Here is a 57,030-nt window from a genome sequence, read left to right as displayed (position 1 = left end):
AGCATTTTCGACCCGGTCAACCGGGTGCTGCTGCCGCGGGCCGACATAGCCACCGAGACGCTGGCCGAGGGTCTGCGCGAACGTGGTTGGGAGATCGAGGATGTGACCGCCTACCGGACGGTGCGGGCGGCTCCGCCGCCGGCGGAAACGCGGGAAATGATCAAGACCGGCGGCTTCGACGCGGTGTGCTTCACGTCCAGCTCCACGGTGCGGAACCTGGTCGGCATCGCCGGTAAGCCGCACGCGCGGACGATCATCGCCTGCATCGGTCCGAAGACCGCCGAGACCGCGGCGGAATTCGGCCTGCGGGTGGACGTGCAGCCCGAGACCGCCGCTGTCGGTCCGCTGGTCGACGCTCTGGCCGAACACGCCGCGCGGTTGCGCGCCGAGGGTGCGCTGCCACCGCCGCGCAAAAAGAGCCGCAGGCGCTAGTGGCCTACCCGCGGCACCGTCCGCGCCGGCTTCGCACCACCCCGGCCCTGCGCCGGTTGGTGGCGCAAACATCCTTGGAGCCAAGGCATTTGGTGCTGCCGATGTTCGTCGCCGACGGTATCGACGAACCGCGGCCGATCACTTCCATGCCGCGCGTGGTGCAGCACACCCGCGATTCGTTGCGCAGCGCGGCCGCCGGTGCCGTCGCCGCGGGGGTGGGCGGGCTGATGCTGTTCGGCGTGCCCCGCGACGAGGACAAGGACTCGGTGGGGTCGGCCGGGACCGACCCCGACGGGATCCTCAATGTCGCCCTGCGGGACCTGGCCAAGGACCTCGGTGAGGCCACCGTGTTAATGGCCGACACCTGCCTGGACGAATTCACCGACCACGGACACTGCGGCGTCCTCGACGACCGGGGCCGGGTCGACAACGATGCCACCGTCGCCCGCTATGTGGAACTCGCTGTGGCACAAGCTGAATCGGGCGCTCATGTGGTGGGCCCGAGCGGCATGATGGATGGTCAGGTGGGGGCGATTCGCGACGGATTGGACGCCGCGGGCTTCACCGACGTGGCCGTTCTGGCCTACGCCGCCAAGTTCGCCTCGGTGTTCTACGGTCCGTTCCGCGAAGCGGTCAGTTCCAGCCTGTCCGGGGACCGCCGCACCTATCAGCAGGAGGCGGGCAACGCCCGGGAGGCGCTGCGCGAGATCGAGCTCGATCTCGACGAGGGTGCCGACATCGTGATGATCAAGCCGGCGATGAGTTATCTCGACGTGGTCGCGGCCGCGGCGGACGTCTCGCCCGTTCCCGTCGCCGCGTATCAGGTATCGGGGGAGTACGCGATGATTTGTGCTGCAGCCGCGAACAATTGGATCGACGAGCGCGCCGCGGCGCTGGAGTCGCTGACCAGCATCCGGCGCGCCGGAGCCGATATCGTTCTCACCTATTGGGCCGCCGATGCGGCAGGGTGGCTCTCGTGAGATGGGGCTTGCGATGACGACCGACAGCGATACCGCACAAAAGCCGTTGTTTTACGAACCCGGCGCCAGCTGGTGGTGGCTGGCGGCCGGCCCGGCCGCGGCGGTGGCCATGGTCCTGATCGAAATCTGGAGCGGTGCCCCGGTGTCGTTCGTGGTCCCCGCGATCTTCCTGGTGCTGGTATCGGCGTTCTTGGCGATACAGGTGAAGGCCGCGCGGATCCACGTCTCGGTCGAGCTCACCGAGGACGCCCTGCGCGAGGGCACCGAAACGATCCTGGTCCGCGAGATTGTCAAGGTGTATCCCGAGCCCGAGAATCACGAAGCCTCCGGGAAGGACCTGGCGCGCTGGCAGGCGTCCCGGGCGCTGGGCGAACTGGTCGGGGTGCCGCGCGGGCGCGTCGGCATCGGCCTCAAGCTCACCGGCGGGCGCACCGTCCAGGCGTGGGCGCGCCGTCATCGTCAGCTGCGGGCCGCGTTGACCCCCCTGGTTCAGGAGCGGGTAGAGCCCGCCTCATCCGACGTCATCGACGGTGATTGGGACGACGACACCGGGACGGCGCTATGAACGCCCGGGCGCTGCTCGAGCTCGGCCTCGCCTGCGCCGCGCTGGTGTGCTCCGGACTGACCTGGCTGCACTCGCATCACACGGTGACCGTAGCGCCGATCGCGGACGGGCAGCCCTCCACCACATCGTTGGTGTATGACCCGCAGCTGCTACTGCTGACGCTGGTGCTGCTGACGAGCGCCGGAGTGCTGGCGGTCAACGGCACTGCCAGGCTGCGGCGGGCTCGCTCGGGCGCTAGGGCGTCTTCCTGACCAGCGGCAATGCCATCCGGCGGCGCAGCACGATGGCCTCGGCCCGATCCTGCAGCGCCTCGTGAACCGAGCGCATGATCGGGAAGCTGTCGTCATGACCGGTGTCATCCAACACCCGGATCACCGCTGAACTGGCGACCAGGGTCCAATCCACCCCGGCGGCACGACAATCGGCATCGAACGCATACAGCAGCGAGATACCCGTCTCAGCAAATTCGTCGACGTCGGCCACGTCGAGCACCACAGGGTTTTCTCCGAGCGTGAAACGCGCGATGTGGTCGCTGATGCGGTCCACATTGTCGGCATCGATTTCGCCGCGGATGTGCACCACCGTCGCCAGGTGGCGGTAGTGCGCCCGGACCTGAGCCCCGTCGCAGTCGAACACGCAGTTGTCGTGGCCGGTCGGCCTGCCTGCGATCGTCATGAGGACCCCTCACTCTCCGTGGCGCTCGCGCTACCTTCGGGGGCGCCCCGAGACGTTCTCCGAAGGGTGTCTGAAACGTTAGGCCGCAAGCCTAAGGAGACCGGAAGCCGCGTCTAACGCTTTGCTAAGAAGCGACTGTAAGGCCGCCGCGATGCCGGGCCTGAGCAAACGCCCAGCGGGCCATCGAGCCCAAGGATTACCCCGGAAAGCCGTATGCCACACCACAACCGTCCACGCATGCGGGCGATCGCGCTGCTAGGCTGCCAAGGCTGCCGGTTGCTGGTCGAGGGGCTTGTGAAAAGGCGAGATTTCCCGCTCAGCCGGAGTAGCAGGCGAACGAAACGGCAGGATTCGGACGGGAAGAGCAGCGTGCGGGGCGGAGAGATCAGGGGCGAGATCACGGCCCTGACGGGGCTCCGTATCGTGGCGGCGCTCTGGGTGGTGCTGTTTCACTTCCGGCCGATGCTCGGCGATGTGTCGCCCGATTTTCGCGACGCCCTCGCGCCGGTGCTCAATTGCGGCGCCCAAGGCGTCGACCTCTTCTTCATTCTCAGCGGGTTCGTGCTGACGTACAACTATCTGGACCGCATGGGCCGGTCCTGGTCGACCCGGGCGACCCTGCATTTCCTGTGGCTGCGCCTGGCCCGGGTGTGGCCGGTGTACCTGGTCACCCTGCACCTCGCCGCCCTGTGGGTGATCTTCACCCTGCACGTCGGCCATGTGCCGTCGCCGGACGCCGCTTCGCTCACCGCGATCAGCTATGTGCGCCAAATCCTGTTGGTGCAGCTGTGGTTCGTGCCGTTCTTCGATGACTCGAGCTGGGACGGGCCGGCCTGGTCGATCAGCGCGGAATGGCTGGCCTATGTGCTGTTCGCCGTCCTGGTGCTGGTCCTGTTGCGGATGAAACAGGCGACCAGGGCGCGCAGCCTGATGGTGCTGGCGTTCGCGGCATCGCTGCCGCCGGTGGTGATGTTGCTCGCCAGCGGACACTTCTACACACCGTGGAGCTGGCTGCCGCGAATCGTCACGCAGTTCACGGCCGGCGCACTGGCCTGCGCCGCGGTGCGCAGGCTGCGGCTGAGCGATCGTGGCCGCCGCGTCGCCGGATACGTCTCCCTGCTTTTGCTGGCCGCCATGGTGGGTGTGCTGTATTGGTTTGGCGCGCACCCGATATCGGGGGTGGTGGAGAACGACAGCGGCGGTGTCGTCGACGTGTTGTTCGTTCCGCTGGTGATATCGCTGGCCATCGGGCTGGGAAGCCTGCCGAGGGTGTTGTCGACGCGGGTGCTGGTGTACGGCGGCAAGATCTCGTTCTGCTTGTACATGGTGCACGAGCTGGTGCACACCGCCTGGGGATGGGCCGTGGAGCAATTCGAGCTCCCCACCCTGGACAACCCGTGGAAATGGAACGTCATCGCCCTGCTCGCGATCGCCCTGGGCGCCTCGGCGCTGCTGTATCACGGCGTCGAAGAGCCCGCCCGCCGTTGGATGCGCAAGATGGTCGATGTCAGAGCCGTCAGTGCCAGAAGCGATCCCGGCGAGTCGACCAGTAAGCTGCATCCGATCGACCGTCCGCTGGAAGCGGTTTCGGCCCGCGCGGTGTGATGGCCGCCTCAGCGGCCGGCCGCGAATCCCGGGGAATACTTGATGGGGGCGCGGCGGCACCCAACGATGCCGTTGACAGTGGAGGTGAGAGTGAGTCGTCTGGCCACCTTTCTCATTGGGGTGAGTTTTCTGGCGGGCGTAGGCATCGCATACCCGGCGCAGGTGCGCACCTACGAGACACTGACGCTCGACTTCCGGCTGAATCATGTTGCAGTGGTAGGAGATTCGTACACCACCGGAACCAATGAGGGCGGTCTGGGATCCAGGTCGTGGACGTCGCGCGCTTGGCAGGTGCTCGGTTCGCGGGGTTCGCGGATCTCGGGCAGCGTGGCGGCGGAAGGCAGAGCGGGTTATGCCGCGCTCGGCGACCACGGCAGTATCTTCGAGGATCTGACCGCCCGGGCGGTCCAGCCCGACGATGCGCTGGTGGTCTTCTTCGGCTCTCGCAATGACCAGGGTATCGATCCCGCGACGCTAACCGTAAAAACCCATGCCGCTTTGGATCTGGCGCGCCAACTTGCGCCGGCGGCGCGCTTGCTGGTGATCGGACCGCCGTGGCCGACCGCCGACGTTCCGCCGTCGATGTTTCTGATCCGCGACATCCTCGGCGGGGCGGCCGGGGCTGCCGGGGCAACGTTCATCGATCCGATCGCCGAGCACTGGTTCGTCGGCCGGCCCGACCTGATCGGTGCCGACGGGGTGCATCCGAATGACGCGGGGCACCAGTACATGGCGGACAAGATCGCGCCGCTCATCCGTACGCAGCTGTCGACCTGAGTCAGGTGTGACGCGCGGCTTCCCGGGCGAGCTGAACCCGTGACGACACAGCGAGTTTGGCGTAGACGTGCGTCAGATGGGTCTGCACGGTACGCGGAGAGACGAACAGCCGCGCCGCAATGTCTTTATTGGGCAACCCCGCGCTGACGAGCCGAACGACGTCCAGCTGGTCGACAAGGCCCAGGGTGCGTGCCAGGACGACGGGCACGACGACGGGATTGGTGACCGGCGCCAGGTCGACAAACCAGACCCCGCCACCGAACTCCCGTGCCGCTTCGGCGGCGACCTGGATCGCCAACCGGGTCTTGCCGACCCCGCCGGCCCCGGTCTAGGGTCACGAACCTGTTCTCTTTCACAGCTGCGTGATGTCGCCGATCTGCGGGCCGCGGCCCACAAGCTGGTCAACTGGACCGGAAGATGCGCTCCGACAACATCATTCGTGGTGCGCAGCGGCGGGAAGTCGGTGCGCAGCTCGGGATGGTTGAGTTGCACGACCCGCTCCGGGCGTGGCAGGTCACGCAGCGGGTGGACGCCCAGGTCCGTCAACCAGGCATCGGCCGGCAACCGGTCGACCACCAGCGGCTCGGTGGCACCGGACAGTACGGTCTGCCCGCCGTGCGCGAGGTCGCGCAGCCGCGCGGTTCGGTTGATGGTGGGCCCGGCGTAGTTGCCGGCGTCGCGCAACTGGACCTCCCCGGTGTGCACGCCGGTGCGTAGCCGGATCGGCGCCAGCGCGGCCATCTGCAACTCGAGCGCACAAACCCATGACCTCGGGCTGCGTTTCCCACAACCGCGTCGAGCCTTCGACGTCGGCAAGCAGCAGCGTCACGCACCAGCGGCGTATCGGGCGCTCATGTTAGCCAGCATGTGTGCATGGGCGCGGCGAAAACATCGGCACAATCGCGCAGAACCCGGCCGCGGCTACGCGGATTTACGAAAGCGGGACCTTTGCCAAGCGCGGGTCAGTCGTCCGCGTGCCGCTCGTAGTCCCAGCGCTCCAAGCGGTCCTGGACGTGGAGGAAGCCGATTCCGGCGAAGGGCGCGGCTAGTGCGATGCAGACCAGCAGCAGCGGGGACATCATCGGCAAAACCTCCAAAAACCCTTCACTGATCTGACGTTGGTCAGCCACGAGAAGTTCATTGCCACTCACCCGTTCACCAGGGCGCGGTCGGCCAGCGCACCCAGCAGCGGCGCCACCAACTGCGCGTACTCGGTCGTCACATGGTTGTCGTCGCGGAACACCAGGGTGTTGCCGACGATGACGGGGCAGCGGTCGGCGGTGCAGAACATGTCGGTCAGGTCGGCATAGTGGCCGCCGCTGCCGGTCGTCGCCGCCCGCTCGGCAGCGATGCCGTCGCCGTTGAGCCCCTCGGATCTCGTTGGCGTACAGGCGCTCACGTCGTCGAGGTGCGCGGAGAGGCACGTTGGCGCGGACGAATGCGGGTCGGGGGCGGGTCCGAGCACGAGGACGGTCGCGCCGGTGCCGCGCAACTGCGCCACCGTGCGCCCCAAAGTGTCGATCCACGCCGGGTCGTAGGAGGCGAAGCCGAAATCCCCGCCGTAGCGCCGGCTCATGTCCAGGACGATCAGTCGCGGGTGTTCGGCGGCCATCCGGCCCATGATCTGGGCGCGCCACTGTTCGCATTCGGTGTACTCGCGGCCCAGATACGGGCTCACGATGTGCAGGTCCTGCAGCGGACACGTCACCTTGGCCAGCGTCTCCAGCCGCCAGTGCCGCTGCTCGGCGAGCTGCTCGAAGGCGGGGTTCCACATGGCGGCGTGCGAGTCGCCGATCAGGGCCACCGTCGTCGGCGAGGCGGTGTCGCCGGTCGCGCACTCGCTTTGTCCGACGTCGCGCCAGGACCGGACGCAGCCGTTGACGAACACGGCGGCCTTGTCGGCGGGCGCCTTCGCCAGCGGCGGGTCCAGGTTCGACGGCACGGCTCGCAGGCCGGCGGCCCCTGCGAGCGCCACCCGCGCCTGCTCGAAGCCCTGACGAACGGCCGCCTCCTGGGGACTGACGGCGGGGGCGTTGGTCGGGGGCGTCGCAATGATGTTGGCCCGCGGGGCGGCCACCCCGTGGCCCACCGGTGCCGGGATCACGTTGAGCAGCAGCAGGCACGCGCACGCGGTGGCGGCACTGGCGCCGCCCGCCACGACCAGGCTGACCTTCGCCGACCGGCGCAGCGCCGCGGCGAAGCGGCCGGGATTCTCCACCAGGTGCAGGGTGATGACGGCCAGCCCGGCCGAGACGGCCGTGGCGCTCAGCCTGGCCGGCAGCCCCGCCGGCTCGCCGAGCAGCGCCGGCATCAGCAGCAGCACCGGCCAGTGCCACAGGTACCACGAGTAGGAGATCCGGCCGATCGCGCGCATCGACGGGCGGCACAGCAAGCGACCGGGCCCGAGCCCGCCGGTGACGGCGCCCCCACCGATGATCAGCGCGGTGCCCAGCACCGGCAGCAGCGCCTCGGTACCGGGATACGGGGTATGGGCGTTGAGCTGGGTGCAGGTCAGCAGGATCAACGCCAGGCCGCCCCAGCCGGCGATGGCCGCGGTCCGCAGCGACAGCCGGCGCCACTGCTGAATCGACAGGGCCACCAGCCCACCGGCGGCCAGTTCCCAGGCGCGGGTGGGCAGCGAGAAGAACGCCCACGACGGCGATGTGCGGGTCCACAGCGCGGCCGCCGTCAGCGACGCCGCGAGCACCACCGCGAGGGCCACCGCGTACGGGGTCGCGCGCGCCGCCGCCGCGCGAAGGCGCGGGATGCGCGGGACCGACCAGGCGATGGCGATGATCAGCACCGGCCACACCAGGTAGAACTGCTCTTCCACGCCCAGCGACCAGTAGTGCTGGAACGGCGACGGGGCGTCGGAGGTCAGATAGTCGGTGCCGCGCAGCGCGAACCGGTAGTTGCCGACATACAGTGCGCTGGCGATGCCGTCGAGGAACACGCTGCGCGCCGGCAGCGGGGGCAATACCGCGGCGGCGGCGATCGCGGTGATGGTGCCGACGATGGCCGCGGCGGGCAGCAGCCGCCGGGCGCGTGCACCGTAAAACCGGCCCAGTGCAACGGTATTCGTGGTGCTCGCCTCGCGGAAGAGCAGCCCGGTGATCAGGAAGCCGGAGATGACGAAGAAGACGTCCACCCCGATGTAGCCGCCGGTGATTCCCGGGATGCCGGCGTGGTAGAGCACGACGGCGATCACCGCGACCGCGCGCAGTCCCTCGATGTCGGGCCGGAATCCCCTTCGGGAAGTCTGCCGCGCAGGTGGGTGTGGGCTGCCGGCGACCGATTCCTCCCGAAGTGTCATCTACGTGGGCTAGGTCGCCAACCAGGCCAATTCACCGGGCAGTTGGCTGCGCCAATAGGCGACGTCGTGCCCGCCTAGGGAGAAGCTGCCCGCCGGTTGGGTTTTCAACTGGTACACGAATTGCTTTGTGGCGAAATAGAAGCGGTCGAAGTTGCCGCAATCCACCCGCAGCGGAATCGAATTCAGCGCCGGCAGGCCCATGACGCTGTTCTGCACGAAGTCGTCATTGCTGTCGAACGCCCCGGGCGCACTCAGCGGATACGAGGTGTACAGCGCCGGGCTGATCGCACAGATGCCGGCGGTCCGTGCCGGCCCCAGCTTGGCACCCAGACGCAGCGCCCCGTATCCGCCCATCGACCACCCCATGAAACCGACCCGGGAGGTGTCGAAACCCATGGTGGACAGCATCGGCAGCAGCTCGTCGAGCACCATGGCGCCGGAGTCCTCGCCGGAAGTCCTTTTGTGCCAGTAGGTGTTGCCGCCGTCGACGCCGACCACCGCGAACGGCGGCTTGCCCTCCTTGACCAGCTGGGCCAGCCCGTCCGGCACGCCCATGTCGAGCATCTGGTTGGCGTCGCCGTCCACGCCGTGCAGGGCGATCACGGGGCGCAGCGCGCCGGTCTGGCCCGGCGGCATGGCGATCACGTAGTTGGTCTTGATCCCGCCTCGGGCCGCCGACACGAACGATCCGCTGAGCCGGGTCGGCAGGGTCTTGCCCGCCGTCGGCGGCTCGAACGGCGCGGGCGCCTGCGGCAGGGTCGCGGCGTACGACCTGCCGGGAGCCAGCAGGGAGCCGAAGGCGAGCACGCCGGCAGCGCCGAGGCTGGCACCGGCGCCCATCCGGAGCACCGCTCGGCGTGTGAGGTCAGGCATGATCGCAATAATGCCGCGCTGAGCGGGGATTACCTGCCGAGCCACGCCGTATTGGAAGCATTGTGTGATCTGGTGTGACCTTCCGGTCACGAAGCGGTGACCTTGTCGGCCGTCCGGCGCGCGCAATGTCGGCGCCGAGTTGCGGCATCGGCCGAGATCGTAGTCATCGTAGCGCCGATTTCGCCGGTTGCCGCCGCCCGATTCATCTCGATCGTATTGCCTTCTGGGACAGAGGGAGACGCGACCGTGCTCGCCACTCGTCCGGCACCGCGAAGACGCGCGCGGCGTGCGGCTGGCCGCCGTGATGGCGGTGCCCGGCCGGGGATGCAATCTCGCAGGTTTCAACCATCGCCCGCCGACGCCGATTTCAGCATGATGGAACCTCTGTGTGCACAGGAGCGGAAGAGGATGGTGAATTGAGTCTCGCGTTTCATTGGTTTCTGCCGACCTACGGCGATTCGCGGAATCTGGTCGCGGGCGGACACGGCACGGCAATGTCCGGTGACCGGCCGGCCACGCTGAAGTATCTGCACCAGATCTGCACGGCGGCTGAAGACAACGGTTTCGAAGCCGTCCTCACGCCCACCGGATTGTGGTGTGAGGACGCGTGGTTGACGACGGCGATGCTGGTCGAATCGACCGAGACCCTGAAATTCCTGGTTGCGTTCCGTCCCGGGATGCTGAGTCCGACCCTGGCCGCCCAGATGGCCGGCACTTTCCAGCGGCACTCGCAGGGGCGGCTGCTGCTGAACGTCGTCACCGGCGGCGAAGCGCACGAGCAACGGGCCTACGGGGATTTCCTGGACAAGGAGGCGCGGTACGCCCGCACCGCCGAGTTTTTGCACGTGGTGCGCCAGTTGTGGACCTCCAAGGATCCGGTTAGCTTTGCGGGAGAACACATCTTGGTCGAGGGCGCCCAACTGAACAACCCGCCCGACCCGATCCCGGCGGTGTTCTTCGGTGGATCCTCGGCAGCGGCCGGACCGGTGGCGGCCAAACACTCCGACGTGTACCTCACCTGGGGCGAACCGCTTACCGCGGTCGCCAAGAAGCTCGACTGGATCCGTGGACTGGCCGTCGATGCCGGCCGGATCCTGCAGTACGGCTTGCGGATTCACGTGATCAGCCGCGACACGGCCGCCGAGGCGTGGGCCGAGGCCGACCGGTTGCTGGCCGCGATCGACCCGGCGGACGTCGAGCGGGTGCAGGCCAGCCTGGCGCGCAGCGAATCCGAAGGCCAGCGCCGCATGCTAGACCTGCACGGCGGCGACAGCAGTAAATTGTTGGTCGCGCCCAACCTGTGGGCCGGGGTGGGTCTGGTCCGTGGGGGAGCGGGCACCGCCCTGGTCGGCTCGCACGCCGAGGTCGCCGAACGGCTGGCCGAATACGCCAAATCGGGCATCAGTCACTTCATCTTGTCGGGGTATCCGCATCTGGAAGAGGCCTACTGGTTCGGCGAGGGTGTGTTGCCGCTGCTCGAGCGGATGGGCTTGTGGCGGCACCCCAACCGCCAATCGCATCCGGCAGCGGCGACCCCGTTCGCGGTCGCCTCGGCGCACTAACGGCCATGGCGGCAACGATGCCCGCGTCCGCAGCCGGCGCCGGGATCGCCCCGGCGGCGCGCGAGGCGGTTGACGAATCCGCCGAGCAGCGACGGCGGCGGTTGCGCATTGTCGTCGCGGCGAGCCTGCTGGGCACCACGGTCGAGTGGTACGACTTCTTCCTGTACGCCACCGCGGCGGGCCTGGTGTTCAACAAGGTGTTCTTTCCCAACGAAAGTTCTTTGGTGGGAACGCTATTGGCGTTCGCGACCTTCGCCGTCGGGTTCGTCATGCGGCCCATCGGGGGCCTGGTGTTCGGCCACATCGGTGACCGGATCGGACGCAAGCGCAGCCTGGCGTTGACCATGCTGATCATGGGCGGCGCGACGGCGCTGATCGGGGTGTTGCCGACGTCCGCACAGATCGGGGCGTGGGCGCCGATCCTGCTGCTGGTGTTGCGCGTCCTGCAGGGCTTTGCGCTCGGGGGTGAGTGGGGCGGGGCGGTGCTGCTGGCCGTCGAGCACAGCCCCGGCGACCGGCGCGGCCGCTTCGGGGCGATCCCGCAGATCGGGTTGGCGCTCGGCCTCGCCCTGGGCACCGGCATATTCGCGTTCCTGCAGATCGTTTTGGGGCCGGCGCGGTTCCTCTCCTACGGCTGGCGCATCGGCTTTCTGCTGAGCCTGCTGCTGGTCGTGATCGGCGTCGTGGTCCGGTTGCGCGTCGACGAGACGCCGGCGTTCCGGGAATTGCAGGACCTGCAGGCCGCATCCACCGTGCCTATCCGCGACATCGTCCGCAAGCCGCGGTCGCGGCGCAACACCGTGCTCGGACTGCTGTCGCGGTGGGCCGAGGGCTCGGCGTTCAACACCTGGGGTGTCTTCGCCATCAGTTACGCCACCGGCGCCCTTGGACTGAACCGGGTGTCGGTGTTGGTGGTGGTGACCATTGCCGCACTGGTGATGGCGGTGCTGCTGCCGATTTCGGGGCGATTGACCGAGCGATTCGGTGCGCGGCGGGTCTACCTGGCCGGCATCGCCTGCTACGGCCTGGCGGCCTTTCCGGCGTTCGCCCTGTTCGGTACCAGGAATCTGGTGTGGTTCGGGCTGGCGATGATCATCGTGTTCGGTGTCGTGCATGCGCTCTTCTACGGCGCCCAGGGCACGCTGTACTCCGCGCTGTATCCCACCAACACGCGCTATACGGGATTGTCGTTCGTCTATCAGGTCTCGGGGATCTACGCCTCCGGGGTCACCCCGATGATCTTGACCGCGCTGATCGCGGCGCTCGGCGGTGCGCCGTGGCTGGCGTGCGGGTATCTGGTTGCGACAGCGGCTATTAGCGTGGTCGCCACGGCGCTGATCCGCGACCGCGACTTGTACCTGTAGGTCGTTGTTGCTGCGGGCCGCGAAGCCCGATAGCGTCCGGGCATGCCGCGCACGCAACGCCAGGTGAGTTCCGGTCCCGCGGATGACGACCCGCGGGCGTCGGAAGGCGGCGTTACTCCGCAACTGCGCCAAGGACTGTCGCAACGGCAGCTCAGCATGATCGCCCTGGGCGGGGTCATCGGCGCCGGATTGTTCGTCGGGTCCGGCGTGGTGATCAAGGACACCGGCCCGGCCGCGTTCCTCACCTACGCCCTCTGCGGTCTGCTCATCGTGCTGGTGATGCGGATGCTGGGCGAGATGGCGGCCGCGAACCCGTCCACCGGATCGTTCGCCGACTACGCGGCCAAGGCCCTGGGCGGCTGGGCGGGTTTCTCGGTGGCCTGGCTGTATTGGTACTTCTGGGTGATCGTGGTGGGCTTCGAGGCGGTCGCCGGCGGTAAGGTGCTCAACTACTGGTTCCATGCGCCGCTGTGGCTGCTGTCACTGGGCCCGATGGTGTTGATGACGGCGACCAACCTGTTCTCGGTGTCGTCTTTCGGGGAATTCGAATTCTGGTTCGCCGGAATCAAAGTCGCGACGATCGTGATCTTTCTGGTCGTGGGCACGGCATACATCCTGGGACTGGTGCCGGGCCATCACGGAGGTCTGGCCAATCTGCACACACACGGCGGGTTCTTTCCCCACGGCGTCGGCGCGGTGTTCGCCGCCATCGTGGTGGTGATCTTCTCCATGGTGGGCGCCGAGATCGTCACCGTCGCCGCCGCGGAAAGTCGCGACCCCGAGCTGGCCGTCCAGAAGGCGACCAGATCGGTGGTGGCGCGCATCGGGATCTTCTTCGTCGGTTCGGTCTTCCTGCTCGTGGTGCTGTTGCCCTGGGACTCCGTGGAACTCGGTGCCTCGCCGTACGTGGCCGCGCTCAAACACATGGGGCTTTCCGGCGCGGACCAGGTGATGAACGCCGTCGTGCTGACCGCGGTGCTGTCCTGCCTGAACTCCGGGCTCTATACCGCGTCGCGCATGTTGTTCGTCCTCGCCGAGCGGGGTGAAGCCCCAACACAATTGGTCAAACTGAGTGGCCGCGGCGTTCCCCACTTCGCGATCTTGTGCTCGTCGGCGGTCGGGTTCGGGTGCGTCATCATGGCGCGGGTCTCGCCCAACACGGTGTTCCTCTTCCTGCTGAACTCGTCGGGCGCCATCATCTTGTTCGTCTACTGGTTGATCGCCCTGTCGCAGATCATCCTGCGCCGCCGAACGCCCGCGGAGAGACTGACGGTGAAAATGTGGTTCTATCCGGTGCTGTCGATTCTCACGCTGACCGGAATCACCGCGGTGCTGGTGCAGATGGCGTTCGACCACACGGCGCGCAGCCAGCTCTGGCTCAGCCTGCTGTCCTGGGCGGTGGTGATCGGGCTGTATTTCGTCGCGCGAGTTCGCGGGCGTGTCGACGCTGTCTGCGGAGAATAGATCTCTTTCAAAGGCGCTAGCAGATGCGCTATCAAATTGCGGACTCACACAATCCCCAAAATCTCGGCGCCCCCGCTGGCAAGGGGTTGCCCGCTTTCCCAACAGCGCCAGCTGTGGTCAGCCCCATTGCCTTTCGATCGACTTGACCAACGCGGTCAGCGTCGCGTTCACCGGCGCCGCGACACCAACCCGCGCGCCCTGGCGCGGGACCGCGCCGTTGATGACGTCGATCTCGCTGACCCGGTGCGCCTCGTGGTCCAGCAGCGCCGACGGTTTGGCGTCGGGCATTTGCGCGCCGAAGGCGCGAACGTGTTCGACCGCATCGGTGACGGCGACCGCGATGCCCGACGCCCGCGCGACGGTCCACGCCTCGCTGGCGGCCGACCGGCTGACCGGCCCCATCTCCGGGTCGTCCATCACCTGGCCGACGGTCATTCCGGTCAGCGCGCACGGCGCGCTGTAGGCGGCGTTGCAGATCAGCTTCTCCCACTGCATGGCGGCGATGTCGGTGACCGCGGCCGCATCGAATCCGGCATCGGCCCACGCCCGCGCGATCGACTCGACCGTCGCGTGCGGCAGCGACGAGTAGGCGCCGAACCGCATCGCTTTCATGGCGTTGTGGCGGACAAGGCCGGGGGCCACGGTCGCCGCGCCGAACCCGCTGGCGATTCCGACCGCGACCCGACTGTCGCCGACGATGCCGGCCACGGTCTCGGCCGATCCCAGGCCGTTCTGGATGGTCAGCACCGGCGTGGCCGTTCCCAACATCGGAAGGGCTTGTCGCGCACCGGTTGTCACGTCGGCCGCCTTCACGGCGAGCACGATCAGGTCCATCTCCTCGTCCGGTGCGGTGGTGCTCGCCCGCAGCTCGACCACCCGGTCATAGCCCGGACCGGTGACCCGCAACCCATGCCGGCTGATCTGGTCGACGCCGGCCTGGTGGCGGTCGATGGCCAGCACCTCGTTACCCGCTGCGGCCAGCCGGGCGGCGTAGATGGAACCCATTGCACCGCAACCGATTACCGCGATCTTCATTCGCGCGTTCTCCCGTCGGTCAGCTCGGCGATCAGCTCGGCCAGGCCGGTCTTCTGCTCGAGCCCGAACCCCGCGGCGTCGGTCGGCGCGATCCGCCCCGCCGACAGCGCGCAGGCATCCGAGTAACCGCCGAACGGCGCGAACACGCCGGGGTAAGCCTCACAGCCGCCCAGGCCCAGCCCGGCCGCGACGTGCAGGTTGATCAGATGACCGCCGTGCGGGAACGCGAAACCGCGATCAAAACCGTGGGCCGTCATGACGTCGAGCATCCGGATGTACTCGGTCAACCCGTAGCTCAGGCCCGGATCCATCTGGAAGACATCATGATTGGGCCGCATGCCGCCGTAGCGCACGAGATTGGTCACATCCGGCGCCGAGAAGAGGTTCTCACCGGTGGCCACCGCACCCTCGTAGCACTGGATCACCGCATGGTTCAGCGCGTAATCCAGGGGATCGCCCGGCTCTTCGTACCAGCGCAGCCCGTAGGGGGCCAGCGCGGCCGCCCACCGGGTGGCCGCGGCCCGGTCGAACCGGCCGTTCGCGTCGACCGCCACCCGTCCCGCGTCACCGACGACGTCGATGACGGCCTCGATCCGGGCCAGGTCCTCACCCGGGGCGGCGCCCCCGATCTTCATCTTGACCGCCCCATAGCCCGAATCGAGGTACCCGCGCATCTCCCGGCGCAGCTGGTCGACCCCACCCTCGGCGTAGTAATAGCCGCCGGCGGCATACACCGGGACCGACGGCGCGGGCGCTCGGCCGGCGTGACGGGCGATCGTCACGTAGGCCGGCTCGTCGCGCAACTTGGCGTTCAGGTCCCAGCAGGCCAGTTCCAGCGCGGCCGCGGCCGCCGCCCGGTCGCCATGACCGCCGGGCTTCTCGTCGGCGAGCGCGCACGCCGAAACCGCGGCGGGATCGAGGTATCCGGACGCATCCAGCAGCGCGTCGGGGGACACCGCCAGCACCCGCGGGATCATCCGGTCGCGCAGGATGCCGCTCTGGGCGAACCGTCCGATCGAGTCGAAGGCCACGCCCACCACCGGCCGACCGTGCCGGATCGCGTCGGTGATCACCGCGACCAGCGAAACCGTGTGGTGGGCGAAGTTGACCACCGCATTGGCGGGCCCACCGCGCCCAAGACTGTCGAGACCGACCGCCCGCTCGGCTATCGCCGTGATCCGCATCACCGGCGTCAGGAAGTCCGGGTGAGCAACACCGCCTGCTCGAACGGCAACCTCGCGAAAACCGGTCGCGCGCCGCGAGTTACGTGCGGCGCGGCCTCGGCCTTGCTGACCACGCGCGGATCGACGATGCCGAAACTCTTGCCCTTGCTGCGCAGCCGGCCGCCTCCGGCCGCCTTCAGGTTCTTCAGCCAATCCCGGTCGGGGCCGTAGGTCAGCAGGATCGCCACCCCCGGTTTGCCCTCGACGTCGGTGCTGAACACGTTCACCGGGGTGCGGTACGGCTTGCCCGAACGCCGCCCGACATGCTCGATGATCCCGAACGGCGGCAGCCAGCCGGCCCACATCCGCTGAATCGGGTTGGTGACGCGACGGTTGAACCGGGCAAGTCCTTGTGGGAATTGCATACCGCCATCCAACTCGCAGCCGCCGGGCGAGGACAACCCAAATTTTTTCCGGCGGATGCGACTACTGTCTTGTCATGGCCGATTCACCCGGGAACGAGGCCGCCCGCCGCAGCCAGGAGTTACTGCGCCGGGAGCGGGAACTCGCCGACGGGCACTCCATCACCGAGGCGGACGTGCGGCGCGCCGCCGAGCGTGTCGAGACTGCCCGTGCGCGTGACGAGGAAGCGCACCGCCGTGTGACCCGTCGCCACTATGAGGCCGCCATCGCGCACCAGCGGGCCGCCGAAATCCAGGAACTCGCGGTCGCCGAGGGCCTCGGCGACGTCGACGCGCACAAACGGGCGGCGGAAAGAGAACGCGAGGCCGCCCGCCGCAACTTCGTCGCAGCTCAGGAAGCCGTCCACCCGGACGCCGATTAACCCCGCCACCGACGCCGCGCCACCTTCTGTTAGCCCCTTCTGCTACACCCTGTAGTGGAATGACGCGCGCGGGCTGGAACACTGGTCGTCATGGGAAGCAGTGATCAGGCGACCGCGCGCGTCGACGGGGGCCCCCGGCCCACGGCGGCGTCGGCCCGGTTGTTCGAGGATGCCTGCGCCGTCATTCCCGGTGGGGTGAACTCTCCGGTCCGCGCGTTCAGCGCGGTGGGCGGGACGCCGCCCTTCATCACCGAGGCGCGCGGATGCCGGCTGACCGACGCCGACGGCAACCGTTACGTGGACCTGGTCTGCTCGTGGGGCCCGATGATCCTGGGTCATGCGCACCCGGCCGTCGTCGACGCCGTCGCAAAAGCCGCCGCTTCGGGCCTGTCGTTCGGGGCGCCCACACCGGCCGAGAGCGAGCTGGCCGCCGAGATGATCGGCCGGGTGGCGCCGGTCGAGCGGATCCGGCTGGTCAACTCCGGCACCGAGGCCACCATGAGCGCGGTCCGGTTGGCCCGCGGCTTCACCGGCCGGGCCAAGGTGATCAAGTTCGCCGGCTGCTACCACGGCCATGTCGACGCGCTGCTCGCCGACGCCGGCTCCGGGGTGGCGACGCTGGGCCTGCCGTCCTCGCCGGGCGTCACCGGCGCGACGGCGGCCGACACGATCGTGCTGCCCTACAACGACATCGACGCCGTGCAACAGACCTTCGCCCGGTTCGGCGACCAGATCGCCGCGGTGATCACCGAGGCGAGCCCCGGCAACATGGGCGTGGTCCCGCCCGCGCCCGGCTACAACGCGGCGCTGCGCACGATCACCGCCGAGCACGGTGCGCTGCTGATCATCGACGAGGTGATGACCGGCTTCCGGGTCAGCCGAAGTGGTTGGTACGGAATCGATCCCGTCGCAGCCGACCTGTTCACCTTCGGGAAGGTTATGAGCGGCGGCTTGCCGGCCGCCGCGTTCGGCGGCCGGGCCGAGGTGATGGAGCGCCTCGCACCGCTGGGCCCGGTGTATCAGGCCGGCACGCTGTCGGGTAACCCTGTGGCGATGGCCGCCGGGCTGGCCACCCTGCGCAACGCCGACGCCGCCGCCTACGCCACCCTGGACGCCAACGCCGATCGGCTGGCCGGGCTGTTCGCCGACGCGCTCACGAATGCCGGTGTGGCGCACCAGATTCCGCGCGCCGGAAATATGCTCAGCGTGTTCTTCTCCGACACGCCGGTGACGGACTTCGCGTCGGCGCGCGCCACCGAGACGTGGCGTTATCCACCGTTCTTCCACGCGCTGCTGGACGCGGGCGTGTACCCGCCGTGCAGCGCTTTCGAGGCGTGGTTCGTCTCAACCGCGCTGGACGACAGCGCGTTCGACCGGATCGCCGACGCCCTGCCGGCCGCGGCCCGGGCCGCGGCGGCGGCCAAGGAGGGGAACTCCTGATGGCCGAGCACACCCGGGTGCACGTCGTGCGCCACGGCGAGGTGTACAACCCCAGCGGCATCCTCTACGGGCGGCTGCCCGGGTTTCACCTCTCCGACAACGGCCGGGCGCAAGCGGCCGCGGTGGCCGACGCGCTGGCCGGCCGCGACATCGTCGCGCTGATCGCCTCGCCCCTGCAGCGGGCAAAGGAAACCGCCGCCCCCATCGCCGCCAAGCACGGCCTGGCCGTGGACACCGACCCGGACCTGATCGAATCCGCCAATTTCTTCGAGGGTAAACGGGTCAGCCCGGGCGACGGCGCCTGGCGCGACCCGCGGGTTTGGTGGCAACTGCGCAACCCCTTCCGGCCGTCCTGGGGTGAGCCGTACGCCGAGATCGCCGCCAGGATGGAGACGGCGGTGGACAAGGCCCGCGCCCGCGGCGCCGGCCGCGAGGTGGTCTGCGTCAGCCACCAACTGCCGGTGTGGACGCTGCGGCTGCACGTGACGGGCCAGCGACTGTGGCATGACCCGCGGCGGCGGGAGTGCGGCCTCGCGTCGGTGACGACCCTGGTCTACGACGGCGACCGGCTGGTCGACGTCGAGTACTGCGAACCGGCGGCGCCTTGATCACCTGGCGACGACAGGCGATGGCCGGGGTTGTGCTGGCGGCCCTGCTGCCCGGCCTGCTCACCGGCTGCTCCTCGGGGCGCGACGCCGTCGCCCAGGGCGGCACCTTCGAATTCGTCTCGCCCGGCGGCAAGACCGACATCCACTACGACCCGCCGGCCGGCCGTGGCCGACCCGGGCCGCTGGCCGGGCCCGACCTGGCCGACCCCGCGCACACGCTGTCGCTGGACGACTCGATCTTCGCGGGCCGGGTCGTGGTCATCAACATCTGGGGACAGTGGTGCGGACCATGCCGCGCCGAGGTCACCCAGCTACAGCAGGTGTATGACGCCACGCGCGGAGCCGGGGTGTCTTTCCTGGGCATCGACGTCCGGGACAACAACCGGCAGGCCGCGCTGGACTTCGTCAACGACCGGCAGGTGACGTTCCCGTCCATCTACGATCCCGCGATGCGCACCCTGATCGCGTTCGGCGGCAAATATCCCACCACCGTTATCCCGTCCACGCTGGTCCTTGACCGTCAGCACCGCGTCGCGGCGGTCTTCCTGCGCGAACTCCTGGTTTCCGACCTGCGGCCCGTGGTGCAGCAGCTGGCCGCCGAGGCAGCCCCGGCGGGCCGGACGACTCCGGGACACCAATGACCGGATTCACCCAGATCGCCGCCGCCGGACCGCTCTTGCTGGCCCTCGGTGTGTGCCTGCTGGCGGGCCTGGTGTCGTTCGCCTCGCCGTGCGTGATGCCGCTGGTGCCCGGCTACCTGTCCTACCTGGCCGCCGTCGTGGGCGTGGACGAGCAGCCCCCGCAGGGCGCGAACTGTGCCTTCGCGCGCCCCGCGAGGTCCGCCCGCTGGCGGGTCGCGGGGTCCGCGGCATTGTTCGTCGCCGGCTTCACCACGGTGTTCGTGCTCGGCACCGTCGCCGTCCTCGGCATGACGACCACACTGATCACCAACCAACTGGTGCTGCAACGGGCCGGGGGAGTGCTGACCATCGTGATGGGACTGGTGTTCGTCGGCCTGATCCCGGCGTTGCAGCGCCAGGCCCGGTTCAGTCCGCGACAGCTGACCACGGTCGCCGGAGCGCCGGTGCTGGGCGCGGTGTTCGCCCTGGGCTGGACGCCCTGCCTGGGGCCGACGCTGGCCGGCGTGATCACCGTCGCGTCGGCCACCGACGGCGCCAGCGTGGCGCGCGGAATCGTGTTGGTGATCGCGTACTGCCTGGGCTTGGGCATCCCGTTCGTGCTGCTGGCTTTCGGCTCGGCCGGCGCGGTGGGAGGCCTGGGCTGGCTGCGCCGGCACACCCGGGCCATCCAGGTCTTTGGCGGCGTGCTGCTGATCACCGTCGGCGCGCTGCTGGTCACCGGGGTGTGGAACGACTTCGTCTCCTGGCTGCGCGACGCGTTCGTGTCCGACGTGAGGCTGCCGATTTGAGGCAGCTTGTCGCCTGGACGCGCAACACCTGGCGCGCGCTGACCTCGATGGGCACCGCGCTGGTGCTGTTGTTCCTGCTCGCGCTCGGCGCGATACCGGGGGCGCTGTTGCCGCAGCGCAGCCTCAACGCCGGCAAGGTCGACGACTACCTGAAGGCCCACCCCGTGATCGGGCCGTGGCTGGATCGGCTGCAGGCCTTCAACGTGTTCTCCAGCTTCTGGTTCACCGCCATCTACGTGCTGCTGTTCGTGTCCCTGGTCGGCTGCCTCACCCCGCGGATGATCGAGCACATCCGCAGCCTGCGGTCCACCCCGGTGGCCGCCCCGCGCAACCTGGCCCGGCTCCCCAAACACGCCAGCCACCAGATCCAGGCCGACGCCGAACAGCTGAACGCCCTGGCCAACACGCTGACCGAACGGCTGCGCGGCTGGCGCACCGCCATCCGGCACCACCACGGCGGGCAGCCGGCGGATGCCCACGTCGTCGAGGTGTCCGCCGAGAAGGGTTACCTGCGCGAATTCGGCAACATCGTCTTCCACTTCTCGCTGCTGGGGTTGCTGGTCGCGGTGGCCGTCGGCAAGCTGTTCGGCTACGAGGGCAACGTCATCGTCATCGCCGACGGCGGACCCGGCTTCTGCTCGGCCTCGCCCGCCGCGTTCGACTCGTTCCGGGCCGGCAACACCGTCGACGGCACCTCGCTGCACCCGCTGTGCATCCGCGTCGACGATTTCGCGGCGCACTACCTGCCGTCCGGACAGGCCACCTCGTTCGCCGCGAACATCGACTACCAGTCCGGCAACGATCTGAGCACCAACAACTGGCGGCACTACCAGCTGGAGGTCAACCACCCGCTGCGGCTCGGCGGTGACCGGGTGTACCTGCAGGGGCACGGCTACGCGCCCACCTTCAGCGTCACCTTCCCGGACGGGCAGATCCGCACGGCGACCGTGCAGTGGCGACCCGACAACCCGCAAACCCTGCTCTCGTCGGGTGTGATGCGCATCGATCCGCCCGCCGGCAGCTATCCCAACGCCGCAGAGCGCCGGAACCACGAGATCGCCATCCAGGGCCTGCTGGCGCCGACCGAGCAGCTGGAGGGCACGCTGCTGTCGTCGCGTTTCCCGGCCCTGGACGCCCCGGCGGTGGCCGTCGACATCTACCGCGGCGACACCGGGCTGGACACCGGCCGGCCCCAGTCGCTGTTCACCCTGGATCCCCGCCTGATCGAGCAGCACCGGTTGACCAAGGAGAAGCGGGTCAATCTGCGTGCGGGCCAGTCGGTCCGGATCGACCAGGGGCCGGCGGCCGGCACCCTGATCCGCTTCGACGGCGCCGTGCCGTTCGTCAACCTGCAGGTCTCGCACGACCCCGGCCAAACCTGGGTGCTCGTCTTCGCCATCACCATGATGGGCGGCCTGGTGGTGTCCCTGCTGGTGCGCCGCCGCCGCGTGTGGGTCCGTCTGACGCCCGACGCCGGCGGGTCGCCCGGTACGGTAAACGTCGAACTGGGTGGCCTGGCGCGCACCGACAACTCCGGCTGGGGCGAGGAGTTCGAGCGGCTGTCCGAACGGCTGCTGACCGGGCTCGGCGACTTTGGCGCCGCTGGCGCCGCGAGGCCCCCCGCGTCGGATGGCGACGCGACACCCGCAGCGTCCAAAAGGAGTTCTGAGGTGGACGTCAAATGAATACGGTGCACGTCAACATCGAGCTGGCGCGCTACTCGGACTGGGCGTTCACGTCCGCCGTGGTGGCCCTGGTCATCGCGCTGCTGTTGTTGGCCTTCGAGCTGGCCTACGCCGGCGGGCGCCGCGCGGAGCAGCGCGAACGGGTGCTGGCCGGCGCCGTCAGCGCCGACTCCGCCACCCCCGGGGTGGTCGACGAGGTAGCCAGACGACCGATCGACGAGCGGGCCGGCCGGGCCGGGCTGTCCGTGGTGTACCTGGGCGTCGGACTGCTGCTGGCCTGCCTGGTGCTGCGCGGCCTCGCGACCCTGCGCGTGCCGTGGGGCAACATGTACGAGTTCATCAACCTGACCTGCTTGTGCGGGTTGATCGCCGGCGCGGTCGTGCTGCGCCGCCCGCAATACCGCCCGCTGTGGGTGTTCTTGCTGCTCCCGGTGCTGATCCTGCTCACGGTGTCGGGGCGCTGGCTCTACACCAACGCCGCGCCGGTGATGCCCGCCCTGCAGTCCTATTGGCTGCCCATCCACGTGTCGGTGGTCAGCCTGGGATCCGGGGTGTTCATGGTCGCCGGCATCGCCAGCATCCTGTTCCTGCTGCGCACGTCGCCGCTCGGAGACCTTGAACACGCCCAGGACAGCGGGTTGAGCCGGCTGGTGCAGCGGTTCCCCGACGCGCAGACCCTGGACCGCATCGCGTATCGGACGACAATTTTCGCATTTCCGGTGTTCGGTTTCGGCGTCATTTTCGGGGCGATCTGGGCCGAAGAAGCCTGGGGCCGATATTGGGGCTGGGACCCCAAAGAGACTGTGTCGTTTGTCGCCTGGGTGATTTACGCCGCGTACCTGCACGCCAGGTCGACCGCGGGATGGCGGGACAGGAAGGCCGCGTGGATCAATGTCGCGGGGTTTGTGGCCATGGTCTTCAACTTGTTCTTCGTTAACCTGGTCACTGTGGGCCTGCATTCTTATGCGGGCGTCGGGTGACGGTGCACAACCGGCCCGCGAAGCGCACAACACGGGAATAACGCACAACAAGGGGGAGTGCAGTGACCGAGCATCCAACGGCTGGCGTGGGGGCGCCCGAACAACCGACCACGCAGATACCCCAGCAGACATCGCCGGCGGCAGACCAGCGGGACGCCGCCGAGCCGCAGGCCGAGTCGGGGGGCTCGGGTGGCTCGGGTGGCGAAGCCCCCACCCGCGCCTTCGCCGGGTTCCGCACCGAGCGCCGCGTCCCCGGGCCCGAGCGTCAGCAGGCCCCACCGGCCACCCCCGGCGGGATGCCGCCGTGGGATCCCACGCCGATGACCGGCATTCCGCGCGTCGACCCGACGGCCTACGGCGCCTACTACACGGGCCCGGACGCGCCGCCTACGCAGATCCAGGGGCCGCCGCCGCAGCAGCGTCCGGAGCACCTGCCGCACACGCCGTACCCGGAGCTGTCCACGGGCATGCTGTTGCGGCCGGTCGCGCCGCCGCCGTCCGACGGATGGCGCCTGCTGCTGTTCAAGCTGTCGGGTGGGCTGATCAACCTGGGCGAGAGCCCACGGGCCACTCGCTACAACAACCTGGTCGCCCAGGTGAACCGGCCCCTGCGCGGTTCCTACCGGGTGGCATTCCTGTCGCTGAAGGGCGGCGTCGGCAAGACCACGATCACCGCGACGCTGGGCGCCACCTTCGCCTCCATCCGCGGTGACCGGGTAGTGGCCGTGGACGCCAACCCCGACCGCGGCACCCTGAGCCAGAAGATCCCGCTGGAGACGGCCGCGACGGTGCGTCAGCTGCTGCACGACGCCGGGACCATCGAGCGCTACAGCGATGTGCGCCGGTACACCTCCAAGGGGCCGAGCGGCCTGGAGGTGCTGGCGTCCGAAACGGATCCCGCCATCTCCGACGCGTTCAGCGCCGAGGACTACGCGCGCATCCTGGACATCCTGGAACGGTTCTACGGCCTGGTGCTGACCGACTGCGGGCCCGGACTGCTGCACTCGGTGATGAGGTCGGTGCTGGACAAGGCCGACGCCCTCGTCGTGGTCAGCTCGGCGTCCATCGACGGCGCGCGCAGCGCCTCGGCGACGCTGGACTGGCTGGATGCGCACGGCCATGAGGACCTGGTCCGCAACTCCATCGCGGTCATCAACGGGGTGAAGCCGCGCCCGGGCAAGGTCGACATGAACAAGGTGGTCGACCACTTCTCCCGGCGCTGCCGCGCGGTGCAGCTGGTGCCCTTCGATCCGCACCTCGAAGAGGGCGCCGAGATCGATCTGGACCGGTTGCGGCGCCGGACGCGCGAAGCGCTCACCGAGCTGGCCGCCATCGTCGCCGACGGGTTCCCCGGTGACCAGCACAACCCGGGAGTGCTCGGCTAGCTGCCCGCCTTGGGCGGCCCGCCGCCACCGAGCTAGCGCGGGTTGTTGTCGCCGTGACCCAACCGCCGCAGGAAATCCGGATCGTCGTCGGGCCCGATGACGCGCGTCTTCGGCCGGTGGGCCTGCGATCGCGCCGCACGCCAGCCAGCGTAGATCAGCGTCCCCAAAATCACGACGAGCAGCAGGTAGAGCACGCAACACCTCCTTTTGGCGAATATACCCGCGCCGTAGGCTCAGCCTGTGTCACAAGAAGCTAGCGACGACAGCACCGAACGCCCGGCCCCGGACGGGGGCACCGCCCAGCCCGGCGCGAACCGCGTCGCCGTCCACGTCGCGGTGTACATGGCGGCGCGGGTGCTGCTGGCGGTCGTGCTTACCGGTGTGATCTACGGTGTCGCGCGCCTGGCGGGCATCACGCAGTTCCCGATCGTGGTCGCCGTGCTGTTCGCGCTGATCATCGCGATGCCGCTCGGTATCTGGGTGTTCGCCCCGCTGCGCCGGCGGGCCACCGCCGCGCTCGCGATCGCCGGGGAACGACGACGCCGGGAGCGCGAACTGCTCCAAGCCCGACTGCAGGGGGATGCGCCGCCCGACCAGACGCGCGGCGACGAGTGAGAGCGGCTCAGCCGTTCGGCAGCCGGACGACCTGCGCGGCATAGCTCAGGCCGGCGCCGTAGCCGAGCAGCAGGGCCAGGTCGCCAGGCTTGGCCGCCCCGGTCGCCAGCACTTCGGCCATCGCCAGGGGGATGGACGCGGCCGAGGTGTTGCCCGTGTGTTCGATGTCGTTGGCGACGACCGCATCCGGACGCAGCTCGAGGCTCTTGGCCAGCACCTCGTTGATCCGGCTGTTGGCCTGGTGCGGCAGGAACACGTCGATCTCGTCGGGCCGGACGCCCGCCGCGTCCATGGCCTGCCGGCCGACCTTGCCCATCTCGAACGCCGCCCACCGGAACACCGCGCTGCCTTCGAGCCTCAGATACGGGCGCTCGCCGGTCGGGTTCTCGGTGTAGTCGATCCATTCGATGTCCTGGCGGATCGCGGTGGCCTGTGCACCGTCGCTGCCCCACACGGTGGGGCCGATGCCCTGGTCGGGTGTCTCACCCACCACTACCCCGGCGGCGCCGTCGGCGAAGATGAAGCAGTTGCTCCGGTCTCGCATGTCGACGGTGGGGGACAGCTTCTCCGAACCGAGCACCAGCGCCTTGGCGGCCGTCCCGCCCCGGATCATGTCGGCCGCCACACCGAGCGCGTAGCCGAAGCCGGCGCACCCAGCCGAGACGTCGAAGGCGGGCACGCCGCCGGCGCCCACCGCCGTCGCGACCGCCGGGGCGCACGCGGGGGTCTGCAGGAAATGGGTGCTGGTGGCGACGATGACGCAATCGATGTCCGACGGCTTGAGGGAGGCCTTGGCGATCGCCTCCTGTCCGGCCGCGGTCGCCATCGAACTGGCGGATTCGTCGCGCCTGGCGAATCGGCGCGTTTTGATTCCGGTGCGCGAATAGATCCATTCATCGGACGAGTCGATGTTCTCGCAGAGCTCGTCGTTGGTGACCACCCGCTCCGGGCGGTACGACCCGACACTGAGCAAGCCGATATTGGTGGGCCCGCTGGTCGCGGCAATCTGCTTCATTGCGGTCCTTCGCTGTCGCCCGAGCCGACGCAAAAGTACCCCAAACCGGTTGCCCGCCGGGGACCTTTGCCTGTGCCTGCACCCAAGGTAACCCCTAGGTCCCCAACGCCAGGGCCGCCGCCACCGCGATCGACCACACCACCATCGCCAGCCCGGTATCGCGCAGCACCGGGATGAGCTCCGGCCCGCCGCGACCGGACCGCACCGGGGCCATGGCGCGCAGGGCCAGCGGCGTCGCCACCAACCCCGCGGCGCACCACGGCGTCGCCAGCATGAGCACCACGGTCAGCACCCCGGCGGCCCCCAGCAGCGCCTGGTACAGGATCCGGGTGCGGACATCGCCCAGCCGCACCGCCAGCGTGATCTTTCCCGAGCGCGCGTCGGTCGGGATGTCCCGCAGGTTGTTGGCCACCAGCACCGACGAGGACAGCGCCCCGACCGACACCGCCAGCACCGCGCCCACCCAGTCCACCCGCAGCGCCTGGGTGTACTGCGTGCCCAGCACGGCGACGAGCCCGAAGAACAGGAACACCGCGACCTCGCCAAAACCGGCGTAGCCGTAGGGCTTCGACCCGCCGGTGTACAGCCACGCCCCGGCGATGCAGGCGGCGCCCACCGCGATCAGCCACGGCGCGCTGAACAACGCCAGCGCCAGCCCGGCCAGCGCGCCGACCGTCAGGCTGGCGACCGCGGCGGCCAGCACCGCGCGCGGCGCCGCCAGCCGCGAGCCGACCAGGCGCACCGGGCCGGCCCGGTCGTCGTCGGTGCCGCGGATGCCGTCGGAGTAGTCGTTGGCGTAGTTGACGCCGACGATCAGCGCCAGCGCGACGGTCAGCGCCAGCAGCGCCTTCCACCACACCGCGGAGTGCAGCCACGCCGCCGCGCCGGTGCCCGCGACGACCGGCGCCACCGCGTTGGGCAACGTCCGCGGCCGTGCACCCGAAATCCACTGCCCGAAATTGGCCACCCGACCATCCTGCCAGGGTGCCGGCCTGCGAACCCCGTGCCCCGCAATCACCCCGGCGTCATGCACCACAATGGTCGAATGCTCGGAGTGATCGGCGGCAGCGGCTTCTACACCTTCTTCGGATCCGACTCGCACGACGTCGCCGTCGACACCCCGTACGGGCCGCCCAGCGCCCCGGTCACCGTCGGCACCGTCGGTGACCACGAGGTGGCTTTCCTGCCCCGCCACGGCGCCAGACACGAGTTCTCCGCGCACACCGTGCCGTACCGGGCCAACATGTGGGCCCTGCGCAGCCTCGGTGTGCGGCGGGTGCTCGCGCCGTGCGCGGTCGGCAGCCTCAAACCCGAACTCGGCCCCGGCGCGGTCGTGGTGCCCGACCAGCTGGTCGACCGCACCAGCGGACGCGCCGACACCTATTTCGACTCCGGCGGCATCCACGTCGACTTCGCCGACCCGTACTGCCCGACGCTGCGCGACGCGGTGACCGGCCTGCCCGACGTGGTCGACGGCGGCACCATGGTGGTGATCCAGGGACCGCGCTTTTCCACCCGCGCCGAAAGCCAATGGTTCGCTTCCGTCGGGTTCTCGTTGGTCAACATGACCGGCTATCCGGAGGCCGTGCTCGCACGTGAACTCGAAATGTGCTATGCGGCAATCGCTTTGGTGACCGATCTGGATGCCGGGGTGAGCGTCGGTGAGGGTGTGAAGGCCGTCGACGTGTTCGCCGAGTTCGAACGCAACATCGAGGTGTTCAAGAAGCTGGTGCGCCAGGCCATCGGGCGGATCGACGCCGACCGCAGCTGCACGCATTGCCTGCCGCACGCCGGAGTCACGTTGCCCATCGAGTTGCCGTGAGGGTGCTGCTGACCGGGGCGGCCGGCTTCATCGGTTCGCGGGTGGATGCCGCGCTGCGGGCGGCGGGACACGAGGTGGTGGCCGTCGACGCGCTGCTGCAGGCCGCGCACGGCCCAAATCCGTTGCTGCCGAAGGGCTGTCACCGCGTGGATGTGCGCGACGCCGACGCGCTGGCCCCGCTGTTGGCCGGCGTGGACCTGGTATGTCATCAGGCGGCGATGGTGGGTGCGGGCGTCGACGCCGCCGACGCCCCCGCCTACGGCGGCCACAACGACCTGGCCACCACGGTCCTGTTGGCGCAGATGTTCGCCGCCGGGGTCCGCCGCCTGGTGCTGGCTTCGTCGATGGTGGTCTACGGCCAGGGGCGCTATCACTGCCGGCAACACGGATACGTGGATCCGCTGCCGCGGCGGCGTGCGGACCTCGACGCCGGAACCTTCGAGCACCGCTGCCCGGTCGGCGGGGAGGAGCTGCACTGGCGCCTCGTCGACGAGGACGCCTGCCTGCGGCCGCGAAGCCTGTACGCCGCCAGTAAGACCGCGCAGGAGCATTACGCGCTGGCCTGGTCGGAGGCCACCGGCGGTTCGGTGGTGGCGCTGCGCTACCACAATGTCTACGGCCCCGGCATGCCGCGCGACACCCCGTATTCCGGAGTGGCGGCGATCTTTCGGTCGGCGCTGGAAAAGGGTGACCCGCCAAGGGTTTTCGAGGACGGTGGTCAGATGCGTGACTTCGTCCACGTCGACGACGTGGCCGCCGCCAACGTCGCGGCGATACAGCAACACGATGGCTTTACCGCGCTCAACGTCTGCTCGGGACAACCGATTTCGATCCTGGAGGTGGCCGGTGCGCTGTGCGACGCGCGCGGCGGTTCGCTCTCCCCGGTGGTCACCGGGCAGTACCGCAACGGCGACGTGCGCCACATCGTCGCCGACCCGACCCGGGCCGCCGAGGTGCTGGGGTTCCGGGCGGCCATCGCACCGGGCGACGGGCTGCGCGAATTCGCGTCCGCGCCCCTGCGGTGAGCCTCAGCCCTGCGGGGGGCGGAAGATCTGGGGCTTCTGCGCCGGCATCTGCCGCGTCCCGGAGTCGTCACCGCGGAAGATTCGGGGCGCGTTGGCCAGCGGCGGTATCTCGGCGGTCGGCGGGTCGTTGTCTGCGCCGGCGGGGATGCGGGTGGTCGCGGCGGCCGACGGCCCGGTGCCCTGGCCCACTCGGACCCGGGTGGTGGGGGCGGCCGCATTCGCCGCGGCGGCGCGCCGGCGGGCGGCACGGCGCGCCAGCCGTCGACCGCTCAGCTGTCCGGCGACGATGGCCGCCACCAGGATGCCCAGCGCCAGGCCGCACAGCGTCACGTCGAAGGTGCTGGTGATCTGCTGAGCCAGGTTGTTGCCGTAGACCGGGTGCAGCGCAGGCGAATTGGGCGAGTCCGCGAACCGCGGCGCCAGCTCGACGCCGACGATGACGCGGGCCACGCTGAGCGTGGCGACCAGTCCGCACAGCGAGGTGACCATTCTCGCCGAGAGGGTGGCCAGTCTGCGGCGCAGCCAGATCGCCAGGACCGCGGTGCCCAGATCGAACGCGGCGAGCACGATGCTGGAATATCGGGAGAATGGGTAGTTCAAAATCACGCCGACGACGAGGTCGGTGATCCTCATCAGTGTCGACCCCACGCACCAGACCGCGATGAGCAGCAGCCCATTTCGGGTGGTTGCGCGCCACGCCGACTCCTCGGTCGGCGAGGCGTTGCGGTGGCCGAACAGCGCCCGCGGCGCGAACAGCGCCGCGCCGGCCGCCCACGCCAGGTAGCCCTCGAACCCGACCCCGGCGGTGGACGTATTCTGCGCGATGCCGTGGAACGCGTCGAGGTCGCGGCCGCCGGGCAGGAACCACACCAGGATCCCGGCGACCAGCGTCGACGTACCCAGCGCGACGATCGTCAACCGGCTCGCCCTGGCGCTGCGCAGCAGCCACCGGGAGGCGACCAGAACCGCGACCAGCGCCACCACGCCGTACACCACCGCGGTCGCGATCACGGCGATGTTCTGCTTGCCGAATGCTTCGGCGCCGCCGGTGTTTTGCAGCGCGTACCGCACCCGCCAGTACAGGTTGACGCCAAAGCTGAGCACCGCCGCGAGCATGGACAGCGAGCCGATGACACGCGCGGATCGGTGCCAACCGGTGGACTCGTCGCCCGCCGGAATCGGTCCGGCGAGTGCGCCGGCCGGCACCGCCTGGGCGCTCAGCAGCGAGCCGGCGATCCCGGCCCAGGCCCCCGGGCCGACACCGCCCGGCACGTTGACCGTGCCGCCGAGGCGGACGGTTTCGTAGGCGTCGAACGCGACGAAGGCCAGCACGAGCAGCAGATAGGGCACGTTAAACGCCAGGCGCAGCCGGGCGGCCCGCGCGGGGTTGAACCGCGCGCCGGCCGACCGCCAGGAACCGGCGACGGCGACGGCGGCGACGGCCAGCACCGTCACCGCGATCAGCACGGCGAACAGGACCGGGCTGCTGTTCGGGATCCCGACGCCGAAATAGAGGTTCCACGGCAAGAACACCGCGAGGACCAGCAGTGCCACCGCGGCCAGGTCGACGAAGCCCTGCCGGTGCCGCCTCGTCGCTGCGGCCTCCGGTCCGGCGCCGCCCGTGGCGTGCGGGCGGATGATGCGGGGCGCCGGTACTTGCTGAACCCCGCCGCTGATGGGGCCGGTAGGCGTGTCGTCGCTGCTCTGGCTCACCATGCCCCCCGGGATTCATGGACCGATATTCTTGGCGCAGTTTCGGGTGTTCGGCGAGGGATTACCCTGCCGAGCGGAATGCACTGCTCGCTTGCGAACATATTCTCCGTTCGGATGCCGTGGCAGTGGCTGATCGGCTGCCGGGGCGGAGATGATTCCGCGGCGACCGTCCTGTCGTTCGAAAAGCTGGTTACGCTGCGCTAGTAGACAAAGCATTCGCCTGAATGACTGATACTGCCAACGGTATCGCAAGTGTAATGATGCCGGGACATTGCCGGTTGCGGGGTAGCCGGGGTGAAGGAGAACCGGGATGGACGTCGTTTTGGGGGTCGCGGTCACCGGCCCCGTCGCCCGCTTGGCGCTCGTCGGGCCGGGTGCGCAGGGGGCCGACGTGATCGACCAATCCGTCGTCGATCTCGCGGACAATCCGATCGGGACGCTGACCGAGACCGTCGTCGGCACGAATCGGCTGCTGGCCGGCGAGAACCACCGCCTGGTCGGCACCCGGCTGTGCTGGACCGACCATCCCGCCGCCGACCAACTGCGGCGGGCACTGGAGGATTCCGGCGTCCACAACGTCGCGGTGCTCTCGGAATCGCAGGCGGTGGCCGCCCTGATGCGCGCGGCCGGCCGGCCCGGAGCGGCGCTGGTGATGGACGACGCGACCGCGACGCTGTCGATGGTGGGGTCTGCCGACGGCGATCCGGACGCGCCGCCGACCGTGTTGGCCTCCCAGCCGCTGGCGGGCGCCTCGGGCGGCGATGCGACGGCCGCGTTCCACACCATGATGGCGAACCTGCGCGCCCACCCCGACGCCCCGCAGGATGTGTATCTGCTCGGCGCTTCCCCCGATCTGGATCGGGTCGCCGACGAGCTTCGCGACTCGCCCACCATGCGGGTGCGGGTCGCCGATGACCCCACGTTCGCACTCGCCCGCGGCGCCGCGATCGCCGCCGCGCCGGCGGCGGCGCTGCTGGCCGGGGACGCGACGGCCATGGCGCCGGCGGTCGGGCTGACCGGCGATGAGACCGCCATGGCGCCGGCGGCCGGGGACGCCACGGCGATGGCGCCGGCGTTCGGGGAGGCCACCGCGATGGCGCCCGCGGCGGGGACCACCGGGGACGAGACGACCGTCGTGCCGGCATCGGAGTTCGCGGATCCGAATGCCGAAGACCACCAGCTGGCCTATTCGATGGCCGACGAGGGCGAGCAGTACCCGGGCGAATTCGACGAGTACGACCCCGAATTGGACGACTACGAGTACGGCGACGTCGACGAGGACGCACCGACGAAGCTGTCGCGGCGATCACTGGTGATCGGCAACGCCGTCATAGCCTTCGCGGTCATCGGGTTGGCGTCGCTGGCCACCGCGATCGCGGTCGCCGTCGAGCCGACCGCCAGCCAAAAGCCGGTGGTGGGAGTCCAAAACGGCACGCCGGGCAAGTTCATGCCGATCCTGCCGAGCCAGCAACTGGCGCCGCTGCCGCCGCCCCCGGTCGATCAGCCCAATGCCGGGTTCCAGGGCGGCACCGTCCCGGCTCCGAACAACCCGATTCCGCAGCAGGTCGCGCCGCCGTCCGGCGGCGGCGTGCCGGCCGCTCCGGTTCCCCAGGTCCCGGTCAACCCCCCGAGCGTCGTGCCCAACCCGGATCCCGGTTGGGCGCCTCGCCCCAATCCCATTGTGCCGATTCCGATTCCGATTCCCATCCCGATCCCTGGATGGGGGCCGAACTACCCGCCCTACACCCCGCCCTACACCCCGCCCTCCACGACGCCGACCACGACGCCCTACACGCCGCCGACCAGCAGCCTCCAACCGCCGTCGACGACGACGTATTCGCCTCCGACGACGACGTATTCGCCGCCGAGCACCACGCACGAGCCGCCGACGACGACGTATTCGCCTCCGACGACCACGTATTCGCCGCCGAGCACCACGCACGAGCCGCCGACGAGCACGTACTCGCCGCCGAGCACCAACGCGACCACCCAGGCGCCGCAGCCGACGCACACCCAGCAGACGGTGCCGCCGACGCATTCGCAGCCGCTGTTCCCGCAGGAGCCCCGCCCCCACCGCGGGTTCTGAGCGTGCCCGACACCGACGGTCTGGTCACGGTGATCCTGCCTTGCCTCAACGAAGAGGAGTCGCTGCCGGCGGTGCTGGCCGCCATCCCCGCCGGCTACCGGGCGTTGGTGGTCGACAACAACAGCACCGATGACACCGCCGGGGTCGCGAGCCGGCACGGCGCCCGGGTCGTCGCCGAACCACGGGCCGGGTACGGGTCGGCCGTCCACGCGGGTGTGATGGCCGCGACGACACCGATCGTGGCGGTCATCGACGCCGACGGGTCGATGGATGGCGGCGATCTGCCGCGGCTGGTCACTGAACTCGAGAAGGGCGCCGACATGGTGACCGGGCGGCGCCGGCCGGTACCGGGGCTGCACTGGCCGTGGGTGGCCAGGGTGGGCACCGTCGTCATGAGCTGGCGACTGCGCACCCGGCACGGCCTGCCGGTGCACGACATCGCGCCGATGCGGGTGGCGCGGCGCGAAGCCCTGCTGCAGCTCGGCGTCGTCGACCGGCGATCGGGCTATCCGCTGGAATTGCTGGTGCGTGCCGCCGCGGCCGGCTGGCGCGTCGTCGAACTCGACGTCAGCTACGGCCCGCGGACGGGCGGCAGGTCGAAGGTCAGCGGCTCGCTGCGGGGCAGCATCACCGCGATTCTGGACTTCTGGAAGGTGATTTCGTGAGTGTCCTGCCGGTGACCCTGCTGGTGGTCGCCAAGGCCCCCGAGCCGGGCCGGGCCAAGACGCGGCTCGCCGCAACCGTCGGCGACCGCGTCGCCGCCGAAATCGCCGCCGCCGCACTGCTCGACACGCTCGATGCCGTGGCCGCCGCACCGGTGGCGGCGCGGGTGGTGGCGCTCACCGGAGACCTGGACGGCGCCGCGAACGCCGACGAAATCCGGCAGCGGCTGACGTCCTTTACCGTGATCGCCCAGCGCGGCGACGATTTCGCAGCGCGGTTGGCCAACGCGCACGCCGACGCGGACGGCGGGCTTCCGGTGCTGCAGATCGGGATGGACACCCCCCAGGTGAGCGCCGATCTGTTGACCGGTTGCGCGCGCCGGCTGCTCGACGCGCCGGCGGTACTCGGGTTTGCCCGTGACGGCGGCTGGTGGGTGCTCGGCGTCGGGGAGGCCGCGATGGCCCAGTGCCTGCGCACCGTCCCGATGTCCGTGCCCGACACCGGCGAGCTGACGTTGAAGGCATTGCGCGACAAGGGAATTGATGTGTCGACCGTCCAGGGGCTGGCCGACGTGGACGTGGTCGACGATGTCGCGGTGGTGCGCGACGCCTGCGCGCCCGCCAGTCGGTTCGCGCGCGTCACCCGCGCCGCCGGTCTCTAGGCGGGCGGCCGCCTACCAGTTCGTCAGGATGATCGTGTTGAGCGCCAGCGCGCCGACGGCGTTGAGTGCCAACCAGATCCGGTGTGAGCGCACCGGCAGCAGCGCGGCCGCCGCGGTGAGCCAGATGGTGAACGGCAGCCAGATGCGTTCCACCTCGGCCTTGCTCAGCATGCTCAGGTCCGCGCACACTATAGCGGCCAGCATGCCCACCAGCAGCAGGTGGAAACCGGAGCGATGGCGGATGGCGGGCCAGTCGACCACCCTGCTGATGCCGGCGACACCGCCCAACCCGATTGCGCACACCACGCACGCCAGGTTGGCCCAGCTCCAATACTGGAACGGCCGGAATTTGGCGATGCCCTGCCAATAGCGTTGCTGGACCAGGTCATAGCCGTCGAACCAGAAAAATCCGGCGACGGCGAAGGCCACCGCCACCGCGATCGCGGCCAGCGCCGCCGGGCCCAGGGCCCGCAGGATCGCCCGCCAATCCGCCCAGCCTTTGTCCGGGTGCTGGGCGGCGGCCAGCACCGCCACCGCCGGCAACCCCATCAGCATCAGGCCGTAGTTGCAGAACACGCCCCAGCCCAGCAGCAGACCCGCGCCCGCGGCCGTCAGCGCGGGGAAGCGAACGTCGCGGTGCACCGCCACGGCCAGCAGCGCGATGCCCCACGCCGCCACCCCGGCGAAGTAGCCGTCGGCGGAGACCGCCACCCAGATCGCCGCCGGCGCCAGGGCGACGAACGGGGCGGCGCGCCGGGCGGTCGGCTCGTCGGCCAGCGCGCGCACGCCGATAACCACCGCGGCCGCCGCGCTCGAGCCGACCAGCAGGCACAGCAGCCCGGCCCAGGCGCCGCCGTGCAGGCCGAGCCGGTCCAGCCAGACGAACGTCAGCAGCGCACCGGGTGGGTGCCCCGACACGTGGGTGGTCCACGAGTGCGGCTGGTAGTCCAGGATCCGGCTCGCGAAGGTGCGCAGCGTGGCAGGGATGTCAGTGATGCCCGGCACCTCCGACAGGTACTCGTCGCGGGTGGTCAGCCGGCCGGCGAAGCCACGCTGCCAGCCGTCGATCATCGCCAGCGCGAACGCCCACCCGCACGCGGTGGCCCAGCTGCCCAGCGTCAGTGCCCGCCACGAAAGTCGTTGCGCCAGAATCGGTCCCCACGCGACGACGGCGACCGCGATGGCGATGGCCGGCCCGGTTCCCCAGCTGGCGTGGATCAGCCATTCGCCGAAGATCGGCGCGGCGCCGGCGTGGGTGGCGAACTTCTCGGCGCCGACATCGAGACGTGGTCGCACCCCGATGTTCATCCGCGGCAGCACGAACGCCGCCACCACCAGCACCACCCCGACCGTGACCGCGACCGCCTCGCCCAGCGCATCCCGTCTCGCGATCCTCACGGACGAACAGCCTATTGATCGCTCGCGCCGGCGAAGCGGCGCACCAGCGCCGCCCGGTCGACCTTGCCGATGCCGCGGCGCGGCAGCGCGTCGACGATGTGCACCTCGCGCGGCGCGGCGGTGGCGTCCAGGGTGCCCGTCACCTGCGCGCGCAGCGCGTCCAGGGTCGGCGCGGCGGATCCGTCGCGCACCACGATCGCGGCAACCACCCGCTGGCCCAGTCGGTCGTCGGCCACTCCGAACACGGCGCAATCGCTGACGGCGGGATGGGTGCACAGCGCCGCCTCGACCGGTTGCGGCAGCACGGTCAACCCGCCGGTGCTGATCGCGTCGTCGGCGCGGCCCAGCACAATCAGGACGCCCGCATCGCTGACGGTGCCGAGGTCGTCGGTCGCAAACCAGCCCGGCTCGGCGAACGGATCCGGGTCGACCGGGTTGCGGTAGCCCTTGGCCAGGGTCGCGCCCCCGATGACGATGCGCCCGTCGACCGTCCGCACCCGCACCCCGTTCAGCGGGACACCGTCGTATACACAGCCTCCGGCCGTTTCGCTCATCCCGTAGGTGCGGACCATGGTGATGCCCGCCGCGGCCGCGGCGTCGAGGATCGGTCGCGGCGCCGGTCCGCCGCCGAGCAGCACGGCGTCGAGTTCGGCGAGGGCGGCCGCGGCCGCCGGGTCGCCGAGCGCCTTGGCCAGTTGCGCGGCCACCAGCGACGTGTAGCGCCGGCCCGAACCCAAGGCCCTTATCGCACTGGGTAATTCGGCGACATCGAAGCCTTCGGTGACATCCATCTCGACCGGTGCCGAGCCGGCGAGCACGCTGCGCACCAAGACCTGCACGCCGGCGATGTGGTGGGGCGGCAGGGCGAGCAGCCAGCCGCCCGGCCCGCCGAGGCGGTCGTGGGTGGCCGTCGCGCTGGCCTTCAAGGCGGCGGCGGTCAGTAGCGCCCCCTTGGGTACTCCGGTGGTGCCCGACGTCGCCGCGACCAGGGCCACGTCGTCGTCGATGGCCTCCCCGACGCGCAGGCCCACCCGCAGCGCATCCGACTCGCGCTCGTCGCGTGCGGGCAGGGCGACCAGTGCGGGGTCGCGCCCGTCCAGCACGCGTTCCAGGGCGGGCAACAGCGACGAGGCCGCCGAGCCCGGCGGGACCTGCAGCGCGCGCAGTACGGCTATGCGGGATCCTCGGCCTCGTCGAACGGCCAACCCTGGGCCGCCAGCCGCACCCGCACCCGTTCGACATCGGACGGCGACGGCAGTTCGTCGGTGATCTGGGTGATCAGGACGCCGATGTCGACGTCGTCGAACTCGCCGCGCCGGATCAGTTCGCAGGCCACGTCCTTGACCTCGTCGCCGGATAACCGGCGGGCCAGCAACGCGAGCACCGGGAAGGTGTCCGTCGGCGGGACGCCTTCCGGATATCCGGCCCGCAGCCACGAGACAATCGAATTGAGGAATCCGTTCACGCTCTGACAACACCCCCCGGTGTGTGGCTTAGCAAATCGGTGGGCATCAATCGATGCTACTTGGGTTTGGCTCCGAGGAAAGCGGTGCCGGTGTGGTGGGCGATGAAGTCCCGGGAGATGTACAGCAGCGCGAAGGCGATCACCAGCAGCACCACGGCGTAGATCGCCCAGGCGATCGCCAGCATCGCCGGGTTCTTCTGCGGTGAGCCGCCGTCGGTGCTTACCTGTCCGGCGCCCACCGCGTGGAACCGCAGGCCCAGGGCGAACAGCCCCGGCAGGGCGGCCCCGGCCAGCATGGCGAAGACCAGGATTTTGAGGGAGGCCTCGTAGTTGAACCAGTCGCCGAAGTGACTCATCAAGCGTTCGCCTTCATCGTGGGGTCGTCGGAGTCGTACCGGCGGGAGCTGCCGCCGAGGGTGGAGCCGGTATCCGAGGGCGGGTGGCCGTGGTCGTCGGCCCCTTCGAGCCCACTGGTCAGGTCGCCCTTCCATTCGGCGTTGACGTTGTTGTGGTCGACCTTGACCCTGCGCGACCGGATGTAGATGGTGGCCGAGACCGCGATCAGCAGCGCGAAGCCGACGATGGCGCCCGGGTACCCGCCGATCAAGTGCACGATCCAGTAGGTGAGCGCACCGACGAACCCGGACAGCGGAAGCGTGACCAGCCACGCGACACCCATGCGACCGGCGACGCCCCAGCGGACCTCGCCGCCGGGCTTGCCCAGTCCGCTGCCCAGCACCGAGCCGGTGCAGACCTGGGTGGTGGACAGCGCGTAGCCGAAGTGGGCGGAGAGCAAAATAACTGCGGCCGAAGCGGATTCGGCCGCCATGCCCTGTGGCGACTGGATCTCAACCAGGCCCTTGCCCAGGGTACGGATGATGCGCCAACCGCCCAGATAGGTGCCGAGCGCCATCGACATCGCGCAGCCGACGATGACCCACAGCGGCGGCATGGCGGCGGTCTTGCTGATCGAGCCGTAGGACATCAGCGCCAGGAAGATGATGCCCATCGTCTTCTGCGCGTCGTTGGTGCCGTGCGCCAGCGAGACCAGCGACGCCGAGCCCCACTGGCCGTACCGGAAGCCGGCCTCGGTGCGCTTGGTCGGGATACCGCGGGTGATCCGGTAGACCAGCCAGGTGGCCACCGCGCCGACTGCGATGGCCAGGATCGCCGACACGACGGCCGGGATGATCGCCTTGGACACCACGCCCTTCCAGATCACTCCGTGCGCGCCGACGGCCGCGATGGTGGCGCCGACGATGCCGCCGATCAGGGCGTGCGACGAACTCGAGGGGATACCGAGGAGCCAGGTCAGCAGGTTCCACACGATGCCGCCGACTAGGCCGGCGAAGACCAGCTCCAGGGTCACGATGTGCCCGTCGATCAAGCCCTTGGCGATCGTCGCGGCGACGGCGGTGGACATGAACGCACCCACGAGGTTCAGCACCGCGGACAGCGCGACAGCCACTTTGGGCTTGAGTGCGCCACTGGCGATCGAGGTGGCCATCGCGTTGCCGGTGTCGTGGAAGCCGTTCGTGAAATCGAAAGCCAATGCCGTGATTACGACAATGATCAAGAGGAACAATTGGATGTTCACAGCGCCTGATTCTGGTGGTAGGAGGATTCCATTGTCGAATGCTGGGGGAGCCGAATCGCGGGTGTAAGTTGACTCGTCGCCAGATGTTACCTCTCAGTTAACCGCAATTTCCCTGTCATTCACCCCGGGTGTCACGCCGTAACGGGTGGTCGGAGGGGATTTCGAGGAAGATCAGCGTGATCCCGTCCGGGTCGATCACATGCATCTCGTACAGGCCCCACGGTTCCTGGCGGGCCTCGCGCGCGATCGCCACCCCGCGGCCGCGCAGCTCGGCCTGGGTCGCCTCAATGTCGCGGACCTGCAACCACAGCGCGCCCGGGAAGGGGCCGTGGGAGTGGTCCGGGGAACCGTAACCGGCGAGCTCAAGCAGCGACTGCCCCGCGAAAAACACTGTGCCGCCGCCATATTCACGGGCTATCGCCAGGCCGATTTCGTCACGGTAGAAGGTCAGCGACCGCTGATAGTCCGCCGGCCGGAGCAGCATCCGACTGGCCAGGATCTCCATAGCGTCGTGTCTACCACGCGCTCAGGCCGTTCAGCTGTCGACTGCGCGGTTTGGCTGGATGCTTTGGCGCTGCATGACGGCGTTGACCCAGCGGGGGCCGAAGGTGTCCAGCGCCTTGGCGGCGATCGCCATCCGCGGTGCGATGCGCACCGGGCGGGTGCGGGCCGCGGTGATCATCCACTCGCCGGCCTCCTCCGACGTCAGCGCCGGCATCCCCTGGTAGGCCTTCGTCGGCGCGATCATCGGGGTGGCCACCAGCGGGTAGTAGAGCGTGGTGGAGTGCACCCCCTTGTCGCCCCACTCGGTCTCCACGACCCGGCTCACCGTCGACAGCGCGGCCTTCGAGGCGTTGTACACCGCGAACAGCGGCGAGGCCTCCGACAGCACCCCCCACGTCGAGACGTTGATGATGTGGCCGTCGCCGCGCTCGATCATCCCCGGCGCCAGTCCGCGGATCAGCCGCAGCGGCGCGTAGTAGTTGAGCACCATGGTCCGCTCGACGTCATGCCAGCGTTCCAGCGACTCGGCGAGCGGGCGGCGGATGGACCGGCCGGCGTTGTTGATCAGGATGTCGATCCCGCCGAGACGCTTCTCGACGTCGGCGACCAGCGCGTCGACGGCGTCCATCTCCGAGACGTCGCACGGGATCGACAGCGCTTCGCCGCCCGCCGTGGTGATCCGCTCGGCCAGCGCGTCCAGCAGATCCTGGCGGCGGGCGACGACGACCACCGTGGCGCCCGCACGGGCGAACTGTTCGGCCGCGGCCTCGCCGATGCCCGACGACGCCCCGGTGAGCAGGATTTGCTTGCCGGCCAATTCGATCGGCTTGATCAACGGACGGTTGACCAGTACCTGCGGCGCCATGGGGGGTCGCATGGTCGCCAGCACCAGCTGGTCGGCGATCCGGCGAAAAGGACTCTTGCTCACGTGGGGAGTCTAGGGGTGGCCTCGCATGCCATGAGCGTCACGCCAGCGCGACGTTGGCCTTGAATGCCACGAGTGTCACGCCAGTGTGACGTTGGCCGCCGAGCGTCACGCCAGCGTGACCCGCTAGAAGTACCGGGGGAACCGGCTCCAGTCCGGGTCCCGCTTTTCCAGGAAGGCGTCGCGGCCCTCGACGGCCTCGTCGGTCATGTAGGCCAGCCGGGTGGCCTCACCCGCGAACAGCTGCTGGCCCACCAGGCCGTCGTCGAGCAGGTTGAACGCGAACTTCAGCATGCGTTGCGCCTGTGGGGATTTGGCGTTGATCTCGCGCGCCCACTGGATAGCCTCCGATTCCAGCTCGGCATGGTCGACGACGGCGTTGACCGCGCCCATGCGGTGCATCTGCTCGGCGGTGTAGGGCCGGCCCAGGAAGAAGATCTCGCGAGCGAACTTCTGGCCGACCTGACGCGCGAGGTAGGCGCTGCCGTAGCCGCCGTCGAAACTGCCGACGTCGGCATCGGTCTGCTTGAAGCGGGCGTGCTCGCGGCTGGCCAGGGTGAGGTCGCAGACCACGTGCAGGCTGTGCCCGCCGCCGGCCGCCCACCCGTTTACCAGGCAGATGACCACCTTGGGCATGAAACGGATCAGCCGCTGCACCTCGAGGATGTGCAGGCGGCCGGCGCGGGCGGTGTCGACGGTGTCGGCCGTCTCGCCGCTCGCGTACTGGTAACCGGACCGCCCGCGGATGCGCTGATCGCCGCCGGAGCAGAACGCCCAGCCGCCGTCCTTGGGCGAAGGCCCGTTCCCGGTCAGCAGCACCACGCCGACGTCGGGGGACATCCGGGCGTGGTCGAGCACCCGGTACAGCTCGTCGACGGTGTGCGGCCGAAACGCATTGCGCACCTCGGGCCGGTCGAACGCCACCCGCACCGTGGCGTCGTCGACGTGCCGGTGATAGGTGATGTCCGTCAGGTCGCCGAACCCGTCGACCGGACGCCAGGCCTGCGCATCAAAAGGGTTGTCACTCAATCTGTTTGAACTCCTATACCGGGTCCAGTCGAAACACCGGACACACGCCGGCCAGCGCCTCGAACTCCTCGGGCCGTCCGTCCTTGACCAACCCCGAGCGTTTCATGAAGCCGACGCCGGTCGGCACCTCGGTGGGAAACGCACGCAGGAACGGCCGCGCCGCGTCGGCGGACAACTCCACCATCTGCACCCGCTCGGAGTGCCGGCCGCGGGCCAGCGTCGCGTGGCCGGCGGCGCGGACGTTGCGGATCCAATCCGCACCCGGAAATCCGCCCACCACATACCGTTTGCCGTCCACCGTCATCGGTGTCACCGGCGTCGACCGGGGTGTCCCGGACTTGCGGCCGGGGACGGTCAACACCACCGGGCTTTCCCCGCCGAAGCTGAGGCCCAGCCGCGACATCTGGATGAAGACCTTGTTCGCCGGCTTCAGCCACCACGGCGGCTTGATCGGCGTGCCGCTTCCCATAGGCGACGACGTTACCTCTGAAAGGGTTCCACGCGATGGGGCTGGGGCTCGGTTGTGCCGACGGCGTCCAGCCTTTCCAGCGCGTCGGCATCCAGGGTGACGTCGGCCGCGCCGACGTTCTCCTCGAGGTGCCCGACGGACCGGGTGCCCGGAATCAGCAATGTGTTCGGTGCAGCATCGTCGGCGCCGTCGAGTTGCTGTTGCGCGCCGGCGCCGCCGACGCGAGCCTGCGCGCCGACGTGCAGGCCCACGACGTGGTGTCCAGCCTCATCGGCATCTTCCTGGCCAGCCGGTCGCCGGAGCAGACGGGCCGCATGCTCGACCTGCTGGTCGCCGGCGTACTGCCTAGCTCTCAATTCCCGCCGAACGTGACGTTAGGTTCACGTTCGCGCTCGAGCGTGAAGTTAACTTCACGCTCGGCGAAGCCCTAGCCGACCGCGCGTTCGGCGCCCTCCCAGAACTGGGCGCGCACGGCCTTCTTGTCCGGCTTGCCCAGCGCGGTCACCGGCACCGACTCGACGACGATCACCTGCTTGGGCGATTGCACCGAACCCTTACGCTCCTTGACCGCGGACTGGATCTCGACGGTCACCCGCGCCACGGACTCCTCGTCGGAGGGATGGTCGGGCCGCAGCACGATCACGGCGGTAACGGCCTCGCCCCACTTCTCGTCGGGCGTGCCGATCACGCACACCTGCGCGACGGCCGGGTGTTCGGCGACGACGTCCTCGACCTCGCGCGGGAACACGTTGAACCCACCGGTGACGATCATGTCCTTGACCCGGTCGACGATGAACCAGAAGCCGTCGGAGTCCTCGCGGGCCATGTCGCCGGTGTGCAGCCAGCCGCCGGAGAACGTCTTGGCCGTCTCCTCCGGCAGGTTCCAGTACCCGCCGGACAGCAGCGGCCCGGACACACAGATCTCGCCGACCTCGCCTTGCGGCACCGGGTTGCCGTCGGCGTCCAGCAGTGCGGTGCGCGCGAACAGGGTGGGGCGCCCGCACGAGGTGAGCCGCTTCTCGTCGTGGTCCTTCTTGGCCAGGTACGAGATCACCATCGGCGCCTCGGACTGCCCGTAGTACTGGGCGAAGATCGGCCCGAACCGGCGGATGGCCTCGGCCAGCCGCACCGGGTTCATCGCCGAGGCGCCGTAATAGACGGTCTCCAGCGAGGACAGGTCGCGGGTGTGCGAATCCGGGTGGTCCATCAGCGCGTAGATCATCGACGGCACCAGCATGGTCGCGGTGATCTTCTGCTCCTCGATCACCCGCAGCACCTCGGCCGGGTCGAACTTGGTCAGCACGACCAGCTCGCCGCCCTTGATGATCGTCGGCACGAAGAACGCCGCCCCGGCGTGCGACAGCGGGGTGCACATCAGGAAGCGCGGGTTCTCCGGCCACTCCCACTCGGCGAGCTGGATGGTGGTCATCGTGGTGATCGACTGCGCGGTGCCCAGCACGCCCTTGGGCTTGCCGGTGGTGCCGCCGGTGTAGGCCATCCCGCCGATGTGGTCGGGCGGAAGGTCGGCCGCCACCAACGGTTTCGGCTCATATTTCGCGGCCTCGGCGACCAGGTCCACCGCGGAGTCGCCGAGCGCTTCGGGGACTGGGCCGATGGTCAGGACCTGCTTGAGGCCGGGCACCTTTTCCAGGAGACCCAGCGCCCGCTCGACGAACATCGGGTTGGGGTCGATGATCAGCGAAGTCACGCCGGCGTCGCCCAGAACGTAGGCGTGGTCGTCCAGCGAACCCAGCGGGTGCAGCGCCACCCGCCGGTAACCCTGGGTCTGGCCGGCGCCGATGATCATAAGCACCTCGGGCCGGTTCAGCGACAGCAGCCCGACGGTGGCGCCGGTGCCCGCACCGAGCGCCTCGAACGCCTGGATGTACTGGCTGATGCGCTCGGCGAGCTGACCACCGGTCAGCGTGGTGTCGCCGAGATACAGCACCGGCTTGTTCTTGTTGCGCTTGAGCGCACCGACGGTCAGGTGTCCGGAATGAATGGGATGGCGCAGCAGCTCGTCACTCATGTGGCCAGACTAGAACGTGTTGCAATTCGGGTCAGCCGCACCCTCTGCGACACCCCGGAGCACTAGCATCCCTCCACATGGCCGCCGCAGATCTCGTCGTTAACGGAACCATCCTGACCGTCGACAAGGCGCGGCCCACCGCCGAGGCGCTCGCCGTCGCTGACGGCAAGATCATCGCCGTCGGCACCCGCGCCGAGGTCGCTGGATTCGCCGGCCCCGACACCCAGACCGTCGATGTAGGCGACGGCTGCGTCATGCCGGGCTTCGTTGAGGCACACGGGCATCCGCTGATGGAGGCCGTCGCGCTGTCGGACCGGCTCGTCGACATCCGCCCGGTCACCATGCGCGGTGCCGACGACGTCGTCGCGGCGGTCCGCTCCGAGGTCGCCCGGCGCGGCTCCGACGGCGCCTACCTCAACGGCTGGGATCCGCTGCTGCAGAACGGACTTCCGGAACCCACGCTGGGCTGGCTGGACGACCTCGCACCGGACAGCCCGCTGGTCATCATCCACAACTCCGGACACAAGGCCTACTTCAATTCGCGCGCCGCCAAGCTACACGGACTGAACCGCGACACCCCGGACCCCAAGGGCGCCAAGTACGGCCGCGACGCCAACGGCGAACTCGACGGCACCGCCGAGGAGACCGGCGCGGTGTTTCCGCTGCTGGGCGGCGCCATCGACTTCGCGGACTACCCGCACATGCTGATGGCCGAGTGCGCCCGGCTGAACCGCGCCGGGCTGACCACCTGCTCGGAGATGGCGTTCGATCCGAACTTCCGGCCGGTGGTCGAGCAGCTGCGCGAGCGGCTCACGGTGCGGCTGCGCACCTACGAGATCTCCAACCCGCAGATGTCTACCGCTGCCACGCCCGGGCAGGGCGACGACATGCTGCGCCAGGTCGGCATCAAAATCTGGGTCGACGGTTCGCCCTGGATCGGCAATATCGCGCTCTCGTTTCCCTACCTGGACACCGACGCCACCCGGACCATCGGCGTCACGCCGGGCTCGTGCGGATGCGCCAACTACACCGCCGAGCAGTTGCGCGAGATCGTCGGCGCCTACTTCCCGCTGGGCTGGCCGATGGCGTGCCATGTGCAGGGCGACGCCGGCGTGGACACCATCCTCGACGTGTACGAGGAGGCCGTGCGGCGCCATCCCCGCGACGATCACCGGCTGCGTCTCGAGCACGTCGGCGCCATTCGGCCCGAGCAGCTGCAGCGCGCCCACGACCTCGGTGTCACCTGCAGCATCTTCGTCGACCAGATCCACTACTGGGGCGACGTCATCGTCGACGGCCTGTTCGGCCAGGAGCGCGGATCACGTTGGATGCCCGCCGGATCCGCGGTGGCCACCGGGATGCGCATCTCGCTGCACAACGACCCGCCCGTCACACCCGAGGAGCCGCTGCGCAACATCAGCGTCGCCGTGACCCGGACCGCGCCGAGTGGCCGGGTGCTCGGACCCGAGGAGCGGTTGACGGTGGACCAGGCGATCCGCGCGCAAACCATCGATGCGGCCTGGCAGTTGTTCTCCGACGACGTGATCGGCTCGCTGGAAGTGGGCAAGTACGCCGACCTGGTGGTGCTCTCGGCCGATCCGCGGACTGTGCCGCCCGAGCAGATCGCCGACCTCGAGGTGCGTGCGACGTATCTGGCGGGCCGCCGGGTTTACCCACGGTGACGCCGACGCTCGGGGACCTGCTCGACCGCCTGCACGTGGTGTCGCTGCCCATGCGGGTGCGGTTCCGCGGCATCACCACCCGCGAGGTCGCGCTGATCGACGGCCCGGCGGGCTGGGGCGAGTTCGGGGCGTTCGTCGAATACGGGCCGTTCGAGGCCGCGCATTGGCTGGCGTCGGGCATCGAGGCCGCCTATAAACAGCCGCCGCCGATCCGCCGCGACCGCGTCCCCATCAACGCCACCGTGCCGGCCGTGCCCGCCGCGCAGGTGGGCGAGGTGCTGGCCCGCTTCCCGGGGGCGGACACGGCCAAGGTGAAGGTCGCCGAGCCCGGGCAGTCGCTGGACGACGACGTCGCGCGGGTCAACGCCGTGCGCGAACTGGTCCCGATCGTGCGGGTGGACGCCAACGGCGGTTGGAGCGTCGAGGAGGCGAGCGCGGCGGCCGCCGCGCTGACCGCCGACGGCCCGCTCGAATACCTCGAACAGCCCTGCGCGACGGTCGCCGAACTCGCCGAGCTGCGCCGTCGGATCGACGTGCCGATCGCCGCCGACGAAAGCATCCGCAAGGCCGACGACCCGCTGGCCGTGGTCCGCGCCCAGGCCGCCGACATCGCCGTTCTGAAAGTGGCTCCGCTGGGCGGGATTTCGGCCATGCTCGAGATCGCTGGGCAGATCGACATCCCGGTCGTGATCTCCAGCGCGCTGGATTCGGCGGTGGGCATCGCCGCCGGCCTGACCGCCGCCGCGGCGCTGCCGCAGCTTCGCCACGCCTGCGGGCTGGGCACCGGCGGGCTGTTCGTCGAAGACGTGGCCGACGTCGCCGCGCCCGTCGACGGCTGCCTGCCGGTGGGGCCGGTTGCGCCCGATCCCGCGCGGCTGCACGCGCTGCGGGCCTCGCCGGAGCGGCGGCAGTGGTGGATCGACCGGGTCACGGCCTGCCACCCGCTCCTTGTACCGTCGACCGAGTGATCAACCTGGCTTACGACGACCGCGGCACCGGCGAACCGGTGGTGTTCATCAGCGGCCACGGCGGTGCCGGTCGGACCTGGCACCCCTATCAGCTGCCCGCGTTCCTGGCGGCCGGCTACCGCGTCATCACCTTCGATAACCGCGGAATCGGCGCCACCGAGAACGCGCAGGGCTTCACGACGCAGACCATGGTGGCCGACACCGCGGCGCTGATCGAAGGCCTGAACGCCGCCCCGGCCCGCATCGTCGGGATGTCGATGGGCGCGTTCATCGCCCAGGAACTCATGCTTGCCCGGCCCGACCTGGTCAGCTCCGCGGTGTTGATGGGCACCCGCGGCCGCATGGACAAAACCCGCGAATTCTTCCGCGACGCCGAGGCAGAACTGGCCGACGCCGGTGTCCAGGTGCCGAGCTCGTACGAGGCGAAAATCCGTCTGCTGGAAAACTTTTCGCACAAAACCCTCAACGATGACGTCGCGGCCGCGGACTGGATCGCGATGTTTTCCATGTGGCCGGTCAAGTCGACCCCGGGAACGCGCTGCCAGCTGGATATCGCCCCGTATACCAACCGGTTGCCGGCTTACCGAGCCATCACGACGCGGGTGCTGGTGATCGGCTTCTCCGACGACGTGTTGACGCCGCCCTACCTGGGGCGTGAGGTCGCCGACGCGCTGCCCAACGGCCGTTACATGCAGATCCCCGACGCCGGCCATCTCGGCTTCTTCGAGCGGCCCGACGCCGTCAACGCCGCCATGCTCAAGTTCTTCGGCGACGCCACGGGCTGAGTCGCGTCTCACCAGCTGTGGCCGGATTACCGCTTCCTCGTCCCGCCGCTGCGCGGCGGGCATCGTCAGCGGGCTGTGACACCCTGTAGGAGTGAACCCCTCGACGACACAGGCTCGCGTCGTCGTTGACGAGCTGATTCGCGGCGGCGTCCGCGACGTGGTGCTTTGCCCGGGGTCGCGCAACGCCCCGCTGGCGTTCGCCTTGCAGGACGCCGACAGGTCCGGCCGGGTGCGCCTGCACGTCCGCATCGACGAGCGAACCGCGGGGTATCTGGCCATCGGGCTGGCCATCGCCGCGGGCGCGCCGGTTTGCGTCGCCATGACATCCGGCACCGCCGTCGCCAACCTCGGCCCGGCCGTGGTGGAGGCCAACTACGCCCGGGTGCCGCTGATCGTGCTGTCGGCCAACCGGCCCTACGAGCTGCTGGGCACCGGGGCCAACCAGACCATGGAGCAGCTGGGCTACTTCGGGACCCAGGTGCGGGCCACCATCAGCCTGGGCCTGGCCGAGGAAGGACCTCTGGATTCCCTCAACGCCACCTGGCGATCGGCGACCTGCCGGGTGCTGGCCGCCGCCACCGGATCCCGTACCGCCAACGCCGGGCCGGTGCAGTTCGATATCCCGCTGCGCGAACCGCTGGTGCCCGACTCCGAACCTCAAGCGATGGGCCCGCAGGGCCGACCGGGCGGCCGGCCGTGGACCTACACGCCGCCGGTCAGCTTCGACCAGCCGCTGGAGATCGACCTGTCGCCCGACACGGTCGTCATCGCCGGGCACGGCGCGGGCGTGCAGCCCAACCTGGCGCAGCTGCCGACCGTGGCCGAACCGACAGCGCCGCCCGCGGCCAATCCGCTGCACCCGTTGGCGCTGAGCCTGCTGGGGCCCAAGCAGGTGATCATGCTCGGCCGCCCGACCCTGCATCGGCCGGTGTCGGCGTTGCTGGCCGACCCAAAGGTGCCGGTGTTCGCGCTGACCACCGGGCCGCGCTGGCCGGACGTCTCGGGCAATTCGCAGGCCACCGGCACCCGCGCGGTCACCACCGGGACGCCCAACCCGGCGTGGCTGCAGCGCTGCGCGGCGATGAATCAGCACGCGGTCGAGGCGGTCCGCGCCCAGCTCGCCGCGCACCCCTTGACCACCGGCCTGCACGTCGCGGCGGCCGTGGCCGACGCGTTGGTGCCCGGCGATCAGCTGGTGCTCGGGGCGTCCAACCCGGTCCGCGACGCGGCGCTGGTCGGCCTGGACACCCACGGCATCCGGGTCCGGTCCAACCGCGGGGTCGCCGGGATCGACGGGACGGTGTCCACGGCGATCGGGGCGGCCTTGGCGCATGAACGGGAGGGCGGTCCGGACGGCCCGGCGCGCACGGTCGCGCTGATCGGCGACCTGACGTTCGTGCACGACAGCTCCGGGTTGCTGATCGGCCCCACCGAGCCGACGCCGCGCCGGCTGACGATCGTGGTCTCCAACGACAATGGCGGCGGCATCTTCGAACTGCTCGAGCAGGGCGACCCGCGCTTCTCCGACGTGTCCTCGCGTATCTTCGGCACCCCGCACGACGTGGACGTGGGCGCGCTGTGTCGCGCGTATCACGTCGAGAGCAGGCAGATCGAGATCGACGAATTGCGCGCGGCCATCGACGAATCCGGAGCCGGGATGCGGGTGCTGGAGGTCAAGGCGGACCGCTCGTCACTGCGGCAACTGCACGCCGCGATCAAGGCCGCGGTGTGAGGCGCACGTAGATGGCGATGTCGCCAAAAGTTTTGCTGCGCATACTGATTCATGGGCGCAGCGATGAACGGCCGAAAACGCGTGCCAGGATTGCGTTGCGCTGGGGGCGGATTGCGGTACTGATCGTGGCCGGCCTGGTCACGTTGCAGTCGATGTTGCTGGTGGCCGGCGCCTGGCGCGACGACATCGCGATCACCCACAACATGGGCGTCGCGCAGGCCGAGGTGCTCAGTGCGGGACCGCGCCGCTCCACCATCGAGTTCGTCACCCCCGAGCGAGTCACCTATCGTCCCGAGCTCGGCGTGCTCTATCCGTCCCATTTGGCCACCGGGATGCGGATCTACGTCGAGTACAACAAGAACGATCCGAACCTGGTCCGCGTGCAGCACCGCAATGCCGGGCTGGCGATCATCCCGGCCGGATCGATCGCGGTGGTGGGCTGGCTGGGCGCGGCGGCGTTTTTGATCGTGCTGGCGCTGCTGGACAAGTGGCTCGACCGTCGCGACACGCCCCGGAACGAACCGGACATCCCGGTCGCCAAAAGTGTCGGACCTGCAAATTTCGCGTGACGTATGCCCGCAGGCAACCTTGTCGACAGCCGATGCTGACACCGTAGTGGTGTGCGCGTTGCCATCGTCGCGGAATCCTTCCTCCCCGAAGTCAACGGTGTCAGCAACTCGGTGATCCGGGTGCTCGAGCATCTGCGCCGGACGGGGCACGAAGCCCTAGTCATCGCCCCCGACGCGCCCCCGGGCCAGCCCCGGGCGGACCGCATCTACGACGGCATCCGCGTTCACCGGGTGCCGTCCCGGATGTTCCCGAAGGTGACCACCCTGCCGCTCGGTGTGCCGACGCCGCGGTTGGTGCAGGTGTTGCGCGGATTCGATCCGCACGTGGTCCATCTCGCATCCCCGGCGCTGCTGGGTTACGGCGGCGTGCGGGCCGCGCGGTGGCTGGGGGTGCCGACGGTGGCGGTCTATCAAACCGATGTCCCGGGCTTTGCGGCGAGCTACGGCATCCCGATGACCGCGCGGGCCGCCTGGGCCTGGTTCCGTCATCTGCACGGCCTTGCCGACCGCACCCTGGCGCCGTCCAGTGTGACGATGGAATCACTTGTTGCTCACCGCTTTCCGCGGGTGCATCGGTGGGCGCGCGGTGTCGACGTGCTGCGGTTCGCGCCGTCCGCGCGCAGCGAGGCGCTCCGGCGGCAGTGGTCGCCGCAAGGCAAGCCCATCGTCGGATTCGTGGGCCGGCTCGCGCCCGAGAAGCACGTCGAGCGACTCATCGGGCTGACCGCGAACGATGCGGTTCAGCTCGTCATCGTGGGCGACGGTGTCGACCGCAACAAGCTGCAATCGGCAATGCCGACAGCGGTTTTCACGGGTGCGCTGTACGGCGACGACCTCGCCGCGGCGTACGCCAGCATCGACGTGTTCGTGCATCCCGGTGAGCACGAGACGTTTTGTCAGGTCGTGCAAGAAGCGCTGGCGTCGGGGTTGCCGGTGATCGCCCCCGACGCCGGCGGCCCACGTGACCTCGTCACCCCGTGGCGTACAGGTCTGCTGTTGGCCGTCAACGAATTCGAGTCCCGGCTGCCGGACGCGGTCGCACACCTGATCGCCGAACGGCCCCGTTACGCCCTGGCGGCCCGGCGCAGCGTGGTCGGCCGCAGCTGGCCGGTCATCTGCGACGAGCTGCTGGGCCATTACGAGGCGGTGCTCTCGCCGTTTGCCCGCAGGAAGGTGTTCGCCAGGCGGTACGCGCAGGGCGAGTGAGCCAGCGGCCCGTCCCCGCGCCGGTCGATAAGAATCAGGTATCCCGGTATCCGGGACAGCCGGTCGGCGCGGCGTGATGATCAGATGTGGAAGGGCTTTCGTCGACCGCTGACGCCGCTTGCCGGCCGGGCAGCGACAGAAAGGAGCCGCAACGATGGTCACGACGCGAGCGCAAGCGGCGCAGTACGTCAAGGACGCCGGAGGATTGAAGCTTGTCGTCTTCGGAGCCGACGGGCACGAAGTGGCAGCGATGTTCGTGCAAGGATCGGTGACCTACAACCCGGAGGAGGCGACCTTCATTGCCGTCGCCGAGGACGGGCACGCGGTGGGCGAACTGTTCGTGGATGAATCGGTCGGCTATGACGAGAACATAGATGCTTTCGTCATCCGCCCGCCGCGATAGCCGAGTTCACGACACGGGGTCGAATTCGATTGGCAGCGTGGTCGGTCCGCTCAACCCGGTGAGGGGCTTCCACGGGGCGGGCCCGGTGCGATGGGCGTTGGGCATGAGCCGTGTCATGGTCGCCAACGCTTCGGCGAGCTCGAGCCGGGCCAGGTTGGCGCCCAGGCAGTAGTGCATGCCGGCGCCGAACGTCTGCATCGCCGGGGCCCCCGTGCGGGTGATGTCGAGTCGGTCGGGGTCGTCATAGACGGCGGGATCGCGGTTGGCGGCGGCGGTGTTCGCGATAACCAGTGTGCCCGTGGGGATTACCACGTCGGCGATCTCGACGTCCTCGAGAGCGATCCGCAAGGTGGCGGCTGCGATCGGTGAATGCCGCATCGTCTCTTCAACCGCGCTGTTCGCGAGGTCGGGGTGCTCGGCCAGCAACTTCCACTGGTCGGGACGGTCGCACAGCGCGTGCACGGAGGCGGCCAGCTGGTTGCGGGTGGTGTCGGTGCCGGCCATCAGCAGGCCCGCGGCCAGCATGCGGAGCTCGTCGGCGGAGAGGTGATCGCCGTCGTCCTCGGCACGGATCAGGTCGGAGATGAGGTCGTCGGTCAGCCTCTGGCGTCGCTGCGCGACCATGTCGTCGATGTAGGCGTCGAGTTCGTCCCACGCGGCCAAGATGGTTCGCTGGTGGGCAACGACCTCCCAGCTGAAGGCCTTGAAGATGTCGTCTGTCCATTCCGAGAACAGCTTCCAATCCTGCGCCGGGGCGCCCAGAAGCGCACAGATGATCGGGATCGGATATTGACGGGCGATGTCGGTGACCACTTCGCAGCGCCCGGTTGTGGTGTGGCGGCTCACCAGTTCGGTGATCACCTCGACGATCGTCGTGCGCAACCGCGCGGTGGCTCGTGGCGTGAAGGCTTTGGACACCAGTCGGCGCAGCCGGTGGTGCTCGGCCCCGTCGAGACTGATCAGGTTCGTGGCGACGCGTTCCCACAAGGGCCAGAGGTGATGCCCTGGGAAGCAAGGAACATGCCCTGGGGTACGCGGAATCGCGGGTCGCGCAACACCGTTCGAACCAGTTCGTAAGTCAGCAACTCCGGCCCGTGGGGGCCGATGGCGATCGACGCCTGCTGTCGCGCCTGGCGGATGATCTGGTGGGCCTCTTCGAGGCTCTGGCAGTGCTCATAATCGATCGCTGGAAGGCCGGCATCACAGGCGCCTGGGCAGATCGATGCGTCAACTGCAATAGTCATTTTGCACCCCGAAGCTGATCGGTGAAGTACCTTCGCCACCAAGTCTTATCGGCGCGCGAACGCCGCACATGCGTAGCCGACTACCTGTCTTGGCGCCGCGACCCAAATCTGTTGGGTCGCGGACGGTACCGCGGGAACGGTCCAACCGCCTATTCTTACGTTCGGGATCCGGATCGGCGGAGGGTCGGATGACGGCCATGACAGCGTGTCGGACGTGTGGCACACAGCCGCTGGAGAACGCGCGGTTCTGCCACGGCTGTGGTGCCCCAGTGCGCGACCGCGATACGCGGGCCGAGTACAAGCAGGTCACGGTCCTTTTCGCCGATGTGGTTCATTCGATGGACATCGCCGCGGCCGTGGGGGCGGAGCGGCTGCGTGAGGTGATGACCAGCCTGGTGGACCGTGCGACCGCGGTGGTGCGCCGTTTCGGCGGCACGGTGGACAAGTTCACCGGCGACGGGATCATGGCCGTGTTCGGAGCCCCGGTCGCGTTGGAGGACCACGCTATCCGCGCTTGCCTTGCGGCGCTGGGCATCCAAGAGGAGACCGCCCGCCTAGCCGCTGAGGTCAAGGACCGCGACGGCGTCGAATTGGCGTTGCGGATTGGGCTGAATTCCGGTCAGGTCATCGCCGGGGAAGTCGGGTCAACGTCGTTGCGCTACACCACGATCGGCGAGCAGGTGGGTATGGCGCAACGGATGGAATCGGTCGCTCCGCCGGGTGGGGTGACGCTGAGCGTCTCCACCGCGCGACTGGTTGCCGGCGCGGCGGCGCTGGGTGAACCGGAGATGGTCCACATCAAGGGCGTCGACGTACCGGTCACCGCCTACCGCCTGCGCCGCATGGAGGAGCGGCATCGCGCTACCGAGCGCGCTGAGTCGATTCTGGTCGGCCGCCGGTGGGAATTGTCCGTCGTGGAGGGCTTGTTGGAGCGCGCATGCGGTGGACAGGGCGCTGTGGTCGAGGTGGTGGGCGAACCCGGCATCGGCAAGAGCCGTCTGGTGCGCGAGGTCGTCGCGCTGGCCGAGGTCCGGGGCGCGGAGGTGTTCAGCACCTTCTGTGAATCGCACACCAGCCAGCTCCCGTTTCATGCCGTGGCGCGCCTGCTGCGGGCGGCCATCGGCGTCAACGGCCTTGACGGGGAGGCGGCCCGGGCCCGGGTGCGAGACCGCATTCCAGACGCGGACCGCGAGGACGCGCTGCTCCTTGATGACCTGCTCGGGGTCGCGGACCCGGGCACCGCCATACCGGCGATCGACCCCGATGCGCGCCGGCGGCGGTTGGCCGCGCTGGTGAACGCCGACAGATTGTCTCGGCGAAGCCCGACGGTCTATGTCGTCGAGGACGCCCACTGGATCGATGAGGTCAGCGAGTCGATGCTGACCGATTTCCTTACCGAAATCCCTCAGACACCCTCGCTGGTGCTGCTCACCTACCGCCCCGAATATCACGGCGCGTTGACCCGAGTGACCGGCGCCCACACCATAACCCTTGCACCGCTGAGTGATTCAGACACCGCAGCACTGGTCGCACATCTCCTCGGCGCCAACCCGTCGGTAGACGCACTGAGCCGAAGGGTCACCGAAAGGGCCGCCGGTAATCCGTTCTTCGCCGAGGAGTTGGTGCGCGAACTGGCCGAGCGTGGTGTGCTGCGTGGGGAGCCCGGTGCCTATCGGTCGGCCACGGAGGTCAGCGAGGTGAGCGTGCCCGCCACGTTGCAGGCGACCATTGCCGCGCGCATCGACCGGCTCGATCCGAAAGCCAAACGCACGCTGAGCGCGGCCGCGGTCATCGGCTCGCGGTTCGGCCTCGACCTGCTCACGGAACTGGGTGTCGAGCCGGTGGTTGACGAACTGGTGGCGGCCCAAGTCATCGACCAGGTCAGCTCTGCCCGGCAACCGGAGTACGTGTTCCACCATCCGCTTATTCATTCGGTCGCTTACGGGGCACAGCTCAGATCGGATCGCTCCGATCTGCACCGCCGGGTGGCCGCAGCGATCGAGGCCCGCGAGCCGGAATCGTGCGAAGAAAACGCGGCGTTGATTGCAGAACATCTGGAGGCCGCCGGTGATCTGGACGCCGCCTACGGCTGGCACATGCGCGCCGCAACCTGGGCGACCAACCGCGACATCAACGCGGCACGACTGGGTTGGCAGCGAGCGGCGGAGATCGCCGACGCCCTGCCCGCCGAGCATCCCGAGCGGGAAGCCATGCGCATCGCTCCGCGCACCATGTTGTGCGGGACCGGTTGGCGAGTCCACGCCAGCATCGACGGTGACCGCTTCGATGAGTTGCGCGAATTGTGCAGCGCCGCAGGAGATAAGGCCTCACTGGGCATCGCTACGGCTGGATTGGTGGTTGGCTGCGCGCATCAGGACCGGGTGCGCGAGGCGTCGCAGTTGGGATCGGAAGCCTGGGCTCTCGCCGAATCGATCGGAGATGCGACCTTGACGGTGGGGCTGTCCTTCCCGGTGATCTTCGGCAAGATCGAGAGCGCCGAATGGTGTGACGTGCTGCGATGGTCACAGACCGTCATCGATCTGGCCGACGGGGATCCGTCGAAAGGCAACTTCCTGGTCGGGTGTCCGTTGGCGCTGGCCTTCGCGTCGCGGGGGATGGCCCGTTATTTCCTGGGTCGGTCCGGATGGCTGGGAGACCTGCGGCACGGAGTGGCTATGGCCCGCCGCGCCGACCCCGCCTCCTACGCCGGGGTTGTCGGCTATGCCTATTTGCTGGGGATACCGTTCGGCGTGCTGAGGCCCGACGATCCTGCGCTGGACGAGATCGAGAATGCTCTACGGATCGCCGAGCGCACCAGTGACGATGTCGTGGTGGGCTTCATCCGGGCAACGTTGGGCGTTGCGCTGGTGCACCGCAACACGATTGCGGAACGCGATCGCGGGCAACGGTTGTTGGCCGAGGTCGGCGAGGTGTTCCTGAGTCGGGGACACAACCTGAGCGATCTGCCGATCGTCGAGGTCTACTCGGCGCGGGAGACGGCGCGGCGAGGAGATCCCGATGCCGCCGTACCGGTGATCCGCGCCGCCGCCGACCATCTGTTCCGTCCGGGACATCTGCTGTTGTGGGGCATTCCGGCGACGGCTGTTCTGGTGGAGACACTGCTCGATCGCGGGGCCGACGGTGACATGGCCGAAGCCGACGACGCGATCGGCCGGTTGGCGGTCACGCCGGCCGATGAGGGTCTGGTGATGCGCGACGTCTGGTCGGCGTGGCTGCGGGCGCTACTGGCCCGGGCCCGAGGTGACGAAGCCGCTTACCCGCTTGCGGGACGACTACCGCGACATGGCGAAAGCGCTTGGCTACGAGGGACATACCGCGTGGGCCGAGGCGATGCCGTGATGCGGTGCTCACGTTTTGGCACCGGGAATGCACTGCGCGCCAAGGGGACCGCAACGGATTTGGAATCGCTCCCGCACGGTGTCGAGAACGCGTCGCTGACGCTCGCATTCGCGGCGGTGCGTGAGCATGAACCGCGCCAGGCCCGGCACGCGGCGCGGGAGCGGGTACCACTTGTCGAAATCGAGGCCGTTCTCGGTGAATACGCGACTGGGGACGTTGTCGTAAATCACGCCGAGGTTGTGCTGGACGAGCGCGAAGAGCACGTACGGAAATGCCAGCGGCGCCTTCTGCCTCAAATCCATCCAGTCGATTTCGTAGAGTGGGATCTCACTGAGTTTGTTCAAGAACAGCAAGTGGCCCAGGAAGTATCCCATGAACGCGGGCAAGTGCAGCATGGCCGACCGCACGTTGATGGAAACAACTGCGCCACTGGGCGAAACGTACGGCTCGTATGGGTATTCGTCGGGGAATTTGACGTATCCCGTGCAGTTCACGACCCAGCTGCCCGGTTGGATCGTCTTGGTCGATCCGCTCCGGAACACCAACTCGGTCGTGCCATTGCGGTCGACGGCATCCTCGAAGTAGTCCATGACGAGGTCGTTCAGCCCAGCGGAGATCGTGCGGTTCTCGGCCTCGGACAAGACTCCCAACACGAAGTTGTCCGCCTGCGGGGTCAGGAACGTGCCGTGGGTGGCGCGGTACCAATCTTGGACTTCCGATTCGTTGGTGCCGTCGTACCGGTGACTTAGTTGCGTGGCGACGGCGCTCGGCGGCGTGCCCGTCCACCACCGCCGAGCGCCGCTTGGCAACAGGCTGTCGCGGCTGGAGAAGAATGTTCCGCGGCCGGCGACAAGGTTGACCTCGCGTCCGGGGTAGGCCGTGATCAGTGCGTGTGCGGTGTCCATCGCGGTCTTTCCGCCGCCGATGATCCACACCGGCGCAGCGCTTTCCCCGATGTCACCCGTCCGGACGTCGCAGTAGTCCGGTGACACCGAATGGACGCGTGTACTGGAGACGTCGAGCGCTTCGTTCGGCGTGACGCCCAGGCCATACGCCTTGATCAATCGCTTGGCCTCGACGACCAGCCTGCGGCCGTCGGCGGCGCTGCAGGTGACCCGGACGATTCCGTTAGCTTCTTCGTCCGACTCGAAGTCCCAGCCGAGGTACTCGTCGACCTGGACCCGCTCCCTGATCACGTCGACGCAGTGCTGAAAATGGTCGAGCACCTCGCCCTTGGCCGCCAGGTAGCTGCGGTCCTTGCCGAGGGTCCACTCGATGTTGCCCGCCGTGAACATCGGGTGGGGCTGGTGCAGGCGTACGTAGGGGTACACATCGACCCACATGCCGCCGACGCGTGCCCGACGATCGATCAGGATCACCTTCTGATCGCGCGACAGGTATCGGCTGGCGGCGAACAGGGCGTTGAGCCCGGCGATGCCGGCTCCGACGATGCACACGTCGCAGGTTTCCACGGCTGACGGCTGGGGTGCGGACATCGGACCGCCTTTCCTCGCAGAGTCATAAGCTCGCAGAGGTCATAAGTATGTGTCCAGACCGCGCTGACGGGATGAGTAATCGACTACTCGATTGATGACGACTCGCGTCCGCAGCGGTTTGCTGGGGTCAAGTTGGGTTTGGTCCTGTCGCCCAAAGCAAAACTCGGCCACAGCTTTGCCCGCAACCCCTAGTATTCGTCCATGCCGTTAACCAACGGTCAGACCTTCGCCGGGTACAAAATCATCCGTCTACTGGGGTCTGGGGGGATGGGCGAGGTCTACCTTGCACAGCATCCAAGGCTGCCCCGCCGTGATGCGTTGAAGCTGCTTCCCCACGATTGGTCGGCAGACGCCGAGTACCGGGCCCGTTTCAACCGGGAAGCCGATGTC

The 57,030-nt window shown here is 69.1% G+C and carries 53 protein-coding genes and 5 pseudogenes (2 of these 58 running past the window's edge); 33 read left to right on the top strand and 25 right to left on the bottom strand.

Translation table 11 applies throughout. From position 1 onward, the window contains the following. The 4 genes in view from G6N50_RS16520 to G6N50_RS16505 are tightly spaced (at most 13 nt apart) and all read left to right on the top strand, a layout consistent with a single transcriptional unit that may run on beyond the window. Positions 1-432, top strand: partial view of a bifunctional uroporphyrinogen-III C-methyltransferase/uroporphyrinogen-III synthase gene (locus G6N50_RS16520; RefSeq protein WP_083095048.1) — the final stretch only. It extends 1,230 nt beyond the left edge of the window; the window shows 432 of its 1,662 coding nt (coding positions 1,231-1,662); the start codon falls outside the window, past its left edge; the stop codon is at positions 430-432. Continuing rightward, positions 432-1,412, top strand: a complete 981-nt coding sequence (hemB, locus tag G6N50_RS16515; RefSeq protein WP_083095049.1) for a porphobilinogen synthase — start codon at positions 432-434, stop codon at positions 1,410-1,412. Before G6N50_RS16520 ends, hemB begins: the two co-directional genes overlap by 1 nt. Before the next feature lie 13 nt (positions 1,413-1,425). Continuing rightward, on the top strand, positions 1,426-1,977 hold the full coding sequence (locus G6N50_RS16510) for a DUF3093 family protein (protein WP_179970018.1): 552 nt from the start codon (positions 1,426-1,428) through the stop codon (positions 1,975-1,977). Next, the gene (locus G6N50_RS16505) at positions 1,974-2,228 is read left to right on the top strand and encodes a hypothetical protein (protein WP_083095050.1); all 255 of its coding nucleotides are present in this window, start codon (positions 1,974-1,976) and stop codon (positions 2,226-2,228) included. The genes G6N50_RS16510 and G6N50_RS16505 overlap by 4 nt, the downstream gene beginning before the upstream one ends. Here G6N50_RS16505 and G6N50_RS16500 read toward each other — a convergent pair. After that, the gene (locus G6N50_RS16500) at positions 2,212-2,652 is read right to left on the bottom strand and encodes an STAS domain-containing protein (protein WP_083095051.1); all 441 of its coding nucleotides are present in this window, start codon (positions 2,650-2,652) and stop codon (positions 2,212-2,214) included. The two genes, G6N50_RS16505 and G6N50_RS16500, sit on opposite strands and share 17 nt — an antisense overlap. A 369-nt stretch (positions 2,653-3,021) precedes the next feature. On the opposite strand from G6N50_RS16500, the gene G6N50_RS16495 reads away from it, so the two are divergent. Both G6N50_RS16495 and G6N50_RS16490 read left to right on the top strand, forming a co-directional pair. Continuing rightward, a complete protein-coding gene (locus G6N50_RS16495) occupies positions 3,022-4,257 on the top strand; it encodes an acyltransferase family protein (RefSeq protein WP_067837016.1) in 1,236 nt (411 codons plus the stop codon). Positions 4,258-4,347: 90 nt separating this feature from the next. Then, the gene (locus G6N50_RS16490) at positions 4,348-5,034 is read left to right on the top strand and encodes an Rv0518 family GDSL lipase (protein WP_067837019.1); all 687 of its coding nucleotides are present in this window, start codon (positions 4,348-4,350) and stop codon (positions 5,032-5,034) included. 1 nt (position 5,035) lies between these two features. On the opposite strand, the gene G6N50_RS29420 is transcribed toward G6N50_RS16490, so the two are convergent. The 5 genes and pseudogenes from G6N50_RS29420 to G6N50_RS16465 form a co-directional block, all read right to left on the bottom strand. Next, positions 5,036-5,200 (bottom strand): response regulator transcription factor, encoded by a 165-nt coding sequence (locus G6N50_RS29420; protein ID WP_372509967.1) that lies wholly within the window; start codon positions 5,198-5,200, stop codon positions 5,036-5,038. Further along, positions 5,201-5,878: pseudogene (locus tag G6N50_RS29415) on the bottom strand (LuxR family transcriptional regulator); the annotation flags it as partial. 118 nt (positions 5,879-5,996) lie between these two features. Next, complete coding sequence (locus G6N50_RS16475; RefSeq protein WP_158086062.1) at positions 5,997-6,164, bottom strand: hypothetical protein; 168 nt, start codon at positions 6,162-6,164, stop codon at positions 5,997-5,999. Positions 6,165-6,181: 17 nt separating this feature from the next. Further along, a complete protein-coding gene (locus tag G6N50_RS16470; protein ID WP_083095053.1) occupies positions 6,182-8,347 on the bottom strand; it encodes an acyltransferase family protein in 2,166 nt (721 codons plus the stop codon). Positions 8,348-8,356: 9 nt separating this feature from the next. Further along, positions 8,357-9,220 carry an alpha/beta hydrolase gene (locus G6N50_RS16465; RefSeq protein ID WP_269473833.1) on the bottom strand — a complete coding sequence of 288 codons (864 nt, stop codon included), beginning with the start codon at positions 9,218-9,220 and terminating at the stop codon, positions 8,357-8,359. A 416-nt stretch (positions 9,221-9,636) separates the two neighbouring features. Here G6N50_RS16465 and G6N50_RS16460 point away from each other — a divergent pair, with 416 nt between their 5' ends. The 3 genes from G6N50_RS16460 to G6N50_RS16450 are packed head-to-tail and all read left to right on the top strand — an operon-like array spanning position 9,637 to position 13,610. Beyond that, a complete protein-coding gene (locus G6N50_RS16460; RefSeq protein WP_083095084.1) occupies positions 9,637-10,782 on the top strand; it encodes an LLM class flavin-dependent oxidoreductase in 1,146 nt (381 codons plus the stop codon). Positions 10,783-10,787: 5 nt separating this feature from the next. Then, positions 10,788-12,146 carry an MFS transporter gene (locus G6N50_RS16455; protein ID WP_083095055.1) on the top strand — a complete coding sequence of 453 codons (1,359 nt, stop codon included), beginning with the start codon at positions 10,788-10,790 and terminating at the stop codon, positions 12,144-12,146. Between the two features lie 42 nt (positions 12,147-12,188). After that, complete coding sequence (locus G6N50_RS16450; RefSeq protein ID WP_264028732.1) at positions 12,189-13,610, top strand: amino acid permease; 1,422 nt, start codon at positions 12,189-12,191, stop codon at positions 13,608-13,610. A 117-nt stretch (positions 13,611-13,727) separates the two neighbouring features. Here the strand turns inward: G6N50_RS16450 and G6N50_RS16445 are convergent, their stop codons facing one another. The 3 genes from G6N50_RS16445 to G6N50_RS16435 are packed head-to-tail and all read right to left on the bottom strand — an operon-like array spanning position 13,728 to position 16,233. Continuing rightward, positions 13,728-14,645 (bottom strand): ketopantoate reductase family protein, encoded by a 918-nt coding sequence (locus tag G6N50_RS16445; RefSeq protein ID WP_083095056.1) that lies wholly within the window; start codon positions 14,643-14,645, stop codon positions 13,728-13,730. Continuing rightward, entirely contained in the window at positions 14,642-15,829 is a 1,188-nt protein-coding gene (locus G6N50_RS16440) for an enolase C-terminal domain-like protein (RefSeq protein WP_083095057.1), read from the bottom strand. The genes G6N50_RS16445 and G6N50_RS16440 overlap by 4 nt, the downstream gene beginning before the upstream one ends. An 8-nt stretch (positions 15,830-15,837) precedes the next feature. After that, a complete protein-coding gene (locus G6N50_RS16435) occupies positions 15,838-16,233 on the bottom strand; it encodes a nitroreductase family deazaflavin-dependent oxidoreductase (protein ID WP_083095058.1) in 396 nt (131 codons plus the stop codon). 74 nt (positions 16,234-16,307) lie between these two features. Between G6N50_RS16435 and G6N50_RS16430 the strand changes: the two genes are divergently transcribed. The 8 genes from G6N50_RS16430 to G6N50_RS16395 all read left to right on the top strand — a co-directional run bounded on the left by G6N50_RS16430 (position 16,308) and on the right by G6N50_RS16395 (position 24,179). Then, positions 16,308-16,652 carry a hypothetical protein gene (locus tag G6N50_RS16430; protein WP_083095059.1) on the top strand — a complete coding sequence of 115 codons (345 nt, stop codon included), beginning with the start codon at positions 16,308-16,310 and terminating at the stop codon, positions 16,650-16,652. 90 nt (positions 16,653-16,742) lie between these two features. After that, positions 16,743-18,092: a glutamate-1-semialdehyde 2,1-aminomutase gene (hemL, locus tag G6N50_RS16425; RefSeq protein ID WP_083095060.1), complete on the top strand. Its 1,350-nt coding sequence runs from the start codon at positions 16,743-16,745 to the stop codon at positions 18,090-18,092. After that, positions 18,092-18,700: a histidine phosphatase family protein gene (locus G6N50_RS16420; protein WP_083095061.1), complete on the top strand. Its 609-nt coding sequence runs from the start codon at positions 18,092-18,094 to the stop codon at positions 18,698-18,700. Before hemL ends, G6N50_RS16420 begins: the two co-directional genes overlap by 1 nt. Before the next feature lie 20 nt (positions 18,701-18,720). After that, complete coding sequence (locus G6N50_RS16415; RefSeq protein ID WP_083095062.1) at positions 18,721-19,341, top strand: TlpA disulfide reductase family protein; 621 nt, start codon at positions 18,721-18,723, stop codon at positions 19,339-19,341. Then, entirely contained in the window at positions 19,338-20,129 is a 792-nt protein-coding gene (locus G6N50_RS16410; RefSeq protein WP_083095063.1) for a cytochrome c biogenesis CcdA family protein, read from the top strand. Before G6N50_RS16415 ends, G6N50_RS16410 begins: the two co-directional genes overlap by 4 nt. 47 nt (positions 20,130-20,176) lie before the next feature. Beyond that, on the top strand, positions 20,177-21,814 hold the full coding sequence (locus tag G6N50_RS16405) for a cytochrome c biogenesis protein ResB (protein ID WP_083095086.1): 1,638 nt from the start codon (positions 20,177-20,179) through the stop codon (positions 21,812-21,814). After that, positions 21,811-22,794 carry a c-type cytochrome biogenesis protein CcsB gene (gene ccsB / locus G6N50_RS16400; RefSeq protein ID WP_083095064.1) on the top strand — a complete coding sequence of 328 codons (984 nt, stop codon included), beginning with the start codon at positions 21,811-21,813 and terminating at the stop codon, positions 22,792-22,794. The genes G6N50_RS16405 and ccsB overlap by 4 nt, the downstream gene beginning before the upstream one ends. Before the next feature lie 62 nt (positions 22,795-22,856). Continuing rightward, positions 22,857-24,179 carry a MinD/ParA family ATP-binding protein gene (locus G6N50_RS16395; protein ID WP_083095065.1) on the top strand — a complete coding sequence of 441 codons (1,323 nt, stop codon included), beginning with the start codon at positions 22,857-22,859 and terminating at the stop codon, positions 24,177-24,179. Positions 24,180-24,211: 32 nt separating this feature from the next. Here G6N50_RS16395 and G6N50_RS16390 read toward each other — a convergent pair whose 3' ends face one another. Further along, the gene (locus G6N50_RS16390) at positions 24,212-24,373 is read right to left on the bottom strand and encodes a hypothetical protein (protein ID WP_142275542.1); all 162 of its coding nucleotides are present in this window, start codon (positions 24,371-24,373) and stop codon (positions 24,212-24,214) included. A gap of 46 nt (positions 24,374-24,419) precedes the next feature. Here G6N50_RS16390 and G6N50_RS16385 point away from each other — a divergent pair, with 46 nt between their 5' ends. Beyond that, positions 24,420-24,794: a DUF4229 domain-containing protein gene (locus G6N50_RS16385; RefSeq protein WP_083095066.1), complete on the top strand. Its 375-nt coding sequence runs from the start codon at positions 24,420-24,422 to the stop codon at positions 24,792-24,794. Positions 24,795-24,801: 7 nt separating this feature from the next. Here G6N50_RS16385 and G6N50_RS16380 read toward each other — a convergent pair whose 3' ends face one another. After that, positions 24,802-25,809 carry a beta-ketoacyl-ACP synthase III gene (locus G6N50_RS16380; RefSeq protein WP_083095067.1) on the bottom strand — a complete coding sequence of 336 codons (1,008 nt, stop codon included), beginning with the start codon at positions 25,807-25,809 and terminating at the stop codon, positions 24,802-24,804. 94 nt (positions 25,810-25,903) lie between these two features. Next, complete coding sequence (locus tag G6N50_RS16375) at positions 25,904-26,776, bottom strand: 1,4-dihydroxy-2-naphthoate polyprenyltransferase (protein WP_083095068.1); 873 nt, start codon at positions 26,774-26,776, stop codon at positions 25,904-25,906. A 78-nt stretch (positions 26,777-26,854) separates the two neighbouring features. On the opposite strand from G6N50_RS16375, the gene G6N50_RS16370 reads away from it, so the two are divergent. Both G6N50_RS16370 and G6N50_RS16365 read left to right on the top strand, forming a co-directional pair. After that, entirely contained in the window at positions 26,855-27,631 is a 777-nt protein-coding gene (locus tag G6N50_RS16370; RefSeq protein WP_232068766.1) for an S-methyl-5'-thioadenosine phosphorylase, read from the top strand. Beyond that, on the top strand, positions 27,628-28,656 hold the full coding sequence (locus G6N50_RS16365; RefSeq protein ID WP_083095069.1) for an NAD-dependent epimerase/dehydratase family protein: 1,029 nt from the start codon (positions 27,628-27,630) through the stop codon (positions 28,654-28,656). Before G6N50_RS16370 ends, G6N50_RS16365 begins: the two co-directional genes overlap by 4 nt. 3 nt (positions 28,657-28,659) lie before the next feature. On the opposite strand, the gene G6N50_RS16360 is transcribed toward G6N50_RS16365, so the two are convergent. After that, positions 28,660-30,372, bottom strand: a complete 1,713-nt coding sequence (locus G6N50_RS16360; protein WP_142275543.1) for a DUF7937 domain-containing protein — start codon at positions 30,370-30,372, stop codon at positions 28,660-28,662. Positions 30,373-30,679: 307 nt separating this feature from the next. On the opposite strand from G6N50_RS16360, the gene G6N50_RS16355 reads away from it, so the two are divergent. From G6N50_RS16355 to G6N50_RS16345, 3 genes are read left to right on the top strand one after another with little or no spacing between them, the layout of a single operon-like run. Continuing rightward, on the top strand, positions 30,680-32,455 hold the full coding sequence (locus G6N50_RS16355) for a hypothetical protein (RefSeq protein WP_163650859.1): 1,776 nt from the start codon (positions 30,680-30,682) through the stop codon (positions 32,453-32,455). A 2-nt stretch (positions 32,456-32,457) separates the two neighbouring features. Further along, positions 32,458-33,120, top strand: a complete 663-nt coding sequence (locus G6N50_RS16350; protein WP_083093140.1) for a glycosyltransferase family 2 protein — start codon at positions 32,458-32,460, stop codon at positions 33,118-33,120. After that, entirely contained in the window at positions 33,117-33,779 is a 663-nt protein-coding gene (locus G6N50_RS16345) for a TIGR04282 family arsenosugar biosynthesis glycosyltransferase (protein WP_083093141.1), read from the top strand. Before G6N50_RS16350 ends, G6N50_RS16345 begins: the two co-directional genes overlap by 4 nt. A 12-nt stretch (positions 33,780-33,791) precedes the next feature. Here the strand turns inward: G6N50_RS16345 and G6N50_RS16340 are convergent, their stop codons facing one another. The 9 genes and pseudogenes from G6N50_RS16340 to G6N50_RS16300 form a co-directional block, all read right to left on the bottom strand. Next, positions 33,792-35,177, bottom strand: coding sequence for a hypothetical protein (locus G6N50_RS16340; protein ID WP_142275433.1), 1,386 nt, complete (start codon positions 35,175-35,177; stop codon positions 33,792-33,794). Between the two features lie 11 nt (positions 35,178-35,188). Continuing rightward, positions 35,189-36,280: an o-succinylbenzoate--CoA ligase gene (gene menE / locus G6N50_RS16335; protein ID WP_232068995.1), complete on the bottom strand. Its 1,092-nt coding sequence runs from the start codon at positions 36,278-36,280 to the stop codon at positions 35,189-35,191. 68 nt (positions 36,281-36,348) lie between these two features. After that, a complete protein-coding gene (locus G6N50_RS16330) occupies positions 36,349-36,642 on the bottom strand; it encodes a DUF3349 domain-containing protein (RefSeq protein ID WP_067837086.1) in 294 nt (97 codons plus the stop codon). Positions 36,643-36,698: 56 nt separating this feature from the next. Next, on the bottom strand, positions 36,699-36,998 hold the full coding sequence (locus tag G6N50_RS16325) for a hypothetical protein (protein WP_083093143.1): 300 nt from the start codon (positions 36,996-36,998) through the stop codon (positions 36,699-36,701). 13 nt (positions 36,999-37,011) lie between these two features. Beyond that, a pseudogene (locus G6N50_RS16320) lies at positions 37,012-38,239 on the bottom strand (anion permease). 115 nt (positions 38,240-38,354) lie between these two features. Continuing rightward, a complete protein-coding gene (locus G6N50_RS16315; protein WP_067837094.1) occupies positions 38,355-38,744 on the bottom strand; it encodes a VOC family protein in 390 nt (129 codons plus the stop codon). Positions 38,745-38,774: 30 nt separating this feature from the next. Then, the gene (locus G6N50_RS16310; protein ID WP_083093146.1) at positions 38,775-39,671 is read right to left on the bottom strand and encodes an SDR family oxidoreductase; all 897 of its coding nucleotides are present in this window, start codon (positions 39,669-39,671) and stop codon (positions 38,775-38,777) included. 123 nt (positions 39,672-39,794) lie between these two features. Then, the gene (locus G6N50_RS16305; RefSeq protein WP_083093148.1) at positions 39,795-40,697 is read right to left on the bottom strand and encodes a 1,4-dihydroxy-2-naphthoyl-CoA synthase; all 903 of its coding nucleotides are present in this window, start codon (positions 40,695-40,697) and stop codon (positions 39,795-39,797) included. Positions 40,698-40,710: 13 nt separating this feature from the next. Next, a complete protein-coding gene (locus G6N50_RS16300) occupies positions 40,711-41,166 on the bottom strand; it encodes a nitroreductase family deazaflavin-dependent oxidoreductase (protein ID WP_083093149.1) in 456 nt (151 codons plus the stop codon). 167 nt (positions 41,167-41,333) lie between these two features. On the opposite strand from G6N50_RS16300, the pseudogene G6N50_RS16290 reads away from it, so the two are divergent. Continuing rightward, a pseudogene (locus G6N50_RS16290) lies at positions 41,334-41,507 on the top strand (TetR/AcrR family transcriptional regulator); the annotation flags it as partial. Between the two features lie 86 nt (positions 41,508-41,593). Here G6N50_RS16290 and fadD8 read toward each other — a convergent pair. Continuing rightward, complete coding sequence (gene fadD8, locus G6N50_RS16285) at positions 41,594-43,195, bottom strand: fatty-acid--CoA ligase FadD8 (protein ID WP_083093152.1); 1,602 nt, start codon at positions 43,193-43,195, stop codon at positions 41,594-41,596. 77 nt (positions 43,196-43,272) lie between these two features. On the opposite strand from fadD8, the gene G6N50_RS16280 reads away from it, so the two are divergent. The 7 genes from G6N50_RS16280 (at position 43,273) to G6N50_RS16250 (ending at position 50,540) form a co-directional block, all read left to right on the top strand. Beyond that, positions 43,273-44,877: an amidohydrolase gene (locus tag G6N50_RS16280; protein WP_083093154.1), complete on the top strand. Its 1,605-nt coding sequence runs from the start codon at positions 43,273-43,275 to the stop codon at positions 44,875-44,877. Then, the gene (locus G6N50_RS16275; protein ID WP_083093155.1) at positions 44,874-45,845 is read left to right on the top strand and encodes an o-succinylbenzoate synthase; all 972 of its coding nucleotides are present in this window, start codon (positions 44,874-44,876) and stop codon (positions 45,843-45,845) included. Before G6N50_RS16280 ends, G6N50_RS16275 begins: the two co-directional genes overlap by 4 nt. Further along, positions 45,842-46,630 (top strand): alpha/beta fold hydrolase, encoded by a 789-nt coding sequence (locus tag G6N50_RS16270; protein WP_083093157.1) that lies wholly within the window; start codon positions 45,842-45,844, stop codon positions 46,628-46,630. The genes G6N50_RS16275 and G6N50_RS16270 overlap by 4 nt, the downstream gene beginning before the upstream one ends. A 91-nt stretch (positions 46,631-46,721) precedes the next feature. Then, positions 46,722-48,362, top strand: coding sequence for a 2-succinyl-5-enolpyruvyl-6-hydroxy-3-cyclohexene-1-carboxylic-acid synthase (menD, locus tag G6N50_RS16265; protein ID WP_083093158.1), 1,641 nt, complete (start codon positions 46,722-46,724; stop codon positions 48,360-48,362). 11 nt (positions 48,363-48,373) lie between these two features. Next, positions 48,374-48,931 carry a DUF3592 domain-containing protein gene (locus G6N50_RS16260; protein ID WP_232068765.1) on the top strand — a complete coding sequence of 186 codons (558 nt, stop codon included), beginning with the start codon at positions 48,374-48,376 and terminating at the stop codon, positions 48,929-48,931. Between the two features lie 51 nt (positions 48,932-48,982). Then, on the top strand, positions 48,983-50,137 hold the full coding sequence (locus G6N50_RS16255) for a glycosyltransferase family 4 protein (protein WP_083093160.1): 1,155 nt from the start codon (positions 48,983-48,985) through the stop codon (positions 50,135-50,137). A 154-nt stretch (positions 50,138-50,291) separates the two neighbouring features. Then, positions 50,292-50,540, top strand: coding sequence for a hypothetical protein (locus tag G6N50_RS16250; RefSeq protein ID WP_083093162.1), 249 nt, complete (start codon positions 50,292-50,294; stop codon positions 50,538-50,540). 6 nt (positions 50,541-50,546) lie between these two features. On the opposite strand, the pseudogene G6N50_RS16245 reads toward G6N50_RS16250, so the two are convergent. Further along, positions 50,547-51,784, bottom strand: a pseudogene (locus G6N50_RS16245) (cytochrome P450). 188 nt (positions 51,785-51,972) lie between these two features. Between G6N50_RS16245 and G6N50_RS16240 the strand changes: the two are divergent. Next, a pseudogene (locus G6N50_RS16240) lies at positions 51,973-55,144 on the top strand (ATP-binding protein). 8 nt (positions 55,145-55,152) lie between these two features. Here the strand turns inward: G6N50_RS16240 and G6N50_RS16235 are convergent. Continuing rightward, a complete protein-coding gene (locus tag G6N50_RS16235) occupies positions 55,153-56,640 on the bottom strand; it encodes an FAD-dependent oxidoreductase (protein WP_083093164.1) in 1,488 nt (495 codons plus the stop codon). A gap of 201 nt (positions 56,641-56,841) precedes the next feature. On the opposite strand from G6N50_RS16235, the gene G6N50_RS30135 reads away from it, so the two are divergent. Further along, positions 56,842-57,030, top strand: partial view of a serine/threonine-protein kinase PknH/PknJ gene (locus G6N50_RS30135; protein ID WP_083093166.1) — the 5' portion only. 2,109 nt of this gene lie beyond the right edge of the window; 189 of the gene's 2,298 nt are visible here — the first part of the coding sequence; its start codon is at positions 56,842-56,844; its stop codon lies beyond the right edge, outside the window.

Origin of the sequence: Mycobacterium mantenii (assembly GCF_010731775.1) — a bacterium.
GTDB lineage: Bacteria > Actinomycetota > Actinomycetes > Mycobacteriales > Mycobacteriaceae > Mycobacterium > Mycobacterium mantenii.
The sequence above is the reverse complement of the archived record's forward strand: the minus strand, read 5'-3'. Positions and strand labels throughout refer to the sequence as shown.

Coding starts and splice junctions, on each gene's coding strand:
- G6N50_RS16510 (WP_179970018.1), top strand. CDS start 1,426: ATGACGACCGACAGCGATACCGCACAAAAGCCGTTGTTTTACGAACCC.
- G6N50_RS16505 (WP_083095050.1), top strand. CDS start 1,974: ATGAACGCCCGGGCGCTGCTCGAGCTCGGCCTCGCCTGCGCCGCGCTG.
- G6N50_RS16500 (WP_083095051.1), bottom strand. CDS start 2,652: ATGACGATCGCAGGCAGGCCGACCGGCCACGACAACTGCGTGTTCGAC.
- G6N50_RS16470 (WP_083095053.1), bottom strand. CDS start 8,347: ATGACACTTCGGGAGGAATCGGTCGCCGGCAGCCCACACCCACCTGCG.
- G6N50_RS16465 (WP_269473833.1), bottom strand. CDS start 9,220: ATGCCTGACCTCACACGCCGAGCGGTGCTCCGGATGGGCGCCGGTGCC.
- G6N50_RS16455 (WP_083095055.1), top strand. CDS start 10,788: ATGGCGGCAACGATGCCCGCGTCCGCAGCCGGCGCCGGGATCGCCCCG.
- G6N50_RS16450 (WP_264028732.1), top strand. CDS start 12,189: ATGCCGCGCACGCAACGCCAGGTGAGTTCCGGTCCCGCGGATGACGAC.
- G6N50_RS16445 (WP_083095056.1), bottom strand. CDS start 14,645: ATGAAGATCGCGGTAATCGGTTGCGGTGCAATGGGTTCCATCTACGCC.
- G6N50_RS16440 (WP_083095057.1), bottom strand. CDS start 15,829: ATGCGGATCACGGCGATAGCCGAGCGGGCGGTCGGTCTCGACAGTCTT.
- G6N50_RS16435 (WP_083095058.1), bottom strand. CDS start 16,233: ATGCAATTCCCACAAGGACTTGCCCGGTTCAACCGTCGCGTCACCAAC.
- G6N50_RS16430 (WP_083095059.1), top strand. CDS start 16,308: ATGGCCGATTCACCCGGGAACGAGGCCGCCCGCCGCAGCCAGGAGTTA.
- hemL (WP_083095060.1), top strand. CDS start 16,743: ATGGGAAGCAGTGATCAGGCGACCGCGCGCGTCGACGGGGGCCCCCGG.
- G6N50_RS16420 (WP_083095061.1), top strand. CDS start 18,092: ATGGCCGAGCACACCCGGGTGCACGTCGTGCGCCACGGCGAGGTGTAC.
- G6N50_RS16415 (WP_083095062.1), top strand. CDS start 18,721: ATGGCCGGGGTTGTGCTGGCGGCCCTGCTGCCCGGCCTGCTCACCGGC.
- G6N50_RS16410 (WP_083095063.1), top strand. CDS start 19,338: ATGACCGGATTCACCCAGATCGCCGCCGCCGGACCGCTCTTGCTGGCC.
- G6N50_RS16405 (WP_083095086.1), top strand. CDS start 20,177: ATGGGCACCGCGCTGGTGCTGTTGTTCCTGCTCGCGCTCGGCGCGATA.
- ccsB (WP_083095064.1), top strand. CDS start 21,811: ATGAATACGGTGCACGTCAACATCGAGCTGGCGCGCTACTCGGACTGG.
- G6N50_RS16380 (WP_083095067.1), bottom strand. CDS start 25,809: ATGAAGCAGATTGCCGCGACCAGCGGGCCCACCAATATCGGCTTGCTC.
- G6N50_RS16370 (WP_232068766.1), top strand. CDS start 26,855: ATGCTCGGAGTGATCGGCGGCAGCGGCTTCTACACCTTCTTCGGATCC.
- G6N50_RS16360 (WP_142275543.1), bottom strand. CDS start 30,372: ATGGTGAGCCAGAGCAGCGACGACACGCCTACCGGCCCCATCAGCGGC.
- G6N50_RS16355 (WP_163650859.1), top strand. CDS start 30,680: ATGGACGTCGTTTTGGGGGTCGCGGTCACCGGCCCCGTCGCCCGCTTG.
- G6N50_RS16325 (WP_083093143.1), bottom strand. CDS start 36,998: ATGAGTCACTTCGGCGACTGGTTCAACTACGAGGCCTCCCTCAAAATC.
- G6N50_RS16315 (WP_067837094.1), bottom strand. CDS start 38,744: ATGGAGATCCTGGCCAGTCGGATGCTGCTCCGGCCGGCGGACTATCAG.
- G6N50_RS16300 (WP_083093149.1), bottom strand. CDS start 41,166: ATGGGAAGCGGCACGCCGATCAAGCCGCCGTGGTGGCTGAAGCCGGCG.
- fadD8 (WP_083093152.1), bottom strand. CDS start 43,195: ATGAGTGACGAGCTGCTGCGCCATCCCATTCATTCCGGACACCTGACC.
- G6N50_RS16280 (WP_083093154.1), top strand. CDS start 43,273: ATGGCCGCCGCAGATCTCGTCGTTAACGGAACCATCCTGACCGTCGAC.
- G6N50_RS16260 (WP_232068765.1), top strand. CDS start 48,374: ATGGCGATGTCGCCAAAAGTTTTGCTGCGCATACTGATTCATGGGCGC.
- G6N50_RS16250 (WP_083093162.1), top strand. CDS start 50,292: ATGGTCACGACGCGAGCGCAAGCGGCGCAGTACGTCAAGGACGCCGGA.
- G6N50_RS16235 (WP_083093164.1), bottom strand. CDS start 56,640: ATGTCCGCACCCCAGCCGTCAGCCGTGGAAACCTGCGACGTGTGCATC.